A 55,610-nucleotide genomic window follows, 5' to 3' on the forward strand; every position below is an offset into this window, starting at 1 on the left:
TAATGGGTCAGCGACTTATTGTCTGTAGCAAGGTTAACCGCTTAGGGGAGCCGTAGAGAAATCGAGTCTTAATAGGGCGTTTAGTTGCAGGCAATAGACCCGAAACCCGGCGATCTATCCATGGGCAGGTTGAAGGTTGAGTAACATCAACTGGAGGACCGAACCCACTAATGTTGAAAAATTAGGGGATGACCTGTGGATCGGAGTGAAAGGCTAATCAAGCCGGGAGATAGCTGGTTCTCCTCGAAAGCTATTTAGGTAGCGCCTCGCGTCTCACCCTCGGGGGTAGAGCACTGTTTGGGCTAGGGGGTCATCCCGACTTACCAACCCCATGCAAACTCCGAATACCGAGGAGTGCAATCGCGGGAGACACACGGCGGGTGCTAACGTCCGTCGTGGAAAGGGAAACAACCCAGACCGCCAGCTAAGGTCCCAAATATCAGTTAAGTGGGAAACGATGTGGGAAGGCCCAGACAGCTAGGAGGTTGGCTTAGAAGCAGCCATCCTTTAAAGAAAGCGTAATAGCTCACTAGTCGAGTCGGCCTGCGCGGAAGATATACCGGGGCTCAAACTGATAACCGAAGCTGCGGATGCTCTTAGGAGCATGGTAGAGGAGCGTTGTGTAAGCCGTTGAAGGTGGATCGGGAGGTCTGCTGGAGGTATCACAAGTGCGAATGCTGACATGAGTAACGATAAGGGAGGTGAAAAACCTCCCCGCCGGAAGACCAAGGGTTCCTGTCCAACGCTAATCGGGACAGGGTTAGTCGACCCCTAAGGCGAGGGCGAAAGCCGTAGTCGATGGGAAACAGGTTAATATTCCTGTACTCGCTATTACTGCGACGGAGTGACGGAGAAGGCTAGGCCAGCATGGCGATTGGTTGTCCATGTTTAAGGTTGTAGGCTGGGGACTTAGGCAAATCCGGGTCCCTAAGGCTGAGAACTGATGACGAAGCCCACTTAGTGGGTGAAGTGGTTGATGCCCTGCTTCCAGGAAAAACTTCTAAGCTTCAGGTAATAGTGAATCGTACTCTAAACCGACACAGGTGGTCAGGTAGAGAATACCAAGGCGCTTGAGAGAACTCTGGTGAAGGAACTAGGCAAAATGGTACCGTAACTTCGGGAGAAGGTACGCCGGTTTTGGTGATGGGACTTGCTCCCTAAGCTGAGGCCGGTCGAAGTGACCAGGTGGCTGCGACTGTTTATTAAAAACATAGCACTCTGCAAACTCGTAAGAGGACGTATAGGGTGTGACGCCTGCCCGGTGCCGGAAGGTTAATTGATGGGGTTAGCTTCGGCGAAGCTCTTGATCGAAGCCCCGGTAAACGGCGGCCGTAACTATAACGGTCCTAAGGTAGCGAAATTCCTTGTCGGGTAAGTTCCGACCTGCACGAATGGCGTAACGATGGCCACGCTGTCTCCACCAGAGACTCAGTGAAATTGAAATCGCTGTTAAGATGCAGTGTACCCGCGGCTAGACGGAAAGACCCCGTGAACCTTTACTACAGCTTTGCACTGAACTTTGAGCCTATTTGTGTAGGATAGGTGGGAGGCTTTGAAGCAATGACGCTAGTTGTTGTGGAGCCGTCCTTGAAATACCACCCTGGTATGTTTGAGGTTCTAACTCTGGTCCGTTATCCGGATCGAGGACAGTGTATGGTGGGTAGTTTGACTGGGGCGGTCTCCTCCCAAAGAGTAACGGAGGAGTACGAAGGTGCACTCAGCATGGTCGGAAATCATGCAATGAGCATAATGGTATAAGTGCGCTTGACTGCGAGACAGACATGTCGAGCAGGTACGAAAGTAGGTCATAGTGATCCGGTGGTTCTGTATGGAAGGGCCATCGCTCAACGGATAAAAGGTACTCCGGGGATAACAGGCTGATACCGCCCAAGAGTTCACATCGACGGCGGTGTTTGGCACCTCGATGTCGGCTCATCACATCCTGGGGCTGAAGCCGGTCCCAAGGGTATGGCTGTTCGCCATTTAAAGTGGTACGCGAGCTGGGTTTAGAACGTCGTGAGACAGTTCGGTCCCTATCTGCCGTGGGCGTTGGAGATTTGAGAAGAGTTGCTCCTAGTACGAGAGGACCGGAGTGAACGAACCTCTGGTGTTCCGGTTGTCACGCCAGTGGCATTGCCGGGTAGCTATGTTCGGACGGGATAACCGCTGAAAGCATCTAAGCGGGAAGCCTCCTTCAAGATAAGATCTCCCTGAGGCCTTGAGCCTCCTGAAGGGCCGTGGAAGACTACCACGTTGATAGGCTGGGTGTGGAAGCGTTGTGAGGCGTTGAGCTAACCAGTACTAATTGCCCGTGCGGCTTGACCATACAACAGAGATGGTTACTAACGACTAGCTAAGCTAGCGGATTGTGAGTTAGAGACATACGATCGCTTGCGGTGTATTACTACAGATTGTTTTACCGACTTATTTGGGGTTATCGCCGGTCAATAACATGACCGAGGCAAACAGCGATAACGCGGCAGGCCAAGCACATTGCTTATAAGACCAACGCCAACCCAAGCCAGTTTGCCTGACGACAATAGAGTTGTGGAACCACCTGATCCCTTGCCGAACTCAGAAGTGAAACGCAACATCGCCGATGGTAGTGTGGGGCTTCCCCATGTGAGAGTAGGTCATCGTCAGGCTTCTAATCCGAAAAGGGCCACCCAATAGGGTGGCCCTTTTTTTATGGCTAAAAAATATTTTAAAAAAACAAAAATAAAAAAACTAAGAAAGGGAAAGCAGGAATTACTTAGTCGAAATTAAATAGAAAAAATAAAATAGTTCTGAAAAACTTTAGTACTCAACTTTCTATTTAAAAAATCAGTCAGTAATTAAAAAAAGAAAAACCTAAAACTACCTGAGCACCTTAAACAGGCGCTCTCCTAAAAAGCCTATAAAAATAGGTCTTTACCGATCTTCTCTCCAAACGCCTTTGCACTCACTCAAAAAATAATCCAACAAAAATAACCCGCGTAAAAACTAGAAAAGTACCCATACCACTCCCGCCAAAAATTAAAATTAGCCCATAAAAATATCGGTGATTTTTTAGTCTCTGCAGTAATCCCCTGTAACCACGGGGCCTGTAGCCCGTTTATTAAAGTTATGCACAACTCTATCCAGACTTTCTGTTAGTAACACCTGGCTGTGGAAATCCGCGCAAAAAGTGCTGCTTTTTTACCCGCCTTCAATAGAGCCAAGGAAACACGGGGCTGGCAGGGGATATCCCGGAGTTATACACAGCTCTATCCATGGTTTCTGTTGGTAACAAAGACGCCATAAAACGGACATCAGTTATTAACAGTGTTATGAGCGATAAATCTGTGGATTACTGCGGCTGATTGGTACGCCAGTATGCGAGAGAAGAAAAATTTGGGGATAAAAAAAGCCCCACCAGGTGGGGCTTGGGTGGGCTAGTAAGCAAAGGCGTTATCTGGAACGAGGTCAAAGTTCATATCATTCAAACTGAGGTCTTCTAGTGGAACCAGCTCGGCAGGGAGAGCAAAGCGTCGTGCGGCATTGTTCTGGTGCCAATCCAATACTTCAATGTCTGCTGACTCTTCTTGCTGTAGGTCTTGTAAAAAGGTCTTCAGCTCAGTGGTGCTCGCAGTAATTAGCGACTGGTAGTCGTAGGTTCCCAGTAGTTTAACGAAGCGGTATTCATCTGTGGCATCTTCAATACGCAGCCAGGCCTGCCCATTGGAATTACCATCCTCGCCGAGAATAACCGGGCCGTGATCATCGTCGAACACTGGAACGAGCTGATAATCGGGAACAGGTAGTATTGTCCCAACCCAAACCCAACCAGAGAGGCTGGTGCGGCTTAATTGCCATTCACAGAGCCATACCGTCTGATCATCGTCTATGCGAAATTCCCGGTACTCCCTTTGGCTTAAATAGTTGTCAAAGCTCACTTCGGCATTGGGGTTATCTTTACGAAAACTATGAAGCTGTTGTGTCATTTCATAGTTTACTTCCCAATGCTTTTTCAAGCGCCACTGCATTGGGTATTGGCCCCACTCAACGATATATTCTTCGTGCTCGCGAACAGTTTCGACTACGCGCCAAAAGGCTCCGTCAATAAGAATGCAGGTATCCCCGAGCTTACAGCCCGGTGCAATGATGCTGCATTCAGGTGAGGCTTCGGATGCACTCACTAAGTGTTCGCTACGCCCTTCAATAACGTCATACCAGGGAAATCCGTGACGCAATGGTGGCGGGAATGCCAATGGCGGCCGACCGCCAAGTAATCGTCGGAAGAGAACCGATTTTTCAATTTCAAGATCAGAAAGTGTATAGCCTTCCTGTTGTGTGATTTGGCCCCAGGCAAAGGCGGCTCGGATTAGGTGTTTTTCTCGGTCTGAAAAGCTCATGGGTGCAATCATGGGCAAGTAAATAAGAAACCATACCACTGTGCAGGGGTGGGCGCTAATGCAAATGCAATTATCTGCCTTTTGTTGGATGACGACAGCTTAGGAGCAGTTCGATACACTGGTTGGGATAAATTCGTTGGATAGGGGGTTGGCAGTGGTTTGGATACAGAGGTTTGCGATCTTCGCGATCAGCTTGTTTATAGGGCTATCTCCAGCAGTTGCAGAAGAGAGAGAAGAGAATAACTTCGAGTCCTGCTACCTGGACGGCTGGAGCCATGCTCTGCACTGTACAAAGATACCGGTTGGTGAAGGAGAAGCTGCAGTAGATCTAGCGATAATGATAGCCCCAGCAGTTAATGACATTGGACTGGAGCCACTTTATTTACTGGCCGGTGGCCCCGGTCAGGCAGCGAGTTTTCTGACCCCGATTCTAAATGCCTTATATAAAGTCAATCAGAGTAGGGCGATCGTACTTGTCGATAGGCGCGGTTCGGGTTACTCGGCTGCATTTGACTGTGGGATCGACGGAGAAGTCCATATGGATCTGGAGGCGGTCACCGATCAATTCTCAACTTGCTACCTTGAAAACTCCTCCTTTGCTAAAACACTGCATAGCCGTCAAGCGGTTGATGATCTGGAGGAAGTGCGCCTTCAGTTGAGACATAAAAAAATTGCTTTGTGGGGAGGTTCTTGGGGAACTCGCACCGCGCTTCTTTACCAGCAATGGTATCCCGAAAGTTTAAGTGTCCTGATCCTGGATGCCGTAGCCCCGATTGATTCAAAAGTTTTTCTTACTGCGCAAGCTGCTGAAAAGGCGCTGCTAAAATTGGAGAAAGACTGCAGTCAGGATCCGGTGTGCTCCGAATTTGGCGATTGGAGATCTGACCTGGATAGCTTGCTTAGGGACTGGGATGGAAGAGCATCGAACTTCCCGGACCCCCACTCTGGTCGCACAATGGAAACAAGTGTTCCCCGTAGCTTCATACAAAACCTGATAAGGACCGCGCTCTACACACCTGAAACGGCAGCGCAGTTACCATACGCTATTAGCCAGGCTGAGGAGGGTAATTATTTACCGCTATCGGGGTTGGTTGGACTTTTATCTGATGATGGAAGTATGTCTATGGGGCTCACCTTATCAGTTGCTTGCGCTGAAGAATTAAATCGCACTACAGAGGAAGAGCTGGCTGCAGATATTCGCGATAGCTTTTTAGGTGATGCTTTTTTTGAGATTTTTGCTGAGGGTTGCAAGGTGTGGCCCGTATCTCCTATCACTTACGAAGTCCCGGAAGAAAGAAATCATCCTGTGTTAATTATTTCTGGGGAGGCTGACCCTATTACCCCACATTATTATGCGGAACAAAGCTTGGGGTATCTTTCAGAATTAAAACAGGTAGTGGTTCCAGGTGGTGGACATATCAATAGTATGCGCGGTTGTATACCAAAGCTAATAGATGATTTTCTAAAATCTCCACTTGCTTCTTTAGATAGTGATTGTATTGCGGATATTCAAAGACCACCTTTTATGGCGGGTGCTTTTGGACCTGAAATTGATAAAGCGGTATCCAGTGAGTTGCTATCGAGCCAAGGGGATAACAAATGATTGCTGTTAAATCTATTCACAAGCAATTCTCTGGAAAGAAAGTACTCAAAGACCTGAATTTCAATATACCTGATGGCCAAATAACCGCTTTGCTGGGGGCTAATGGAGCCGGTAAAACTACATGCCTCAGAATTATAACGGGGTTGGTAAAACCGGATGAAGGTACAGTAATTGTTAGTGGGCTTAATGTGGCCGAAAAGCCATTAGAAATAAAGCGGCAATTGGGCGTTGTCGGCGATCGTGAAGGCTTGTATGAACGACTTACTGTAGCGGAGTACTTATCATTTTTTGCCAGTGCGCAGGGATTATTTGGGGCAGAGCTTAAGCGCGCATTGAATTCTGTTCGAGAAGAGCTGGAATTAGAAGATTTGTGGCAACGTCGGACAAAAGGCTTTTCCCAGGGGGAGAGAATGAAAGTGTCGCTGGCGCGGGCACTAGTTCACCGGCCTACGCATTTGATACTCGATGAACCGACTCGCGGGCTTGATGTCCTTGCAGCGAGACTGCTGCGGAAAACACTTCTGCGGTTGCGCTCTGAGGGCGTAGCCATTTTATTTTCCAGCCATATTATGGCTGAAGTTACTGAGTTGTCAGATAGGGTATTGGTGATGGCTAACGGTGCTATTGTCGATAGTGGTACCCCCGATGAGCTTGTAGAACGCACAGGCTGTAAAAACCTGGAAGATAGTTTCGTCACTCTGGCTTACGGGGTTAAAGGGGAGGTGATGGCATGAAATTTTTAAACCTATTATTTACTCCCGCCATGTCTGCTCTTCTGAAGAAGGAGTCTTTAGAGGTTTGGCGTGACCGGCGAGCATTGTATTTATCTTTGCTGTTTGCCATTTCATTTCCCGGAATGATCGCATCGATGACTCTGTTTATGTTTAAGTCCCAAGGGGAGAGGACATTTCAGCTAGCGTTGTTAGGCGGGCAGGATTTACCAGTATTAGAGCAGCAGCTGAGTAAAGGGCGGGTGGAACTGGATAGCCTGTCAGAAGGGGACCCGATAGCTTTACTTGATGAAGGTTACGATGCAGTTGTGAAAATTGATGAAGGTTTTTCTACCGATTATCGCAATTTCCGCAGCCCCAAGGTTTATTTGTATGTTGATAGCTCCGATCGTTTCAGCGGGCAAGGCGCGAGTCATGTTCAACAAAAGCTGGGTGAGCTACAACAGCTCATTGTTCAACAAAGAATGGTCGCTAGGGGAGTCCCACTAAAAACAATAGCACCCTGGCAAGTCCAGGTCAGGGATGTCAGTACCCCGTCTACCCGCAGTGCCTGGATTGTTGGTTCAATACCGACACTCTTGATAATGACGCTGTTTATAGGTTGCCTGTCCTCGTCCATTGATGCCTCTGCCGGTGAGCGGGAGAGAATGAGTTTTGAGGTATTACTGCAACAACCTCTGGCCGCCTGGCAGGTGGTCCTGGCCAAGGTTCTCGCTGTAGCCAGTATCAGTTGGTTATCTTCAATTCTCGCGTTAGTTTCGCTAATGGCTGTTTTTCCATTTTTGCCCTTGGCTGAAATGGGGATACAACATGCAACTACGCTGAGTGGCATGGTTGCTATGGCGCTAGCCCTGCTCCCACTGGCTCTATTGGTTGCCGTACTGCAAATATTGTTAGCGTTGCGTTCCCAGTCATTTAAAGATGCCCAAACTCAATTGAGTATATTGCAGATTTTACCTGTCACTATGTTGTTAATATTGGATATGTCATCCATAGAGCTAGAGGAGCCTGCCTGGCATTTGGTCCCGCTGGTCGCGCAACAGCAGTGGTTTAAGGCTCTACTGGTTGGGGATACGGTCTCCATATCTCTGATGATCGCTGGCTCACTAGTCAGCCTTTTGTTGGTTGTTGGGTGTATATTAGGCGGTGCCCGAGCGCTGCAGCGAGAGAGTCTGCTCGGAGCTACCTAGCTTACTGATTTAGAGAGTTGTACTGGTATGAGTGACTTTCGTGAAGGGTTATTAAGTATCAACCTGAGGTCTATAGCAGATAACTATCAGGATCTGGCTAATCGCTTGAAAGCCGGCACCCGGTGCGGTGCTGTGGTTAAAGCGGATGCTTACGGCTTGGGAATGGCTCATGTTGCACCGGCGCTATACGCTCAGGGATGCCGCGATTTCTTTGTGGCCACCCAAGTCGAGGGGGAGCGCTTGCGCAGTGACCTCGGCAACGATGTGAATATAGTCATTTTTACCGGTGTCAGGCCTGGTGCTGAACTAGAGTGCGCTCGCGCGGGTTTGATCCCCACATTGTTTACTCTGGATCAATTGAAGAGCTGGGTTGAAATCTGCGAGAAAGCTCAGTTGGAGGCCCCTTGCGCCGTAAAAATTGATACCGGCATGACTCGGCTGGGATTGACCCCGGATGAGTTCGAATTGCTGCTCAAGGACCGCCCTCTCTTAGAGTCCGCCGATGTTCGGATGTTCTTCAGTCATCTTGCCTGTGCAGATCAGCCCCAGCATCCGCATAACAAGCTTCAGTTGAACGAGTTTAAGACCGCGGGCGATCGCTTGCGGGAACTGTGCCCGGATATTCAGCTCAGCCTTGCGAACTCATCCGGCATCTTTTTGGGTGAGGACTATCACTTTGATATTGCCCGACCGGGCTCCGCACTATACGGCCTTAACCCTGTCCCTGAGGCTGAAAACCTGATGCGTCCAACGGTGACTTTGGGTTTGCCAATTGTCCAAAAGCGCTATGTCAGTCAGTCCCGGTCTGTGGGGTATGGTGCGACCCAGGAAGTTCCCGGAGATAGTTGGCTTGCGGTAGCTCGGGGTGGATATGCCGATGGCATTATACGAGCCCAAGGGGGGCGGGGGCGCGGATGGGGGCATGGCCGCCCTCTGCCAATTGTTGGGCGTATATCAATGGACTCTACCACTTTCGATATTTCGGGTCTCAGCGAAGAGGAGCGGGACTCCCTTCAGTCGATCGAGATTCTCAATGACCAGCTTACGGTGGATGAGGTCGCTGGGTATGCCGGGACTATCGGTTATGAAGTCCTGACGAGCCTCGGGCATCGCTATGGCCGCCATTATGTAAAAGGTTGAACAAATTGCAGGACGTCGCCGCAAAAACACCATTAGAACAGCTTCGCCCGGTGCTGGAGCTTCTGGCGGATGGGGAAATACACTCGGGAGAATCCCTCGGGAATGCGCTTGGTGTCAGCCGAGCCGCTGTTTGGAAACAACTACAAAAGCTCGAGAGCTACGGCCTGACGCTTGAGTCTGCTAAGGGGCGAGGTTATCGCTTGCCGGGAGGTCTCGACCTGCTATCTGAGCAGACTGTTACCGCTCAGCTGGATGGTTCAGCCCGAGCGCTACTGCGCGAGTTGCAGGTTTTTGATGAGTTGAGTTCAACGAACTCCCTGTTACTGGAACGTTTTGAAGAAGGTAAGGGACACGCTGTAGCGATTCTCGCCGAGCGGCAAAGTGCCGGTCGGGGCCGCCGTGGTCGCAACTGGGTCAGCCCCTATGCCACAAGTATCAGCCTCTCAGTGGGCTGGGAGTTTAATGGCGGTGTACAAAGCCTGGAGGGGTTGAGTCTTGCCGTCGGTGTTGCTGTGGCAAAAGCGCTCGAGCGTTTTTCTGTACCGGGCGTGCGCCTGAAGTGGCCAAATGATGTGTGGTGCCAGGGCCGTAAATTGGCCGGTGTATTACTTGAGCTAAAAGGGGATTTAACCGACCGCTGTTCAGTGGTTATCGGCATTGGGTTGAATAATGGTCTCAACGCAAAGACAGCAGAGGAGATTGATCAACCATGGGCAGATCTCCAGCAAGTCCGTCCTGGTATTGGCCGCAGTGAATTAACTGCGGCGATACTCAGCGAGCTGTTACCGATGCTGGAAACTTACCCGGAAGGGGGCTTCGCCGCTTACCGGGAATCGTGGTCAACCCTAGACCAGTTTGCCGGGCAGCCAGTTCAGTTGCGGTCAGGTAATTTGAGCTGGGAAGGTGTTGCGGCCGGTGTCGATGAAAAAGGAGCCTTGTTACTCGACACTGATAAAGGGCAAAAGTCATTTCATGGGGGGGAAATCTCGTTGCGGGGGCAGGTGTGATTCTAGAGCTGGATGTCGGCAATACACGGGGTAAGTGGCGCTACCTGGTCGAAGGCGAGGTGATAGCCCGTGGTGATATCGAAACTGGGCAGTTGCGCCAGCAGGTTTTGCCTGAGGGTTGGGCAGACCTAACCCCCTACCGTTTTCGGGTAGTGAATGTTGCCGGTCCCGTTGTTGCTGAATTCTTGAGTCGGGTGGCCCGAGACCTGTTCACACTGGAGGCTGAATTCTCGGCAGTAGCGCCCCAATGTGCCGGCGTTATCTGCGGGTATGAAGACCACTCCGCCCTGGGGGTGGATCGGTGGCTGGCAATGTTGGCGGCCTACCAGCAATCTCCCCGAGCATCATTAATTGTGGATTGCGGCAGTGCGGTCACCTTAGATTTGCTGGACAATAGCGGGCGCCACATTGGGGGATATATCGTTCCCGGTTTCGGATTGATGAATCGCGTTCTCAGTGTCGATACTCATGCAGCAAAGAGTCGTGAGGCACTGGCCCTGACAAAAACATTGGGCGCGGGACGCAATACCAATGAGGCGATAAACCGTGGCCTCTTGCTGATGGTGTTGGGTGCGGTTGATCGAGCAATGGAAGAATTGCAGGTCCACTCCGGTTCCCCCCCTTTATTGTGGTTAACCGGCGGGGATGCGCAGTTGCTCTCCGCAGTTTACCAGCACGAACATCGCCTGGTTCCCGATTTGGTGATGGATGGGTTGGCCCTTAGTAATCCATAAAAATTTACTCTGTTATGCGCTGGATAGCCCTTTCTTTAGTCGCCCTGAACGCTGTGCTTTTTGCCTGGTATATGTTGGTAGCGCCGTCTCCGCAGTTAAGTAGCGGCAAGAACCCGATCCCTCACGAGTCGGAGGGAAAGAAAATTACCCTCGTTAGCGAAATATCCCCTGAAGAGCTGCCTGCTCCAGAGAAGGCCGGGGCACTGAGTAAGGAGTCCTTTGAGGTTGAGCAGCTTTGTACGCTGTTGGGGCCTTTCGCGGAGGAGTACCAGGGCGAGGATCTCTTGCAGCGAATCCGGTCCCTTCAGGTTAAAGCCGAGCTGCGTGATATAGAAATGCAGGGGCAGATGCGCTACTGGGTATATCTGCCGCCACTGAGTTCGAGGCGGGAGGCCTACAACCGCTTGCGTGAACTACAGTCTCAGGGGATCGACAGCTATGTCATTCCCAAAGGCGCATTGGAAAATGGCATTTCATTTGGGATTTTCAGTGAGCGAGCCCGAGCTGAGTCCCATACCAGCGTTTTGAAGGAGAGGGGGGTTACCGCGCAGTTCAAGGAGGAGCCGCAAACCTATATGGAGCGGTGGATAGTTATGCCCCCCGGCAGCACAGAAAGTCTTGCAGAAGAATTTTGGCGACAATTGCAAAGTGAATACCCGGACCTGGATCGGCGCCCAAATCTTTGTTCTGAAGTGCTTGGCTAACAAAAAAGCAGATTTATCAGAAAATCATCAGGTGGCGTCTCGAATCGCTGTTTTTTTCAACAAGTTGGAATAGGCGACATAAAAAATATGATTTATCTGCAAAAAGGGTGTTGCGTGTCGAGATAAGTTCCCATAGAATCCCGCCTCCATTGACGAGGGTGACTTAACAACTTCGGCAATGAACGGGATAGGGCTGGCGTAGCTCAGTTGGTAGAGCAGCTGACTTGTAATCAGCCGGTCGGGGGTTCGACTCCTCTCGCCAGCTCCATTTTCATCCCGTTGCTGTCAAAATTAGGTTTCGCTGCTAAGTATGTGAAATTTAAAGAAAAATTGTTGACAGCGCAGCGAGATGTGTAGACAATGCACACCGCTTTGAGCAGGGGTTCCCGAGTGGCCAAAGGGATCAGACTGTAAATCTGACGCGAAAGCTTCGGTGGTTCGAATCCACCCCCCTGCACCATATTACACCTTAGGGTGTTGCGCGAAATCGAAGGGTTTCGCATGGAGGTCCCGAAAGCGGGCATAGTTCAATGGTAGAACCTCAGCCTTCCAAGCTGATGATGCGGGTTCGATCCCCGCTGCCCGCTCCAAGTTTTGGGGTTGGTTGGAATGCTCTCCAGGGTGCAACATTTTAAGATGCCGTTATCGGCAAGATTTTAGCTCATGTAGCTCAGGGGTAGAGCACACCCTTGGTAAGGGTGAGGTCGGCGGTTCAAATCCGCCCATGAGCTCCATTTTATATGACCGCAAGAGTGAAAGCTCTTGCGGTTGTTTGTGTCCGGGGTCGGATTTTCCGGGTCGGATGTGCATGTTCTGGACGTGGGTGGTGCCGTTATCGGCTCGCCTATATATAGGAGGCTGCAATGGCAAAAGAAAAGTTTGAACGTTCCAAGCCCCACGTGAACGTGGGCACCATCGGTCACGTTGACCACGGTAAAACCACCCTGACCGCTGCTCTGACCCGCGTATGTGCGGAAGTTTGGGGCGGTGACGCTGTTGCTTTCGACGGTATCGACAATGCACCGGAAGAGCGTGAGCGCGGTATCACCATCGCTACTTCTCACGTTGAGTACGAGTCCCCGACTCGCCACTACGCGCACGTAGATTGCCCGGGACACGCCGACTACGTTAAGAACATGATCACCGGTGCTGCTCAGATGGACGGCGCTATCCTGGTATGTTCCGCAGCTGACGGCCCCATGCCGCAGACTCGTGAGCACATCCTGCTTTCCCGTCAGGTAGGTGTACCTTACATCGTTGTATTCCTGAACAAAGCGGACATGGTAGACGACGAAGAGCTGCTCGAGCTGGTGGAAATGGAAGTTCGCGAACTTCTGGACCAGTACGAGTTCCCAGGTGACGACACTCCGATCATCGTTGGTTCCGCTCTGATGGCCCTGAACGGCGAAGACGACAACGAAATGGGTACTACCGCTGTTAAGAAGCTGGTAGAGACTCTGGACGAGTACATCCCTGAGCCAGAGCGCGCTGTAGATCAGCCGTTCCTGATGCCGATCGAAGACGTATTCTCTATCTCTGGCCGTGGTACTGTTGTAACTGGTCGTGTAGAGCGCGGTGTGATCAACACTGGCGACGAGATCGAAATCGTTGGTATCAAAGAAACCACCACTACTACCTGTACTGGTGTTGAAATGTTCCGCAAGCTGCTCGACGAAGGTCGTGCTGGTGAGAACATCGGCGCACTGCTGCGCGGCACCAAGCGTGACGAAGTAGAGCGTGGTCAGGTACTGGCTAAGCCGGGCTCCATCACTCCGCACACCAAGTTCGAAGCGGAAGTGTATGTACTGTCCAAGGACGAAGGTGGTCGTCACACCCCGTTCTTCAAAGGCTACCGTCCTCAATTCTACTTCCGTACTACCGACGTAACTGGTGCGGTAGAGCTGCCGGAAGGTACTGAAATGGTAATGCCGGGCGACAACATTCAAATGGTTGTTACCCTGATCGCTCCGATCGCCATGGAAGACGGCCTGCGCTTCGCTATCCGCGAAGGTGGTCGTACCGTAGGTGCGGGCGTTGTTGCTAAGATCATTGAGTAATCTTTGATTTCTGCATCACAATATTCTATGTGGTGCACCAGGTGGGAGAGTTCCTGTAGCTCTCTCATCTTTGAGTGCGAAAGTGCTCACACTGTACAGGCCAGTAGTTCAATTGGTAGAGCACCGGTCTCCAAAACCGGGTGTTGGGGGTTCGAGTCCCTCCTGGCCTGCCATTTTTAATCACTCCGCTTAGATAAGCTTAGGGGTGTCGCAAAACCCTACTTGTCAGTGGGGCTTTTGTGTTTATGAGCGCTAAAAGATTATCTATAGTGCGCTAAGGGCTTCTTATATGAATGCTAAAACAGAAGCGAAAACCTTTCGTCTTGACGGTCTGAAGTGGTTGTTAATAGTGCTGCTGGTGGGCGGTGCTGTTGCAGGCAATTCATATTACGCCGAATTCCCTTTGTTTTACCGAGTGTTGGCAGTAACTGCCATCTGTCTGGTAGCTCTGGTTGTGGCTGTAAATACCGCCAAAGGCAATGCGTTGTGGCAACTGTTGCGCGAAGCGCAAACTGAAGTCAGGCGTGTGGTTTGGCCGACCCGCCAAGAAGCAACCCAGACCACAGCGATTGTGGTTGTTTTCGTGTTGATTATGGCGCTTATCTTGTGGGCGCTTGATTCGGCTCTGGGTTGGGCGGCTTCCAAATTTATCGGCTAAAGGTTGATACATGTCAAAGAATTGGTATGTGGTCCAGGCTTACTCGGGCTATGAGAAGCGTGTCGCCAGCTCCCTGAAAGAGCGCATTGAGCTGAACGAAATGGACCACCTGTTTGGTGAAGTCCTGGTTCCCACGGAAGAAGTGGTTGAGATGCGCGCAGGGCAAAAGCGCAAGAGTGAACGCAAGTTTTTCCCGGGCTATGTCCTGGTAGAAATGGAATTGAATGACGATACCTGGCACTTGGTGAAAGAAACTCCCCGAGTACTGGGTTTTATCGGCGGTAAGGCGGATAAGCCAGCCCCGATTACTGACCGCGAAGCGCAGGCTATCCTGAATCGCATTGACGATTCCGCCGATAAGCCCAAGCCCAAGACTCTGTTTGAGCCCGGTGAAATGGTTCGAGTTATCGACGGTCCGTTTAATGATTTCAACGGTGTGGTTGAAGAGGTTAACTACGAGAAGAGTCGCTTGCGAGTGGCTGTGTTGATCTTCGGGCGTTCCACCCCGGTTGAACTGGAGTTCAGTCAGGTAGAGAAGACCTGATTCCAGTATAAATTTTTTGCCCCCTTTCGCCGCGAGGTGGAAGGGGGTTTTCGCGTCCCCGAAAAATGAGTTTTCATTTCGGGGTTCGGGGAGCTTGCCCTTAAACCTTATGGCTGAGTGGCGGGCGTTAATACCCAACTAGAGGAGAGCTGTAATGGCTAAGAAAGTAGAAGCTTATATCAAGCTGCAAGTTAAGGCCGGTCAGGCCAACCCGAGTCCGCCCGTTGGTCCCGCACTGGGTCAGCACGGTGTGAACATCATGGAATTCTGTAAGGCGTTCAACGCCCAGACCCAGAGCCTCGAGCCAGGTCTGCCAGTTCCAGTTGTAATCTCTGTATACAACGACCGCTCCTTCACCTTCATCATGAAGTCGCCGCCCGCCGCTGTACTGCTGCGCAAGGCTGCCAAGATCAAGAGCGGTTCCGGTCGTCCGAACACTGAGAAAGTGGGTAAAGTAACCCGCGCTCAGCTGGAAGAGATCGTAGAAATGAAGAAAGCAGACCTGACTGCATCCGACTTGGACGCGGCCGTGCGCACTATCGCTGGTTCCGCTCGCAGCGCCGGTATCGAAGTGGAGGGTCTCTAAGTGGCTAAATTGAGCAAGCGTCAGCGCGTAATCGCTGAGAAGGTTGAAGCTGGTAAGGCTTACGGTATCGAAGAAGCCGTAGCTCTGCTGAAAGAGCTGTCCAACGTTAAGTTTGCAGAAACTGTAGACGCTTCTGTAAACCTGGGCATCGACCCACGTAAATCCGACCAGGCTGTTCGCGGTGCAACTACTCTGCCGCACGGTACTGGTAAAGAAGTTCGCGTAGCTGTTTTCACCCAGGGTGCTAACGCTGACGCCGCTAAAGAAGCGGGCGCTGACTTGATCGGTATGGACGAGCTGGCTGCCGACGTTAAAGCAGGCAAGATGGACTTCGACGTAGTAATCGCTTCCCCCGATGCGATGCGCGTTGTAGGTCAGCTGGGTCAAATCCTCGGCCCGCGCGGCCTGATGCCGAACCCGAAGACTGGCACCGTAACTCCAGACGTTGCTACTGCGGTTAAAAATGCCAAAGCGGGTCAGGTGCGTTTCCGCGCTGACAAAGGCGGCATTATCCACGGTGGTATCGGTAAAGTTGCTTTCGATGCGAACTCTCTGAAAGAGAACCTGGAAGCTCTGGTTGCCGACCTGAAGAAAGCCAAGCCGGCTTCTGCAAAAGGTGTATATCTGAAGAAGATCACCCTGAGCACCACTATGGGCCCGGGTCTGGTTATCGATCAGTCTTCCCTGAACATCTAAATATCACTGCGGGGTGTGATCACCTCTCAGTAAATCGAACTTTGGGGTCCACCTGAATGCTTCGGCACAAGGTGGGCCGTCAAAGACCGTAGGTGTCAGGTGCGTTGAGGTTTAACGTGCCTGGCTTAATCCGAACTTCGGCCAGGTTGGCCATTGCGAGGTTCGAGCCTACGCAGACGGTGTCGCCCAAACCAGTATTTTTACTGGATTTGAGCTTTATGCACCGGAACGGATCGGACGTTTAAGTCCGGTTTTTTTCAAATCCAGGAGTGACACTATGGCTATTGGACTCGAAGACAAGAAAGCGATTGTCGCAGATGTCCAGCAAGCTGCTGAAGGTGCTCTGTCTGCGGTTGTTGCGGATTCCCGCGGCGTAACCGTGAATGACATGACCACTCTGCGCAAAGAGGCTCGCGAGAACGGCGTTTGGTTGAAAGTCGTCCGCAACACTCTGGCGCGTCGCGCTCTGGCAGGTACCGAATACGAATGTCTGACTGACAAATTCGTAGGTCCTAGCATCATTGCATTCTCTAACGAACACCCAGGTGCCGGCGCGCGCATCCTGAGCCAGTTCGCTAAAGGCAATGACAAGCTGGAACTGAAAGGTGCTGCCTTCGAAGGCGCGATCACCGACGTCGCATTGTTGGCAAGCCTGCCGACTTACGACGAGGCGATCGCCAAGCTGATGAGCGTGTTGAAAGAAGCATCTGCTGGCAAGCTGGTTCGCACTATTGCGGCCGTTCGCGACCAAAAAGAGCAGGAAGCTGCGTAATTTTTTCGCTAGAGCGAATCGCAGTTTCAAAACGAAATACGAGCAGCTACTGCTCAAACCAATTCAGGTACTGAATCATGTCTCTGACTAAAGAAGATATCATCAATGCTGTTGCCGAAATGTCCGTTAAGGATGTTGTTGAGCTGATCGAAGCAATGGAAGAGAAATTCGGCGTAACTGCTGCTGCAGCAGTTGTAGCTGGCCCAGCTGGTGGCGAAGCTGCCGCTGAAGAGAAAGACTCTTTCGACGTAATCCTGACTTCCCCAGGCGACAAGAAAGTGAACGTGATCAAAGTTGTTCGCGGCATCACTGGCCTGGGCTTGAAAGAAGCTAAAGGTCTGGTAGACGGCGCTCCGAGCCCGCTGAAAGAAGGCGTAAGCAAAGACGAAGCTGAAGCAGCTAAGAAAGAGCTGGAAGAAGCTGGCGCAGTTGTAGAACTGAAGTAATTCGGTTCTTGCGTCTCCCGCTAGCTGTCGCGTAAAGCGGCGGGTAGCGGTAAGGCTGGTGGACTTTTGTCCGCCGGCCTTTTTGCCGTTTGCGGTACTGAGGTTTTTACCGGTGCCGGCGGGATTTAAAAACCGTGGCAAACCTCATTTAACCATAGCGCAGTAGCGCTACCCAAAAGCAAGCGGAGAGGTTTCTGGCCAGTGCAGGCAAGTTGCATTGACCAGAGGCTTCTCGCCCGGAGGGGCTCTGGACTGGAGTCCCACGAAGTCTTGTCACTGATCAAGCTGGGGAATTTGAATGGCTTACTCATATACTGAGAAAAAACGTATCCGCAAGGATTTTGGCAAACTGCCTAAGGTCATGGATGTGCCCTTTCTGCTTGCGATACAGCTCGATTCTTATCGCAACTTTACACAGGCCGACAAGCGCCCCGACGACCGTATGGACGTTGGCCTGCAAGCGGCGTTTAAATCTGTATTTCCGATTGTCAGCTATTCCGGCAATGCCGCCCTGGAGTACGTAAGTTATACGCTGGGTAAGCCCGCTTTTGACGTTAAGGAATGTACCCTGCGCGGCGTTACCTATGCATGTCCGCTGCGCGTGCGCGTGCGTCTGATTATTTACGATAAAGAATCTGCGAATAAGTCCATTAAGGACATTAAAGAGCAGGAAGTTTACATGGGCGAGATTCCGCTCATGACCGACAACGGTACCTTCGTAATCAATGGTACCGAGCGCGTTATCGTATCCCAGCTGCACCGTTCCCCGGGTGTATTCTTCGATCACGACAAAGGCAAGACTCACTCTTCCGGTAAGCTGTTGTACGCCGCGCGTGTCATCCCCTACCGTGGCTCATGGCTGGACTTCGAGTTCGATCCGAAAGACCTGGTGTTTGTGCGTATCGATCGTCGCCGTAAATTGCCAGCGACTATTCTGCTGCGTGCCTTGGGTTACACCTCCCAGGAAATGCTGGAAATGTTCTTCGAGACCAGCACCTTTGAGCTGTTGGAAGACCGTGTCAGCCTGGAGCTGATTCCGTCTCGCCTGCGCGGTGATGTTGCTTCTTTTGACATCAAAGACGGCCAGGGCAAGGTGATTGTCGAAGAGGGTCGCCGTATTACCCCGCGTCATATCCGTCAGTTGGAAAAGGCCGGCGTAGAAAAGCTGGAAGCACCGCTCGAGTACCTGTTTGGCCGTGTACTGGCGAACGACATCATCGATGAGTCCACCGGTGAGATCGCGATCGACTGTAACACCGAGATTACTGATGAAGTAATCGCCAAGCTGCGTGTACTGAACGTTAAGAGTTTCCAAACCCTGTACACCAACGACCTGGATCGCGGTCCGTTTATCTCCGACACCCTGCGTGCAGAGCCTTCTCGCACTGTGTTGGAAGCGCTGGTAGAGATCTACCGTATGATGCGCCCGGGCGAACCGCCCACCAAGGAGTCCGCAGAAGCGCTGTTCGAGAACTTGTTCTTTACCGACGAGCGTTACGACCTGTCCGCTGTTGGCCGCATGAAGTTCAACCGACGCCTGGGTCGCGAAGACGAGACTGGCCCCGGCACTCTGAGCAAAGAAGATATCGTCGAAGTTCTGAAGACTCTGATCGATATCCGCAACGGTCAGGGCATGGTCGACGATATCGATCACCTGGGTAACCGTCGCGTGCGTTCCGTAGGCGAAATGGCTGAAAACCAGTTCCGCGTTGGCCTGGTACGTGTAGAGCGCGCTGTTAAAGAGCGCCTGTCCATGGCGGAGTCCGAAGGCCTGATGCCTCAGGACCTGATCAATGCCAAGCCGGTTGCCGCTGCCGTGAAGGAATTCTTCGGTTCCTCGCAGCTGTCCCAGTTTATGGACCAGAACAACCCGCTGTCGGAAGTGACTCACAAGCGTCGTGTTTCCGCCCTCGGCCCGGGTGGTTTGACCCGTGAGCGCGCTGGCTTTGAGGTGCGCGATGTACACCCGACTCACTACGGCCGCGTATGTCCGATTGAGACGCCGGAAGGACCGAACATCGGTCTGATTAACTCCCTGGCTACTTACGCCCGCGCCAACCATTACGGTTTCCTCGAGAGCGCCTACCGCAAAGTGGTCGATGGCAAGGTAACTGATGAAATTGCGTACCTGTCCGCGATCAATGAAGCCAACTTCATTATTGCCCAGGCGTCTGCGGAAGTAGATGACAACGGTAACTTTGTTGATGACCTGATCAGCGTGCGTCACCAGGGCGAATTTACCCTGAAAGCACCGAGCGAAATCCAGTATATGGATGTTTCCGCCAAGCAGGTGGTTTCCGTAGCTGCGGCGATGATTCCATTCCTCGAGCACGATGACGCCAACCGTGCATTGATGGGATCGAACATGCAACGTCAGGCGGTACCGACCCTGCGCGCTGAAAAGCCGCTGGTGGGCACCGGTATGGAGCGCACTGTAGCGCGCGACTCCGGCGTGTGTGTGGTTGCCAAGCGCGGCGGCATTATTGAGCGCGTTGATTCCAGCCGTGTGGTTGTTCGCGTGGCCGATGCTGAGGTGGAAGCCGGTGATGCAGGTGTGGATATCTACAACCTGACCAAATACATCCGCTCCAACCAGAATACCTGTATCAACCAGCGCCCGATCGTTAATACTGGCGATCGTGTAGTCCGTGGCGATATTCTCGCCGATGGTCCCTCTGTAGACCTGGGTGAGCTGGCTCTGGGCCAGAATATGCGCATCGCATTTATGCCCTGGAATGGTTACAACTTTGAGGACTCCATCCTCATCAGTGAGCGCGTTGTACAGGAAGACCGCTTCACCACCATCCACATTCAGGAGCTGACCTGTATTGCCCGCGATACCAAGCTGGGCAGTGAGGAAATTACTGCGGATATCCCCAATGTTGGCGAATCTGCCCTGAATAAGCTGGACGAGTCCGGCATCGTATACATCGGCGCAGAAGTAGGCGCTGGCGATATCCTGGTCGGTAAGGTCACTCCGAAGGGCGAAGCCCAGCTGACTCCGGAAGAAAAACTGCTGCGCGCAATCTTCGGAGAGAAAGCTTCCGACGTTAAGGACACCTCCCTGCGCGCGCCCAGTGGCACCCGCGGTACGGTGATCGACGTTCAGGTATTTACCCGCGACGGCCTGCAGAAAGACCAGCGCTCCCTCGATATCGAGAAGTCACAGCTGGACGAGGTCCGCAAGGATCTGAACGAGGAATATCGCATTGTAGAAGGTGCGACCTTCGAGCGTCTGCAACAAGCTCTGCTGGGCCAAAAGGCCGCCGGTGGTAAGGGCGTTAAGAAGGGCGATGAGATGACCGCTGAAGTCCTCGCCGCCCTGCCGCGCGAAGACTGGTTCAAGCTGCGTATGGAAGACGACAGCCTGAACGATCAGCTGGAAAAAGCGGAAGCTCAGCTGAAAGAGCGTCGCAAGCTGCTCGACGAAGCCTTCGAAGACAAGAAGAAGAAACTGGAGTCCGGCGATGACCTGGCTCCGGGCGTGCTGAAAATCGTCAAGGTTTACCTGGCGATCAAACGCCGCATCCAGCCGGGCGACAAGATGGCCGGTCGTCACGGTAACAAAGGTGTTATCTCCGTAATCAAGCCCGTTGAGGACATGCCTTATGACCAAAACGGTGAGCCGGTAGATATCGTCCTGAACCCGCTGGGCGTTCCCTCGCGGATGAACGTTGGTCAGGTTCTGGAAATGCACTTGGGCATGGCCGCTAAAGGCCTCGGCGTTAAAGTCGACAAGATGATCAAGGAGCAGCAGGAAATCGCCAAGGTGCGCGGATTCCTGGAAGAGGTCTACAACTCCACTGGCGGACGCAAGGAAGAACTCGACGAGTTCTCCGATGAGGAAGTCATGACCATGGCGCAAAACCTGCGTCGCGGTGTACCTATGGCGACCCCGGTATTTGACGGTGCCGATGAAAGTGAGATCAAGCAGCTGCTGCGTCTTGCCGATATCCCGGATTCCGGTCAGATCACCCTGCACGACGGCCGCACCGGCGATGCTTTCGAGCGTCCGGTAACTGTGGGCTACATGTACATGCTGAAGCTGAACCACTTGGTAGACGACAAGATGCACGCGCGTTCTACCGGTTCCTACAGCCTGGTTACCCAGCAGCCGCTGGGTGGTAAAGCCCAGTTCGGTGGTCAGCGTTTCGGGGAGATGGAAGTGTGGGCGCTGGAAGCTTACGGCGCTGCATACACCCTGCAGGAAATGCTCACGGTTAAATCCGATGACGTGGAAGGCCGTACCAAGATGTACAAGAACATCGTGGACTCCGACCACCGCATGGAGCCGGGCATGCCGGAATCCTTCAACGTACTGGTTAAGGAAATCCGCTCTCTCGGTATGAACTTCGAGCTTGAGCACGAGTAAATCCGAACCCGTACCGAAGCCTGTTGGCAGGTGAAATGAGACAAGTGCCAGCGCCCCTCGAAGCAGTGGGGCAGCTGGCTAGCCCGGCGGCTAGTGCGAGTGCCGGGTTGACTACCCCCTAGTGGAGGAAAGGCCTTGAAAGATTTATTAAATCTGGTGAAGTCCCAGGAGCAGCTGGAAGAGTTTGATGCGATTCGTATCGGTCTGGCATCACCGGACATGATTCGCTCCTGGTCCTACGGCGAAGTGAAAAAGCCGGAGACCATCAACTACCGTACCTTTAAGCCTGAGCGTGAAGGCTTGTTCTGTGCCAAGATCTTTGGCCCGGTAAAAGACTACGAGTGCCTGTGCGGTAAGTACAAGCGCATGAAGCACCGCGGCATTATCTGTGAGAAGTGTGGCGTTGAAGTGACCAAGGCCAAGGTTCGCCGTGAGCGCATGGGTCACATCGAGCTGGCCAGCCCGGTTGCACACATCTGGTTCCTGAAGTCCCTGCCGTCCCGTATCGGCCTGCTGCTGGACATGACCCTGCGCGATATCGAGCGCGTGCTGTACTTCGAATCTTACGTTGTTACCGAGCCGGGTATGACTACCCTGGAGCGCGGCCAGCTGCTGAATGACGAGCAGTACTTTGAGGCGATGGAAGAGTTCGCCGACGAGTTTGAAGCGAAAATGGGTGCCGAGGCGATCCAGGAGCTGATGGCGGATATCGAGCTGCCCGCAGAAATCCAGCGCCTGCGCGAAGAGATCCCGGCGACCAACTCCGAAACCAAGATCAAGAAACTGTCCAAGCGCCTGAAGCTGCTGGAAGCCTTCTACAAGTCCGGCAACAACCCGGAGTGGATGGTGATGAAGGCTCTGCCGGTTCTGCCGCCGGATCTGCGCCCGCTGGTACCGCTGGATGGCGGTCGTTTCGCGACCTCCGATCTGAACGACCTCTACCGTCGTGTGATCAACCGTAACAACCGTCTGAAGCGTCTACTTGAGCTGAACGCGCCGGACATTATCGTGCGCAACGAAAAGCGCATGCTGCAGGAATCTGTTGACGCACTGCTGGATAACGGCCGTCGTGGTCGCGCCATCACCGGCTCCAACAAGCGCCCGCTGAAGTCCCTGGCTGACATGATTAAAGGTAAGCAGGGTCGTTTCCGTCAGAACCTGCTGGGTAAGCGTGTTGACTACTCCGGTCGTTCCGTGATCGTGGTAGGTCCGACCCTGCGTCTGCACCAGTGTGGTCTGCCCAAGAAGATGGCACTGGAACTGTTTAAGCCGTTTATCTTTGGCAAGCTGGAATCCCGTGGCCTGGCCACTACGATCAAAGCTGCCAAGAAGATGGTTGAGCGCGAGGAAGCTGTTGTTTGGGATATCCTCGACGAAGTGATCCGCGAGCACCCGGTACTGCTTAACCGTGCACCGACCCTTCACCGTCTGGGTATCCAGGCGTTTGAACCGGTACTGATTGAAGGTAAGGCAATCCAGCTGCACCCGCTGGTTTGTGCGGCCTATAACGCCGACTTCGACGGTGACCAGATGGCGGTACACGTACCGCTGACGATCGAAGCGCAGCTGGAATCCCGCGCGCTGATGATGTCCACCAACAACATCCTGTCGCCTGCCAACGGTGAGCCGATCATCGTACCGTCCCAGGACGTGGTACTGGGTCTGTACTGGATGACCCGTGAGCGCGTTAACGATAAAGGCGAAGGCATGTTCTTCTCCGATATCAAAGAAGTGAGCCGCGCTTTCTACGCCAAGCAGGTTGGTCTGCAAGCGAAGATCAAGGTGCGTATCCGCGAAAATATCGTCGGCGAAGACGGTGAGAAGCACGAGACTATCTCCATTCAGGACACCACTGTAGGCCGCGCGCTGCTGTGGAACATCGTGCCGGAAGGCCTGCCGTTTGCGCACGTTAACCAGCCGATGAAGAAAAAGGCGATCTCCCGCGCCCTGAACGAGTGTTACCGCAAGGTAGGCCTGAAGGCGACGGTTATTTTTGCCGACCAGCTGATGTACACCGGTTTCGACTTCTCTACCAAGTCCGGTTCCTCCATTGGTGTGAACGACTTTGAGATTCCGGCGGAAAAAGCTGAACTGATCGATGCCGCTGAAGCGGAAGTGAAAGAGATTGAAAGCCAGTTTGCTTCCGGCCTGGTAACCCAGGGTGAGAAGTACAACAAGGTTATCGACGTTTGGTCCCGCACCAACGACAAGGTAACCCAGGCGATGATGGCCGGTATCAAGAAAGAGAAGGTGATCGACCGCGAGGGCAACGAGACCAAGCAGGACTCCTTCAACTCTGTATATATGTACGCAGACTCCGGTGCTCGTGGTTCTGAAGCTCAGATCCGTCAGCTCGCTGGTATGCGTGGTCTGATGGCCCGTCCGGATGGCTCCATTATCGAGAACGCCATTACGGCAAACTTCCGTGAAGGCCTGACTGTACAGCAGTACTTCATCTCGACCCACGGTGCTCGTAAAGGTCTGGCGGATACCGCACTGAAAACCGCTAACTCCGGTTACCTGACCCGTCGTCTGGTTGACGTGGCCCAAGACGTGGTAATTACCGAGCTGGATTGTGGCACCGACGACGGTCTGACCATGGCGCCGGTAATCGAGGGCGGTGACGTTATCGAATCTCTCGGTGACCGTATCCTCGGTCGTGTAGTGGCCCGCGATGTACTGAAGCCAGGCAGTGATGAAATCGCCGTTTCCGCCGGCACTATGATCGACGAGAAGTGGGTAGAGCGCATCGAAGCCATGGGCATCGATGAGGTTCTGGTTCGCTCCCCGATCACCTGTGAGACTGCACACGGTATCTGTGCCCAGTGTTACGGCCGCGACCTGGCCCGTGGCCACCGCGCCAACCCGGGTGAGTCTGTGGGCGTTGTTGCCGCACAGTCCATCGGTGAGCCGGGCACCCAGTTGACCATGCGTACCTTCCACATCGGTGGTGCTGCAAGCCGTGCCTCTGCTGCGGACAGCATCCAGGTGAAGCAGGGCGGTACCGTACGTCTGCATAATGTTAAGACGGTTAAGACCGAAGTTGGCACTCTGGTAGCCGTGTCCCGTTCCGGTGAGCTGGCGATTGCCGACAGCGCCGGTCGCGAGCGCGAGCGCTACAAGCTACCTTACGGTGCTGTGATCAGCGTCTACGAAGGTGCCGAGGTAGACGGTGGCCAGATCGTGGCCAAGTGGGACCCGCACACCCACCCGATCATCACCGAGGTAGCCGGTTGGGTGAAACTGTCCGGTATGGAAGAAGGGCTCTCCATCCGCAAGCAGACCGACGATATCACCGGTCTGTCTTCTATCGAGATTATCGATCCGGCCGAGCGCCCGGCAGCGGGTAAAGATCTGCGCCCAGCGGTAACCCTGCTGGATGAGAACGGCGAAGAGTTGACTCTGGCGAACAGTAATGCGCCTGCGCACTACGCCTTGCCGCCGCGTGCAATCCTCAGCCTGGCTGAAGGTAAGCAGGTGAACGTGGGTGACGTAATTGCACGTATTCCGCAGGAATCCGGCGGTACCAAGGATATCACCGGTGGTCTGCCCCGCGTTGCCGACCTGTTTGAAGCGCGTAAGCCGAAAGAGCCGTCCATTCTGGCGGAAATCTCCGGTACCGTTTCCTTCGGTAAGGAGACCAAAGGCAAGGTTCGTCTGCAGATTACTCCGCGCGACGGCAAGCCGCTGGCCAATGGTAAGGACCACTACGAGGTTCTGATTCCAAAGCACCGCCAGCTGACCGTGTTCGAAGGTGAAACCGTAGAGAAGGGTGAGGTTATCTCCGATGGCCCGTCCAACCCGCACGATATTCTGCGCCTGAAAGGTGTTGAAGAGCTGGCTCGCTACATCACCAACGAGATCCAGGAGGTTTACCGCCTCCAGGGTGTAGGTATTAACGATAAGCACATCGAAACCATCGTGCGTCAGATGCTGCGTAAAGTTGAAGTCACCGAGATGGGTGATTCCAGCTTGATTAAGGGCGACCAGGTTGAATACCAGCGCGTGATCGAAGAGAACGAACAGCTGCGTGCCGAGAACAAGCAGCCCGCTCAGTTCGAGCGCCTGCTGCTGGGTATTACCAAAGCGTCCCTGGCAACTGAGTCCTTCCTGTCAGCGGCTTCGTTCCAGGAAACCACTCGCGTTCTGACCGAAGCGGCGGTAACTGGTAAGGAAGACAACCTGCGCGGCTTGAAAGAGAACGTGGTTGTGGGTCGACTGATCCCGGCTGGTACCGGTCTGGCTTACCACAGCGAGCGCAAGCGCAAACGCAGCCTGCAGTTGGAAGAGGCCTTCGGTGAAGGACCTTCCGCAGCTGAGGTTGAAGCAGCTCTGACTGAGGCTCTGAAGTCCTCAGGCGAATAAGGCGTATCCCACTCTATCTGTTGGTGGAGTGGGGTAGGTTGGGGCACTTAGGTGCCCGATCTGATATTGGCGACTGTCTGTGATGTAAGCACTTACTTCCGTCGCCGATTGACTAGGCGGGTTGTCGCTTATAGAATGCGGCCCCCGCTTATGTGGGGTGTTCCGTTTGATCCCAGGATCGGACGATACACACAGACGATAGGCCCTCACTGTTAGAGGTGGGGGCATTTTATTTTTGGAGTGATTTTTAATGGCAACGATCAACCAGTTGGTTCGTAAGCCGAGAAAACGCAAAGTTGAAAAAAGCGACGTTCCTGCTCTGCAGGCTAGCCCGCAGCGTCGCGGAGTTTGCACTCGTGTGTACACCACTACACCGAAGAAGCCGAACTCTGCACTGCGTAAGGTTTGCCGTGTGCGTCTGACCAGCGGTTACGAAGTAACTTCGTACATCGGTGGTGAAGGCCACAACCTGCAAGAGCACAGCGTGGTACTGATTCGCGGCGGTCGTGTAAAAGACCTGCCGGGTGTGCGCTACCACACTGTACGCGGTGCACTTGACTGTGCCGGCGTAAACGATCGCAAGCAGGGCCGTTCTAAGTACGGCGCCAAGCGTCCTAAAGGTTAATCACCTTTAACGATTTGCGTTTCGGTTTCCAACCGGAGTAAGGCTGAGCTCGCCGGATTGTAATGTTTTACGGCGGCGTCTCAGAATAACCCTGAAGAGAGGCAATACCCATGCCGAGAAGACGAGTAGTCGCCAAGCGCGAAGTGCTACCGGACCCCAAGTTCGGGAACGTCACCCTGGCCAAGTTCATGAACCACGTCATGATCAGCGGCAAGAAGTCAGTTGCAGAGCGTATCGTATACGGTGCACTTGAAACTATTTCTGAAAAATTGAACAAAGATCCGATCGAAGTATTCGAGGAGTCTTTGGAAAATATCGCGCCTATGGTGGAAGTAAAGTCCCGCCGTGTTGGTGGTGCGACGTATCAGGTGCCTGTAGAAGTGCGCCCCTCGCGTCGTACGGCTCTGGCAATGCGTTGGTTGGTGGAGTTCTCCCGTAAGCGCGGTGAGAAATCTATGGCTCAGCGTCTGGCCAACGAAATGATCGATGCAGCCCAAAACAAGGGTGGCGCGGTCAAGAAGCGTGAAGATGTACACCGCATGGCAGAAGCCAACAAGGCATTCTCTCACTACCGCTTCTAAGTCTGATGAATACCAACATCGGAAATTAATACCGAAAGGCAGCACGGAAAATTCCAGGCTGCCTTTTGCCGTTATATCGAGGATACAACTGTGGCACGTAAAACGCCCATCGCACGTTACCGTAACATCGGTATCTGTGCCCACGTAGACGCCGGTAAAACCACTACTACCGAGCGCGTACTTTTCTACACTGGTCTATCCCACAAAATTGGTGAAGTACACGAAGGTGCTGCCACCATGGACTGGATGGAGCAGGAGCAGGAGCGTGGTATCACCATTACTTCTGCTGCAACTACCTGTTTCTGGTCTGGCATGCAGCAGCAATTCGACCAGCACCGCGTAAACATCATCGATACCCCAGGACACGTTGACTTCACTATTGAAGTTGAGCGCTCCCTGCGCGTACTCGACGGTGCTGTTGTTGTACTGTGTGGCTCCTCTGGTGTTCAGCCTCAGACTGAAACCGTATGGCGCCAGGCGAACAAATACGAAGTACCGCGCATGGTATTCGTAAACAAAATGGACCGCGCCGGTGCGAACTACCGCAACGTTGTGAGCCAGCTGAAAGACCGCTTGAACGCGAATGCTGTACCTCTGCAGATGACCATCGGCTCTGAGGACGAGTTCAAGGGTGTTGTTGACCTGGTGAAGATGAAGGCCATTCTGTGGAATGAAGCCGACCAGGGCATGACTTTCGACTACGCTGACATCCCCGCTGAGCTGCAGGACGAGTGCGACGAAATGCGCGAGTACCTGGTAGAAGCGGCCGCTGAAGCCAGCGAAGAGTTGATGGAAAAATACCTGGAAGAAGGTGAGCTGTCCGAAGAAGAAATCAAGGCAGCTATCCGTCAGCGTACCCTGGCCAACGAAATTGTACCGGTTCTGGGCGGTTCTGCGTTCAAGAACAAGGGTGTACAGGCTGTACTGGACGCAGTTATCGAATACCTGCCGGCGCCGACTGAAGTTAAGGCGATCGAAGGTACTCTGGAAGATGGCGAAACTGTTGAGAGCCGCGAAGCTGACGACAACGCGCCGTTCGCTGCACTGGCGTTCAAAATTGCTACCGATCCCTTCGTTGGTACCCTGACTTTCTTCCGTGTTTACTCCGGTAAGCTGGAGAGCGGTACTGCGGTATACAACTCCGTAAAAATGAAGAAAGAGCGTGTCGGTCGTATGGTGCAGATGCACTCCAACGATCGTCAGGAAATTAAAGAAGTACTGGCTGGTGACATCGCTGCTGCGATTGGTCTGAAAGACGTAACCACTGGTGACACCCTGTGTGCCGAAGACAACAAGATTGTTCTGGAGCGTATGGAGTTTCCCGAGCCGGTAATTTCTGTTGCGGTTGAGCCCAAGTCCAAGCCGGACCAGGAAAAAATGGGTATTGCCCTCGGCAAGCTGGCCCAGGAAGATCCGTCCTTCCGCGTGAAGACTGACGAGGAAACCGGTCAGACCATTATCTCCGGTATGGGTGAATTGCACCTGGATATCATCGTTGACCGCATGAAGCGTGAGTTCAACGTTGAAGCGAACATCGGTAAGCCTCAGGTTGCCTACCGTGAAACTATCCGCAACACCTCTGAGATCGAAGGTAAGTTCGTTCGTCAGTCCGGTGGTCGCGGTCAGTACGGTCACGTATGGGTGAAGTTTGAGCCCGCCGAAGACGAGTCTCAGGAAGGTCTGGAATTCGTTAACGAAATCGTGGGCGGTGCGGTACCGAAGGAATACATTCCTGCGGTACAGAAAGGTATCGAAGAGCAGATGAAGAACGGTGTTCTGGCTGGCTATCCGCTGCTGGGCCTGAAGGCGACTCTGTACGACGGTTCCTTCCACGATGTGGACTCCAATGAAATGGCGTTTAAGATCGCCGGTTCTATGGCGACCAAGAAGCTGTCCAGTCAGGGCGGTGCGGTGCTGCTCGAGCCGATGATGAAGGTGGAAGTGGTAACTCCGGAAGAGAACATGGGTGATGTGGTTGGTGACCTCAACCGTCGCCGTGGTCTCATCCAGGGTATGGAAGACAACCCCTCCGGTAAGGTTGTCAATGCGGAAGTACCTCTGGCAGAAATGTTCGGTTACGCAACCGACCTGCGTTCTGCTACTCAGGGCCGTGCTACCTACACCATGGAATTCCTGAAGTACGCCGAAGCGCCGAAAAATGTTGCCGATGAGATCATCGCCAAGACTAAGGCCTAATTAACTTCTGCTTAAAGGGGGCCGGGCCAACAGCTGGGGCCCCTTTGGCAAACTTTTAGCTAGAGGACATCTAAAGATGGCAAAAGAAAAGTTTGAACGTTCCAAGCCCCACGTGAACGTGGGCACCATCGGTCACGTTGACCACGGTAAAACCACCCTGACCGCTGCTCTGACCCGCGTATGTGCGGAAGTTTGGGGCGGTGACGCTGTTGCTTTCGACGGTATCGACAATGCACCGGAAGAGCGTGAGCGCGGTATCACCATCGCTACTTCTCACGTTGAGTACGAGTCCCCGACTCGCCACTACGCGCACGTAGATTGCCCGGGACACGCCGACTACGTTAAGAACATGATCACCGGTGCTGCTCAGATGGACGGCGCTATCCTGGTATGTTCCGCAGCTGACGGCCCCATGCCACAGACTCGTGAGCACATCCTGCTTTCCCGTCAGGTAGGTGTACCTTACATCGTTGTATTCCTGAACAAAGCGGACATGGTAGACGACGAAGAGCTGCTCGAGCTGGTGGAAATGGAAGTTCGCGAACTTCTGGACCAGTACGAGTTCCCAGGTGACGACACTCCGATCATCGTTGGTTCCGCTCTGATGGCCCTGAACGGCGAAGACGACAACGAAATGGGTACTACCGCTGTTAAGAAGCTGGTAGAGACTCTGGACGAGTACATCCCTGAGCCAGAGCGCGCTGTAGATCAGCCGTTCCTGATGCCGATCGAAGATGTATTCTCTATCTCTGGCCGTGGTACCGTTGTAACTGGTCGTGTAGAGCGCGGTGTGATCAACACTGGCGACGAGATCGAAATCGTTGGTATCAAAGAAACCACCACTACTACCTGTACTGGTGTTGAAATGTTCCGCAAGCTGCTCGACGAAGGTCGTGCTGGTGAGAACATCGGCGCACTGCTGCGCGGCACCAAGCGTGACGAAGTAGAGCGTGGTCAGGTACTGGCTAAGCCGGGCTCCATCACTCCGCACACCAAGTTCGAAGCGGAAGTGTATGTACTGTCCAAGGACGAAGGTGGTCGTCACACCCCCTTCTTCAAAGGCTACCGTCCTCAGTTCTACTTCCGTACTACCGACGTAACTGGTGCGGTAGAGCTGCCGGAAGGTACTGAAATGGTAATGCCGGGCGACAACATTCAAATGGTTGTTACCCTGATCGCTCCGATCGCCATGGAAGACGGCCTGCGCTTCGCTATCCGCGAAGGTGGTCGTACCGTAGGTGCGGGCGTTGTTGCCAAGATCATCGAGTAATAGTTACTCCTGATCTAAATAAAAAGCCGCAGCGGACGCGCTGCGGCTTTTTTTGTGCCCGATAATTGCCTACTTGCACCAGCTGGTGTTGTTTGGTGCTGCGAGCATCACCCCTCTCTGTTAGGGGCTCAATATTGAATCCTTTCCGGCATATCTGCGGCCGCTAATATTTGCTTTTAATCTAGCGAGCTTATGGCCAATCCCGGCTTAAATCACAGCTTCTGCTGCCCGCAAACAGCTTGGTGAATTGAGGGCCGCTCATCTCGACCAGCTCTTCGTGGTCACCGGCCTCAAAGTAAATGGTTTCACGGTGTCCAAGACTGGTGTCTAGCAGGGTGGTAATTCCGTAAGCCTGGCCTAGGGCGGGCAGGGCGCCCAGTTCACAGTCTGGGAATATGGCGCCGAGCTCGGTTTCCGAGACCATTTGCAGTGAGTTTCGCCCTGTCTCATTGTGAAGAGAGCGCATGTCGAGGCTGCTGCTGGCTGGGATCACAGCCATTACGTAACCCTCTATATCCTGAAGCAAAATCGCTTTTGCCACCTGATCCTCACGCACATGGGCGGCGCGGGCACTTTCCCGGCTGGTGCGAGTGTGTGGATGCTGAATCAGATGATAATCGACCGATTGGTCATTTAAATATTGACTCAGTGTTGCGGCGATAGTCATTGTGGATACCTCGTTCCGCTTGGGGTACTCAATTGTAGTTTCAGCAGATTGAAATTTGATCAGCCTGTACAGTTGACAGCCTGCTGCGCTCCCCGTAGAATTCGCGCTCCTTTTCGCCCGCCCTCGGGGCTGCGTAAGAGGACGTTCTTTAGTTAATAATTGGAGTTTGATTCCATGCAGGGTCAACGTATCCGTATTCGCCTGAAGGCCTTCGATCACAAGCTGATCGACGCGTCCACTCAGGAGATCGTAGAGACGGCTAAGCGCACTGGCGCACAAGTTCGCGGTCCTATCCCGCTGCCGACTCGCAAAGAGAAGTACACCGTACTGATTTCCCCGCACGTTAATAAAGACGCTCGCGATCAGTATGAGATCCGTACTCACAAGCGTTTGCTGGACATCGTTGAGCCTACCGAGAAAACCGTCGACGCGCTGATGAAGCTCGATCTGGCGGCCGGTGTTGAGGTCCAAATTAGTCTCGGCTAACACTTTTACTAACTACCGAATCCCGGACGAAAACGGTCCGGGTAGTGTAACGCTCTGAAATTGGGCGGCCGCAGTGGGTTAAAGCCCCGTGCACTGAGAGGTTAAAAAAGATGACTATAGGTATTGTCGGCCGCAAGAGCGGCATGACTCGCATCTTCACTGAAGATGGCGTATCCATTCCGGTAACCGTTGTTGAGGTTGCTCCGAATCGCGTCACCCAAGTGAAAACTCAGGAAACTGACGGTTACAGCGCTGTTCAAGTAGCAGTAGGCAGCCGCAAAGCTTCCCGTGTCTCCAAGCCCGCAGCGGGCCACTTCGCCAAAGCCAATGTAGAGGCTGGCACAAATCTTTTCGAACTGCGCACTGACGGTTCCGAAGAGACTTTCGAAATCGGTTCTGAAATTACTGTTTCCAGCTTCGAAGCTGGCCAGATGATCGACGTAACCGGCACTTCCAAAGGTAAAGGCTTCCAGGGCGGCGTTAAGCGTTGGAATTTCCGCACCCAGGACGCAACCCACGGTAACTCCCTGTCTCACCGCGCACCCGGTTCTATCGGTCAATGTCAGACTCCTGGCCGCGTATGGAAAGGCAAGAAGATGGCCGGACATATGGGTGCTGAGCGCGTAACCGTGCAAAACCTGGAAGTGGTTCGTGTCGATGCCGAACGCAACCTGCTGTTGGTTAAAGGCGCTGTACCCGGTGCACCCGGTGGCAACGTTATCGTTCGTCCGGCAGTTAAAGCCTAAGTCTGAGGGGAAATAGATATGGAACTGAATATCGCTACTCCCGAAGGCGCTAAAGGCACAGTAGCTGTCTCTGAAGTGACTTTCGGACGTGAGTTCAACCAAGATCTGGTACACCAGGCAGTTGTGGCCTACATGGCCGGCGCTCGCCAGGGTACCAAGGCGCAGAAAAATCGTTCCGATGTTTCTGGTGGTGGTAAGAAGCCATGGCGCCAAAAAGGTACTGGCCGCGCACGTGCCGGTACTATCCGCAGCCCGCTGTGGCGTTCCGGTGGCGTAACCTTCGCCGCTGATCCGCGCGATCACAGCGTTAAGCTGAACAAAAAAATGTACCGCGCTGCACTGCGTTGCATTCTGTCTGAGCTGGCTCGTCAGGAGCGCCTGGTAGTGGTTGAGTCCTTTGATGTGGACGCACCCAAGACCAAGCAGCTGGTAAGCAAACTGGCTCAGTTTGACCTGTCCGATGCGCTGATCGTGACTGAAGAGGTTAGCGAAAACCTCTACCTGGCCGCACGCAACTTGCACAAGATCGACGTCCGCGATGTACAGGCGATCGATCCAGTAAGCCTGATTCGCTTTGATAAGGTCGTGGTTACCGTTTCTGCGCTCAAGAAAATTGAAGAGGTGCTGGGATGAACCAAGAGCGACTCTACAAAGTACTGCTGGGCCCGGTAATTTCCGAAAAAGCTGCTGGACTGGCCGATAGCGCCAATCAGGTAGTTTTCAAGGTTACCACCGACGCCGAAAAAGCTGAGATCAAGGCTGCGGTTGAAAAGCTGTTTAACGTTTCCGTTGAGCAGGTTCGCACCGTGAACGTAAAGGGCAAAACCAAGCGCACTCGCAATGGCATGGGCCAGCGCAGCGATTGGAAAAAAGCCTACGTTCGCCTGGCTGAGGGCAGCGACATCAATTTTGAAGCTGCTGAGTAAAGGGGACCGTTACAATGGCAATTGTAAAAACAAAACCGACCTCCGCCGGCCGTCGTCACCTGGTTAAGGTTGTTAACACCGACCTGCACAAGGGTGCTCCTTACGCTCCTCTGTTGGAGAGCAAGAGCAAAAGTGGTGGCCGTAACAACAATGGTCGTATCACTACCCGTCACATCGGTGGTGGCCACAAGCAGCACTACCGTGTAATCGACTTCAAGCGCAACAAAGACGGTATTCCGGCTAAAGTTGAGCGTCTGGAGTACGATCCCAACCGCAGCGCACACATCGCTCTGGTGTGTTACGCCGACGGTGAGCGTCGTTACATTATCGCACCGAAAGGCCTGAAAGCAGGTGCCACCATTCAGTCCGGCGATGCCGCACCGATTGTTGTGGGTAACACTCTGCCTCTGCGCAACGTTCCGGTAGGTTCTGTAATCCACGCGATCGAGCTGAAGCCAGGCAAAGGCGCTCAGCTGGCCCGTTCTGCTGGTGCCTCTGTGCAGCTGGTAGCTCGTGAAGGTCAGTATGCGACCATTCGTCTGCGTTCCGGCGAAATGCGCAAGGTTCTCGCTGAGTGCCGCGCAACCCTGGGTGAAGTGAGCAACTCCGAGCACAGCCTGCGCAAGCTGGGTAAAGCTGGTGCTGCACGCTGGCGTGGTGTTCGTCCTACCGTTCGCGGTGTGGCGATGAACCCGGTAGATCACCCGCACGGTGGTGGTGAAGGCCGTACCTCTGGTGGTCGTCATCCGGTTACTCCGTGGGGCGTTCCGACCAAGGGTAAGAAAACGCGCAAGAACAAGCGCACCGATAAGATGATAGTACGTCGTCGCGGCAAGTAAGCCGCGCGATGTCTGAGCAGCTAGAGAGGAATCGACAGTGCCACGCTCATTAAAGAAAGGTCCCTTTATTGATCTGCATTTGATCAAGAAGGTGGAGGCAGCGATTGCAGCAAACGATCGTCGGCCGATTAAAACCTGGTCCCGCCGTTCCATGATTATGCCGGAAATGGTTGGACTGACGATTGCCGTGCACAACGGTCGTCAACACGTGCCCGTTTTGGTTAACGAAGAAATGGTTGGCCATAAACTGGGCGAGTTCGCTGCTACCCGCACTTACCGCGGTCATGCTGCGGACAAGAAAGCGAAGAAGCGCTAAGCCGAGGTTATAAAGATGGAAGTAGCAGCAAAATTACGCGGCGCACGTCTATCGGCGCAAAAGGCGCGACTGGTAGCTGATCAGGTTCGCGGCAAAGGCGTTGAAGAGGCCCTGGATATACTGGCTTTCAGTACTAAAAAGGGTGCGGCGATCATTAAGAAAGTACTGGAGTCGGCCATTGCCAACGCTGAGCACAACGAAGGTGCTGACGTTGACGAGCTGAAGGTTTCCACAATTTTTGTGGACGAAGGTATGACCATGAAGCGCATTAAGCCGCGTGCTAAAGGTCGTGCTGATCGCATTCTTAAGCGTACTTGTCACATCACTGTGAAAGTGGCCGAGAAATAAGAGAGCAGGCGAGAAAACCATGGGACAAAAAGTACATCCTACCGGCATTCGTCTGGGTATCGTTAAAAAGCATACCTCTGTTTGGTATGCCGGCAGCGACGAGTACGCAGACAAGCTGTACACGGATCTGAAAGTTCGCGAATACATTCGCAAAAAACTGGCCCACGCTTCTGTGAGCCGTATCGAGATCGAACGTCCGGCAAACACTGCACGTGTGAAGATTCACACTGCACGTCCGGGCATCGTGATCGGTAAAAAAGGTGAAGACGTAGAACGTCTGCGCAAAGAAGTAAGCGCGCAGATGGGCGTACCTGTGCACATCGACATCGAAGAAGTGCGCAAGCCTGATATGGACGCGGCTCTGGTTGGCCAGAACGTTGCCCAGCAGCTGGAACGCCGTGTTATGTTCCGTCGCGCTATGAAGCGTGCCGTACAGAACGCTATGCGTCAGGGTGCCGAAGGTATCAAGATTCAAGTAAGTGGCCGTCTCGGCGGTGCAGAAATCGCGCGTACCGAATGGTATCGCGAAGGCCGTGTGCCCCTGCACACCCTGCGCGCCAACATCGACTACGCCAATGTTGAAGCGAAGACTACTTACGGCATCATCGGTATCAAGGTGTGGATCTTTAAAGGCGAGGTAATCGGTGACGAAGTGCCCGATGAGAAGCCGGTAAAGAGCCGCAAAAAAGCTGCTAAATAAGGGGTACGCAAATGCTGCAACCAAAGCGTACAAAATTCCGCAAGGTACAGAAGGGTCGCAACCGCGGTCTTGCTCAGCGCGGCTCTAAAGTGAGCTTTGGCGAGTTTGGCCTTAAGGCTACCGGTCGTGGTCGCATTACTGCGCGCCAGATCGAAGCGGCTCGTCGCGCAATGACTCGTCACATTAAACGTGGCGGTAAAATCTGGATTCGTGTGTTTCCAGACAAGCCCATTACCAATAAGCCCCTCGAAGTTCGAATGGGTAAAGGTAAAGGTGGCGTTGAATACTGGGTAGCTCAGATCCAGCCGGGCAAGGTCCTCTATGAGATGGAGGGTGTGTCCGAGGAGCTGGCTCGTGAGGCTTTCGCACTAGCTGCGGCCAAGCTGCCTGTAAAAACAACTTTCGTTAAGCGTTCGGTGATGTAATGAAGACTGCAGATCTACGCGAAAAGTCAGTTGAAGAGCTGAACCAGGAACTGCTGAACCAGCTCGAAGCTCAATTTAAGCTTCGTATGCAAAAATCCACCGGTCAACTGGCTCAGACTCATCTGCTGAAGCAGACTCGTCGCGACATTGCTCGCATAAAGACTGTGTTGACCGAGAAGGCAGGTAATTAATCATGGCTGAAGCAAAACTGAAGCGTACTCTGACCGGCAAGGTTGTGAGTGACAAGATGGATAAAACCATCACCGTTTTGATCGAGCGCCGTGTTAAGCACCCGATCTACGGCAAAATTGTAAACAAGTCCACAAAGCTCAAGGCACATGATGAGAACAATGATTGCAGCATCGGTGATGTTGTAACCATCGAGGAATCTCGTCCTCTGTCCAAGAGCAAATCTTGGGCTTTGCAGAAAATTGTAGAGCGTGCGGCGAAGGTATAACCCCTAGCGCATTGACTGCCGAATTGAAAGGTTTCGGAGAGAGACAATGATTCAAGCGGAATCCTACTTAGAAGTAGCTGACAACAGTGGGGCTCGCCGCGTCATGTGCATCAAGGTGCTGGGCGGCTCCCATCGTCGTTATGCCGGCGTGGGCGACATTATCAAGGTAACCGTTAAGGAAGCCATCCCCCGCGGTAAAGTGAAGAAAGGTCAGGTAATGAACGCCGTTGTGGTTCGCACCAAAAAAGGTGTGCGTCGCGCGGACGGTTCCCTGATTAAATTTGACGATAACGCAGCGGTGCTGCTGAACCAGCAACTGGCGCCGGTTGGCACCCGTATTTTTGGTCCGGTAACTCGCGAATTGCGTGGTGAGAAGTTCATGAAGATCATCTCCCTCGCTCCCGAAGTTATCTAGGCCTCGAGCGGAGAAGAGTTATGCGCAAGATCAAGCGTGACGACGAAGTGATCGTTATCGCCGGTCGTGACAAGGGCAAACGTGGTTCAGTACGTAAAGTACTGAACGACGGCCGTCTGATTGTCTCCGGCATACAGATGATCAAAAAGCACCAAAAGCCAAACCCACAGATGGGTATTGCGGGTGGCATCGTTGAGAAAGAAGCTGCTATCCAAGCTTCCAACGTAGCCATCTTCAACCCTAACACCCAGAAGGCTGACCGGGTGGGCTTTAAAGTACTGGAAGACGGCACTAAGATTCGCGTCTTCAAATCCAGCGGCGAAGCCATCTAAGGCTCTTGACGCAAAAGCAGGTTGGTAGATCATGGCAAAGCTTAAAGAGCTCTACACTAAGGACCTCGTGGCCAAGCTAAAAGAAGAGCTTGGTCTCGAGAATGTGATGGCAGTGCCGCGCATCACCAAGATCACCATCAACATGGGTGTTGGTGAAGCGATTGGTGATAAGAAGGTGCTGGAGCACGCTGTCAACGATATGACAGCAATTACTGGTCAAAAGCCCATCGTTACTAAAGCGCGCAAGTCTATTGCGGGCTTTAAGATTCGTGACGGTTGGCCGATCGGCTGCAAGGTAACTCTGCGCGGTGAGCGCATGTATGAGTTCCTGGAGCGTTTGGTTGACATCGCGATTCCGCGTATCCGCGACTTCCGTGGCATTAGCCCGAAGCAGTTCGACGGCCGCGGTAACTTCTCTATGGGCGTGACTGAGCAAATCATCTTCCCGGAAATTGACTACGACAAAGTAGACAAGCTCCGCGGTCTGGATATTTGTATTACCACTACAGCTGCAAACGACGATCAAGGTCGTGCGCTGCTGAAAGCGTTCAACTTCCCTTTCAAGGGTTAAGAGGATTCCATGGCGAAGAAATCCATGATTGCGCGCGAAAACAAGCGCGCTCGAACCGCAGCTAAGTACGCCGAGAAGCGTCAAGAGCTGAAGGCGATCATCGCCAGTTCCACTGCTTCCGAAGAGGAGCAGTGGGAGGCTCAACTCAAGCTGCAGAAAATGCCGCGCGATGCAAGCCCGGTACGTCAGCAACGCCGCTGTCGTATTACTGGTCGCCCCCACGCTGTATACCGCAAGTTCGGCCTGTGCCGTAACAAGCTTCGTGAAGCTGCGATGCGTGGTGATGTTCCTGGCCTCGTGAAGTCCAGCTGGTAATTACCAGCTGGTTTAAGGCAGATTTGAGGAGTCTCATAAGATGAGTATGCAAGATCCGTTGGCAGATATGCTGACTCGCATCCGCAATGCCCTGGCGCGCGGAAAGGCGGAAGTCACCCTGCCATCATCCAAACTGAAAGTAGCAGTGGCCAAAGTCCTGAAAGACGAAGGTTACGTTACTGATTTAAACGTAAGCGAAGGCGCTAAGCCGGAACTGACCATTGCTCTGAAATACTTCCAGGGCAAGCCGGTTATTGCCGAGCTCAATCGCGTTTCCCGTCCGGGCCTGCGCGCTTACACTGGTAAAAAAGCTCTGCCTACCGTACGTGGTGGCCTGGGTGTCGCGATCGTTTCCACCTCTAATGGTGTGATGACTGACCGCGCTGCACGTCAGGCTGGTATCGGTGGCGAAGTGCTTTGCACCGTATTCTAAGCGGGGGTTGCAATGTCTCGAGTAGCAAATAGTCCGGTAGTTATCCCCGCAGGTGTAACCGTAGACCTGAAAGGTCAAAATATCGCTGTTAAAGGCGGTAGCGGTAACCTGGATATGGTTATTCACGGTGATGTAGAAGTGAGCGAGGCTGAAAGCCAGCTGACTTTTGCCGCGCGCAATAACTCCAAGCAGGCCAGAGCCTTGGCGGGTACCACCCGTGCTTTGGTCAATAACATGGTGATAGGCGTAAGCAAGGGCTTCGAGAAGAAGCTGCAGTTGCTGGGTGTTGGTTATCGTGCGAAAGCAGCCGGTAAAGCGGTTAACCTGACCCTGGGCTTCTCCCATCCGATCGATTATCAGTTGCCGGAAGGTGTGACTGCGGAAACTCCATCCCAGACTGAAATCGTACTGAAGAGCAGCAATAAACAGCTGCTGGGCCAAGTGGCCGCTGAGATCCGCTCGTTCCGTCCGCCGGAGCCCTACAAAGGTAAGGGTGTCCGTTATGCCGACGAGCGCGTGTATCGCAAAGAGGCCAAGAAGAAGTAAGTAGGGCATAGATATGAACGTTAAGAAAGCATCTCGCTTGCGTCGTGCACGTCGTGCCCGCGCCAAGATCCGTGAGCTGGGCGCCGTTCGCCTCACCGTGAACCGCACCCCGCGCCACATTTACGCACAGATCCTGTCTGCCGAAGGCAGCGCGGTATTGGCTTCCGCCTCTACCCTGGACAAGGACCTGCGCTCTGGTAAAACTGGCAACGCTGACGCTGCTGCTGCAGTTGGCAAACTGATCGCTGAGCGCGCGAAAGCCGCTGGCGTTGAACAAGTTGCCTTCGATCGTAGCGGCTTCAGATACCATGGCCGTGTTAAGGCTCTGGCTGACGCTGCCCGCGAAGCCGGTCTGAAATTCTAAGGGTTGAGTTATGGCTAGAGAGAAAGACAAAAGCAACGACGAAGGCCTGCAGGAGAAGCTGGTCCAGGTCAACCGCGTTGCCAAGACTGTTAAAGGTGGTCGTATCTTCGCCTTTACCGCACTGACCGTAGTTGGTGATGGCAATGGCCGTGTTGGCTTTGGTCGCGGCAAGGCACGTGAAGTGCCTGTAGCGATTCAAAAGGCGATGGAATCTGCACGCCGCAACATGATCCAGGTAGACCTGAATGGTGACACCATCCAGTACGCTACCAATGGTCGCCACGGCGGTTCCAAGATTTACATGCAGCCCGCTTCCCAGGGTACCGGTGTAATTGCCGGCGGTGCTATGCGCTCCGTTCTGGAAATGGCTGGTGTACACAACGTATTGGCTAAGTGTTACGGCTCCACCAACCCGGTGAACGTAGTACGTGCAACTTTCAAAGCTCTGGAGCAAATGCAGAGCCCGGAAGATGTAGCTGCCAAGCGCGGTAAATCTGTCGAAGAGATTCTGGGCTAATTACAGCTCGGATTTAAGGTTATTGGTGGGTTAAGACCATGGCTAAGAAGACCATAAAAGTGACCCAGACCAAAAGCATCAACGGACGCCTGAAAAGTCATCAGGCGTGCGTTGCGGGTCTGGGCCTGCGCCGCATCGGCCACACAGTGGAAGTGGAGGATACTCCCTCCGTGCGCGGTATGATCAACAAAGTAAACTACCTGGTTAAGGTTGAGGGGGAATAACATGCGTTTGAACGACTTGTCTCCAGCACCAGGCCACAAGCACAGCGCCAAGCGCGTTGGTCGCGGTATTGGTAGCGGAATTGGTAAGACCGGTGGCCGCGGCCACAAAGGTCAGAAAGCGCGTTCCGGCGGCAGTGTTCGTCCGGGCTTCGAAGGCGGTCAGATGCCTTTGCAGAAGCGTCTTCCTAAGTACGGTTTCACCGCTCGTGTTTCTCGCTTTACCGCAGAAGTACGTCTGGCTGAGCTGGCGAAGGTAGAAAATGACGTAATCGATTTGGCAGCGCTTAAGAATGCCGATATCATCGGCAGCCATATTAAACGCGCCAAAGTGTTCCTCTCAGGTGAGCTGACCAAAGCTGTTACCGTTAAGGGTCTGGGAGTTACCAAAGGTGCAAAGGCAGCGATTGAAGCTGCTGGCGGTAAAATAGAAGACTAATCGAGGCGCCAATGGCACGACCAGGATCCGGTGGAAATCCCCTGGGCAACAGCAAGGGATTGGGCGAGCTTTGGGCTCGCCTTCGTTTTCTGTTTCTAGCGATTCTTGTTTATCGACTGGGGACACATATTCCGGTGCCCGGCATTGATCCGGAAAAGCTGTCAAACCTGTTTAACCAGAACCAGGGAACCATCCTTGGCCTGTTTAACATGTTTTCAGGCGGCGCCCTGGAAAGGATGAGTATTCTGGCGCTGGGCATCATGCCCTACATCTCCGCGTCCATCATCATGCAGTTGATGAGCGCGGTGACTCCCTCTCTGGAAGCGTTGAAGAAGGAAGGGGAGGCCGGAAGACGTAAGATCAACCAGTATACCCGCTATCTGACGGTAATACTGGCCCTGATTCAGGGGGTCGGTATGACTTTCGGCCTGGCAGGGCAGAACCTGGCTTACTCATCTGAGCCCGCGTTTGGTTTTTACTTTGTGGCGGTAACGTCACTGGTGACTGGTGCTGTATTTATGATGTGGCTCGGTGAGCAGATCACTGAGCGCGGTGTTGGCAACGGCATTTCCATGCTGATTTTTGCCGGTATCGTCGCCGGTTTACCCGGTGCCATCGGCCAGGCATTTGAACAGGCGAGACAGGGTGAGCTGCACATACTCATGCTGTTGATGATTGGCGTCATCGCTCTTGCTGTAGTGTTCTTTGTGGTTGTTATGGAACGCGGCCAGCGCCGCATTACGATCAATCACGCCAGGCGCCAAGCGGGACGTTACTCTGCAGCTCCAGCTGCACAGGCGAGCCACTTGCCGCTGAAGGTAAACATGGCCGGTGTAATTCCGGTAATCTTTGCCAGCAGTATCCTGTTGTTCCCGGCCACACTGGCACAGTGGTTTGGTCAGGGCGGGGAAGGTCTCGGTGCAGAGATCCTGCAGTGGATGGCGTTGCAGCTTGGACCAGGGCAACCGCTGAACATTATTCTGTTCGCACTGTTGATTGGTTTCTTCTGTTTCTTCTACACGGCGTTGATGTTCAACCCGAATGAAGTTGCGGATAACCTGAAAAAGTCCGGTGCTTATGTGCCAGGTATTCGCCCTGGAGAGCAGACGGCCCGCTATATCGATAGCGTGCTGACTCGCCTCACTCTGGTGGGTGCTGTATACATCGCACTGGTATCCCTGCTGCCGCAGTTCCTGGTGGTTGGGTTTAACGTTCCCTTCTATCTGGGGGGTACCTCACTGCTGATCGTTGTAGTCGTAGTGATGGACTTTATGGCACAGGTACAATCGCATCTGCTGTCGCACCAGTACGAGGGTTTGATGAAAAAATCTAACCTGCAAAGCTACGGTCGTCGCTAGGGCGTCGCCTGCTCGCAGTTTGATTGAATTGAGGTAAGGTCATGAAAGTACGCGCTTCTGTAAAAAAGATCTGCCGTAACTGCAAAATCGTGCGTCGCAAGGGTGTTCTGCGGGTAATCTGCAGCGCTGAGCCACGTCACAAGCAGCGTCAAGGCTAAGAAGGGGCCAGCCCCTTGCGGAGAGCGCCCACAGGGCGCCTCTGTAAAAGCTGGAAAAATTCGCTACTCGATACAGCCCCGTATCGAATGGCAACACCCCGGGAAGTTTTTTGGGGTGGGAAGTTAGCAACAGCAAACTTCCAACTGGGGGCGTTGACTGTCGTCTTCATCCGCTTCGGGGGACCGATGCGGACGTTGGCTATTGCAAATTAGTGTCTGAAAAGCTATTCTTGCGCGCCTTTTTGGTGGCGCCGCCGGTTTTTTAGTCGCTGTCAGCGCCGAAATCAAAGTAGAGTCACATACTTAATATAAAGCAGTGACTCCAATACGTGGAGTACGCCTCTATGGCACGTATTGCTGGTGTCAATGTACCAGACCACAAGCACGCCGTAATCTCCCTGACCCACATTTATGGGGTTGGTCGCACTACGGCTAAGTCTATTTTGGCAGCGGTTGGTATCGCTGAATCCACCAAAATCCGCGAACTGTCTGAAGAGCAGATCGAAACCATCCGTGGTGAAGTTGCAAAACTGACCGTGGAAGGCGACCTGCGCCGTGAAATATCCATGAACATCAAGCGTTTGATGGATCTGGGTTGTTATCGCGGTCTGCGTCACCGTCGCAGCTTGCCGCTGCGTGGTCAGCGCACCAAGACCAATGCTCGCACCCGTAAGGGTCCGCGCAAGCCGATTCGCAAGTAAGCCTTAACTAAAAGGCGCGAAATCGCGGTTCAAGATGCCCCGTCCGGCTAATCGCCGAGGGGATTTGATACAGGATTTAGGATACTGGTATGGCTAAGCCAAAAACTACTGTTCGCAAAAAGGTCAAAAAGACCGTTGTCGACGGTATTGCCCACATCCACGCATCGTTCAACAACACGATCGTGACGATCACTGATCGCCAGGGTAATACCCTCAGCTGGGCCACCGCAGGTGGATCTGGCTTCCGTGGCTCGCGTAAGAGCACCCCGTTTGCAGCCCAGGTTGCCGCTGAGCGCGCAGGTACTGCAGCTCAGGAATACGGCCTGAAAAACCTCGACGTAGAAGTTAAGGGCCCTGGCCCCGGTCGCGAATCTGCCGTTCGTGCACTGAACAACTGCGGCTACAAGATCACCAACATCACCGACGTGACGCCTATCCCGCATAACGGATGTCGTCCACCTAAAAAGCGTCGCGTGTAAGAGGGGGCTGACAAAATGGCACGTTATATTGGACCAAAATGTAAACTGTCCCGTCGTGAAGGGACTGACCTGCAGCTGAAGAGTGGTGTTCGTCCGCACGACTCCAAGTGTCGCGCAGAATCCAAACCCGGTCAGCACGGCGCTGGTCGCGGTCGTCTGTCCGACTACGGTATTCAGCTGCGTGAAAAGCAAAAAGTTCGTCGTATCTACGGCGTACTGGAAAAGCAGTTCCGTAACTACTATAAGGAAGCAGCACGTCTGAAGGGCGCTACAGGTGAAAACCTGCTGCAACTTCTCGAGCAGCGTCTGGACAACGTGGTTTACCGCATGGGCTTCGGCTCAACTCGCTCTGAAGCGCGTCAGCTGGTTTCCCACAAAGCGATTCTTGTAAACGGCACTACCGTTAACATCCCTTCTTTCCAGGTTAAAGAAGGCGACGTTATCGCTGTACGTGAGAAAGCCAAGAAGCAGCTGCGTATCCAGAATTCCGTTTCCCTCGCTGCCCAGCGTGGCGATGTCGAGTGGGTAGACGTAAACGCGAGCAAACTGGAAGGCACTTTCAAGCGCACTCCGGATCGTGTCGATCTGCCGGCAGAGATCAACGAAAACCTTATCGTGGAACTGTACTCCAAGTAACAATAAGTCCACTTTAAGGAATGCAACTGTAAACAGGTATGGCTATGCAGACTGCTGTCAACGAGTTTTTGACACCGCGTCGTATTGACGTCACCGAGTACAATCCGAATCACGCCAAAGTGATTTTGGAGCCCCTGGAGCGTGGCTTTGGCCACACTCTTGGCAATGCGCTGCGTCGCATCCTGCTGTCCTCCATGCCGGGCTGCGCCGTCACCGAGGTGGAAATCGAAGGTGTCGAGCACGAGTACAGCGCGATCGAAGGTGTGCAGGAAGATGTAATTGAAATCCTGCTCAACCTGAAAGAAATCGCCGTTGTTATGCACGGTAAGGATCAGGCGGTATTGAGCCTGAGCAAAAAGGGCCCAGGTGCGGTGACTGCTGGAGATATCCAGGTAGATCACGACATCGAGATCGTTAATCCTGAGCACGTGATCGCCAATATTACTGGTGATGTCGAGCTCAACCTGCGTCTCACTGTAGCGCGCGGTCGCGGCTACCAGCCCGCCGATGCTCGTCGTGGCGAGGAAGAGGAAAGCCGTGCAATTGGCCGTCTGCAGCTGGATGCTTCATACAGCCCAGTGCGTCGCGTTTCCTACAGCGTGGAAAGCGCGCGTGTAGAACAGCGCACTGACCTGGATAAGCTGGTTCTGGATCTGGAGACCAACGGTACCCTGGACCCGGAAGAGGCTATTCGTCGCGCCGCCACTATTCTGCAGCAACAGCTCGCAGTATTTGTGGACCTGGAAGGCGAGAAGGATGCACAGCCGAAGGCTGAAGAGCCTGAAGTTGATCCGGTACTACTGCGCCCGGTAGACGACCTGGAGTTGACTGTACGTTCGGCGAACTGTCTGAAGGCAGAGAATATTTACTACATCGGTGATCTGATTCAGCGCACTGAAGTAGAACTGCTGAAGACGCCGAATCTTGGTAAGAAGTCTCTGACTGAAATCAAGGACGTACTGGCTTCCCGTGGTTTGTCCCTGGGTATGCGCCTGGAAAACTGGCCGCCGGCCAGCCTGAAAGGCGACAGCAAGTTAAGCCCCCTGTAAGCATTTGGTAGTCGCGACGGTGTCGTGATTAGTAGAAAGAACCCGAGCGGTGCTACAGCTTAGCGCGACACCGCTCCAGAACGACCTGCTGTGACAGCAACTTAGGTCGTAAGGAATTGAGTCATGCGTCATCGCTATAGTGGCCGTAAATTCAGCCGCACGAGCGCTCACCGCAAGGCCATGTTCAAGAACATGAGCGCCTCTCTGGTGGAGCACGAACTGATCAAAACCACACTGGCCAAAGCCAAAGAACTGCGCCGCGTTGCCGAGCCGCTGATCACTCTGGCTAAGAAAGACAGTGTTGCTAACCGCCGTCTGGCTTTCGCTCGTATCCGTGATAAGGATGCTGTGCGCAAGCTGTTCGACGAGCTGGGTCCTCGTTACGAAGCCCGTCCTGGTGGTTACATCCGTATCATGAAGTGTGGTTTCCGCGCTGGTGATAAGGCGCCGATGGCATACGTTGAGCTGGTAGACCGTCCTCAAATAGAAGACGAAGCTGCTGAAGCTTAAGCGTTATTAGCCATAGCGCTACGGAAGGCCGGTCTTTGACCGGCCTTTTTTTTGCCATAAGGAGATTTTTGTATGTCTTTTGAGCAACTGTTAAAGAGTTTGAATCCCGAGATTGTGGGCAGCTTAAAGCGGGCCATTGAACTTGGAAAATGGCCTAATGGTGTTGCGCTATCCCCTGAGCAGCGCAGCCTCTGCGCAGAAGCGGTTTCCAATTGGGAGTCCGCAAACCTTCCGCGGGAGCAGCAGGTAGGCTATGTGGCGCCGAAGACCAAGGATGAGCCCTGTGTAGGAAAAAAAGACGATGAGCAAGCTGTTAACTGGGTTGGCTAGCTAATCAGTCTGTAAGATATTGGCACTTTATTCATTGGTGAGGGCGTTATTTTCTTTCATGCTCTCCCAATTCTCTGCTTAGATAGTTACCGACAGACAAATACATAATTTCTAATTTGCTCGGTAACTAATTATGAAAAAGCTGATTTTGCTTGCCGGAGCAGTAACGCTCGCCGTTGTAGGGGTTGATCACTACGATATTGATGTGCGCTCAAGTGTGACCAAGGTGCGCGAGATGATAGAGCCGCTAAAAGATGATAGTGAATTAGTAAAGAATATTTCTGACAGCATACCCTGGTCCCAGCTGGAACATGCGGAGGTCGAAGAGTTGTTAAATCATCCTCGGGTTCAGGCTTATCTGGACCGTGAGAATGTTAAGCAGGCGCTCAAGGACTACTTTGCAGACCTGGGCAATCTCTCTGGTGAAGAGGCCTGGGATGCAATTGAAAAAATAGAGCGGGAATCGCGTATTACAGGCTATGAAGCGCTTTCAATGAAGTTGGCCTGGCTGGAAAAAAATAGCCTTAACCAGGCAGAGTTCACCCAAAGAGCTGAAGAGCTATTTAATATTTATCGGGATAAAGCGCAAACGGTGATCAGGGATTACGACCCTCATGTCGAGGTTCCGGGCTTTTCCACCTATAAGGATCTTGAGCGCTCGATCGTTGAGGAAGTTCAGCAGATGACGTCCTTTCCCGATGGTATGAGTAGACATGAATACTTACGTAAACGCCTTCAGGACGCCCGTGAGGCGGTATATGGCAGTTAGGCTTTCTATCATTCAGCGCTGCCAGCTAGTTACCGGCAGCGCTGGGGGCATTTTAATTACATAAACAAGCCGATCAGATCATAGAACCAGTTACTATTGTCCTCATAATCTGAAACCTCATCGGTTTCGTATGCCCGAATCATTCCTCCACCGTTATGATTGACGATGTTGTCGAGGAAATCTTTTAATTCAAGCCCGTGCTCGGCAATCTCACCATAGTTTAAATCGATAATGGTTGTGCAGTGGCTCTCGTTCAAGTTGCGGAACATCGGGAAGTAATAGCCCCAGTTACTAGTTTGATCCAGCAGTGGAATCAAATTTTCATGGGTATCTTTCTGCCAGCGCTGTCGCAATTTATTTAAACGGGAGTCTGCATCGGGATCATTATAAATATCCTCATAAAATCTCTCGTAGGAGTACGATGAAAAATTCCCGTCAGCAAGAAAGTGCGTAATACCCAATCGATCTGAGGGGAATTTATTGGAAAGCGCAGCATAAAGTGAGGCTAGCTGATTGGCTTCGAATCCCGGTGTTATGGCTTTTAACATAGTGATGGGATTTTCCGAGCTTTCATCGCTATCGGCGGTATAGGTAGTCCAAGAGCGCAGCACTTCTTTATGTAGCGGTAATGAGGGATATTGGGTGCTGTCACTCCCGTCTAAAGGTGCCTGATAGAGAGGGCCTGAATCATCGAGGAGATAGCCATAATCGACATTCATATCCTCGCGCAATTTTGAATAATTAAACAGGGCACCAATACTGCCTGCACTACAACCCGCAGCGAGCATCTGCTTCGGTTTTTGCAAATTATTTTTCACCCAGGAAGTAACTGCCTGAACGTTGCGTAATCCATTGTGGTGCCAGATAAGGTCGGGGTTCTCGCCAGTAGTGTCCTCGTATATTTCAGTTTTATCGCCTACGTAGATATCCCCAGTGCAGTATGGCACGTAAACCATATTCCACTCGCCAGTTTTATACTGGTCGTAGGGATGATGTGTATAAATCAAAGGGGATACGCCAGCGGTAGTAAGATTCTCGAAATTTGTAAAATCTAACAAGTGCACATTGCTTAGGTAATCATCGGGAATGCCATTGGGGTTGCGAGCCCCGCGAATACCAGCTTGTCCTGAGCAGCTTTCATAGTCCCAGCATGCCCCACCACCCTCGAAATAGAAAATGGTGTTACTGGTATCTGGAACACGGTGAACAAAGAACTTATAGGGTGATCCATTCCCACACATGGCACCTGTACTGGTAGGTACATCAATTTTTTGCCAGGTGTTGTAGTCGCCAGGATCAAAATCATCATTAAAACTGGGGTCATCCATAGTTAGTGGATACATCCCCTCAGCTTGCTGCGAGGTGACTGGCGCATCGGCATTGGGTGGATCAAACAAATGCTTTAGGGTAGTCCAGAAGTTGTAATCACCCGGTTCTGCATTTGCATGCGCTGTGATAAGTAGAGAACTCGCTAAGAGTATTGAAATAAAACCGCGGAGAATTTTTATCATTATTAATCCCCTTAAGGTATTGTGTGTTTTCTCTTTGGAATGTGCTTTGTTGATCCTGAAATAATTGTTTGGAGATTTATTTGCTCCCTATAGATAATCAACTTGCACGCTAGTCCAAATCGCTGTTTGGGTAAAACCCAATGAGGTTAGTTAATAATGATGTTTTGGTCTAGAAAGATATGAGGGGAAACTTGCCGGTCACAGAATTTCTGTAATATTTTTTCTTTTTTTGTTCAAAAATATTCCATTTAAATTTTTAATAAAATTATTTTGTCTATTTTGGCGTAATTTTTATTCTCTACTTTATGCTGTTATTTTTGAGCATTAAATAGTTCTGTATCTGATAATGTTTATGCTTGTATTAAAGGGATAGTGCCTCCCTGTGATTAAGATTCAGGCTCTGTTGGAGTTTTTTAATTAGGTCTTGTTTCTTTTTGAAAATTTCACGCGATTCTTCAATGCTTATTTCTTGAAATGTGATTTTGTTTTTTGGGGCTAGCTGACCCAGGCGATGAAGTTCCGATTTTATAATATGGCCTATTCGGGGGTACCCGCCAATAGTCTGTCCCTCAATAAAGGAAATAATAGGATTGGCATCGGGTGGTACTTGAATGCTGCCGGGATAGAGTCCTGCTGATGATAGTTGTGTCTTTCCGTTTGTAATTTTATGAATTGTAGAATTGTTTTTAGTGGATAGACGAATGCCCATACGATTGCTTTGGGTAGAAACCAGATAGGTTGAGCCGTAAAAGTGTTCAATAAATTTCTTGGAAAATAAATTGCTCTCTGGTCCAGCCACTAGTCGTAGCTTTGAATTATGTGAGTAGTGAAGGTGAAACCTTTTATTTAGTACAGATTCTTTTGCGGTGTGGACTTCTTTAAAGTGGATGAATTCGTTAGATGTGATCGGTTTGCCACTATTTGCGCCAAATTTACTTATAACGTGAGTTGCAGAGCTACCTAAGATATTGGGTGCGTCTATCTTGGCAGAAATCGCAAGGTAGGTTCTTGCACCGGAAATAGCTTGAGCTATATCCAAAATATCACCAGGTTTAACCCTATAGGTTCGGAAATTATCAATTGACTCGTTATTTAAGGAGCCTCTGAATTGGCCTCCGGCTATAGCGATAGTGAGATTGCAGAGGAATTCGATTCTAGGGCCGAGCAGGGTGATCTCAAAGGTTGGGTGCCCTAACGGGTTTCCTAATAACAGGTTGGCTATTTTCATCGATAGTGGGTCGGCAGCACCTCCCCATGGAATTCCACAGTGCATCATGCCTGGACGACCCAGGTCCTGAATACTTGTCTGTAGCCCTGCTCGAAGAAAGTGAATACCCATAGACCCTCCTTTTTAGGGTGAGCTACTTTTAGTACTCTGCGAGAGTATATGAAATTGCTGAGAATCTACTGCATAAAATTCAATTTCATCTAAAGGTGCAGCGATAAATGGGGAGGGTTCCGCAGGTTGAAAAAGACTAAGGGGTGTCTGGCCAATAATTTGCCATCCCCCCGGTGTAGCTTGTGGGTAGATGCCTGTTTGTTCTCCACCTATCCCGACAGCGCCTGCGGGAATTCTGGTTCGGGGAGTTTCTTTTCTGGGGCAATATAGCTTTGGGTCAAGTCCGCCAAGGTATAAGAAGCCTGGAGTAAAGCCCAACATATGCACTAAGTAACGTTGTGCGGTATGTCGTTTGATGATTTCCTGTGACGATAATTTGGTATGTTCTGATAATGCCTCAAGGTCTGGAGAAAAGCCTTCTTCGTAGCATACGGGAATACGCACTATGCGTGGTCTACTGGTGAAGGGGGCAGGGTTGTTTAGAAAGTCCTCGGTAGTTTTAGTGAGTAATTGGTATAAGGTTTTGTGATCCCATAGGGAAGGATTGAAAATAACAGTTAAGCACTGGTATGCAGGAATGATATCAATGATACCTGGATGAACTTCATTTAATAGAGCCGCTCTCAAACCGATAATTGTCCGGCTAAGAGCCTTGCATGGTTTGCCGGAAAAGCGGATATCTACTGCACAATCTCCGTTAATGGTAATAGCTAGTGGTATATGGGGGGCTGGGTGTGTCACCGAGCTATACTCACGCCGTTTGCATTGAGATGTTGCTTAAGTTGTCTGGCGATAATGGGTGCTTGGGGATTATCGCCGTGGAGGCAGATGGTATCCACAGAGAATTGTAATTTTTCACCAAGATAATCGTTAAATTCTAAGCCCTTTGCCAAGCAGATAGCCTGCTCTAAGCACTGTTCTGTCTCAGCAATAACAGCACCCGCCATTGAGCGTGGAGCTAGTTGGTTATTACTGAGGTACTGCCTGTCCATAAATCCTTCGCGAATAAATGTTTTATTTTGTTTGGCAGCAGCGAACTGCATGGCAGCGTTGGCTAACCCAATAATTTTCAGTGAAGGATATTCTTTGTCGAGTAGGGTAATAATACTTTTAGCGAGTTCTCTGTTTGACTCTGTATCATTGTAGAGAGCGCCGTGTAGTTTAATATGGTCTAAAGTTGCTCCTAGGCTGCGCGCGATATTTTCTAGTTGGTTTACTTGTGTGCAAAGAGAGTCGAGTAATTTATTTTGAGGAATAACTAGAGATTTGCGGCCAAAATTTTCCCTGTCGGGATAGCTGGGGTGCGCGCCGATTATTAAGCTATTTTTTAGGGCGTTTTCGATTGATCTACCCATGATCTCGGGAGTGCCGGCGTGACCGCCGCAAGCTATATTGCAGCGAGAAATGAACGGCATAATTTGAGCGTCCCTGTCACAGCTGTTTAAATCGGCGCCTTCGCCTAGGTCACAGTTGATATCAATGTGCACATTATTTATCCCTTAAATTGGTATGCTGTATAGAAAGGTGCTGCTGCTAGTTTTACTTTTTATTGTGGGGGCATGATTTTATTTCAGAGGATATTTGTGCGCCTTTCGACTGGTAGCAGTCACCGAGAGGAGAGCAGACGCATAGAGTAACCTCGATATCGTTTCTGATTTCATTCAGTTTGCTCCATAGCTCTTCATTTATCGCTGTCTTTTGTAACAGGAGAAAGGTGAGGGATGATTGTGGGGCAATTATGGCTTGATTCAGTGTTATCTTGTTTAAGCCACTCTGTGCAGCGAGTGTATTTTCGCCCTCTTTTTCCAGCTTAGGTATCGCTTGATACAGCTCGCTTTCCTCCTCCTGGCAACAGGATTTTAACAGGCTGTCCAAACTGGGGTGGGTTTTATCTTTGTATGTAAAGTCAACAGTCTTCAAAACTGCGGGGCCTGCGCCAGCATTGTGTAGAGTGAATATGATGGTAGGTTTTTGTGTTGATGCGTCAAAATTTCCTTGATGAAATTTAACCACCGGCATGGTCATAATTTTTACTTGTTTGTTGGCAGCTTTAGCCTGTAAATAGGTGGCATAAAAGGAGGCGAAAGATATCGTAATTGCGCATAAGGCGATAATCAGATTCAAGCGTTCGCGATTCAAAACTTTCATGGTGTGTCGGACCTGCCGCTTACTCTAATAACAATTGGTAGTGCTGGGTACCGACTCTCAAGCCGGCACCCTTATCACTTTGGCTAACTTAGCATTGGTTTCAGAAAGCGCCCGGTGTGAGAGGCTTTTACCCCTGCAACTTCTTCCGGTGTTCCCGTGGCAATAATCTGTCCGCCGCCGGAGCCGCCTTCAGGGCCAAGATCGATAATCCAGTCGGCGGTTTTGATAACATCCAGGTTGTGTTCGATAACTACGATGGTATTGCCGTGATCGCGCAGGCGGTGCAGAACATCCAACAGTAATTGGATATCGGCAAAGTGCAGGCCGGTAGTCGGTTCGTCGAGGATGTACAGGGTTTGCCCAGTATCCCGTTTGGATAGTTCGCGGGAGAGTTTTACCCGCTGGGCTTCACCACCTGAGAGAGTGGTGGCAGCCTGACCCAGCTTGATATAGGAGAGGCCTACATCCATCAGGGTTTGCAACTTCTTCGCGATTGCAGGCACAGGGTCAAAGAATTCCCGTGCATCTTCCACGGTCATTTCCAATACTTCGTGGATATTCTTGCCCTTGTAGTGCACTTCCAGGGTCTCGCGGTTGTAGCGCTTGCCGTGACAGGTATCACAGGGTACATAGACATCCGGCAAAAAGTGCATTTCTACCTTAATCACCCCGTCACCCTGGCAGGCTTCACAGCGCCCACCCTTGACGTTAAAGCTGAAGCGTCCAGGTTTATAGCCCCGTGAGCGGGCTTCCTGGGTGCCGGCAAACAAGTCGCGAATTGGGGTAAAAATACCGGTGTAAGTTGCTGGGTTTGAGCGAGGAGTGCGCCCGATAGGACTCTGATCAATATCCACGCATTTGTCGAAGTGCTCCAGACCGTGTACTTCTTTATAGGGAGAGGCCTTAAGGGTTGTTGCTTTGTTAAGTGCAGTGGCGGCAAGTGGATAGAGTGTTGTATTAATCAGGGTGGACTTACCAGAGCCGGATACACCGGTTACACAGGTAAATAATCCTACTGGGATCTCCAGATCGACGTCCTGTAAATTATTTCCACTGGCCCCTTCGAGGCGCAACAAATAGTCCGAGTCGGGTACGTAGCGTTCTTCCGGTACGGCAATTTTCTTTTTGCCGGAGAGGTACTGACCGGTTAGGGATTTCTTGCATTTGGCAATTTTATCGGCGGTACCCGCTGCCACGACTTCTCCACCATGGACACCGGCACCGGGGCCAATATCGACGATAAAGTCGGCACTGCGAATGGCATCCTCATCGTGCTCCACCACAATAACCGTGTTGCCGATATCGCGCAGGTGGGTAAGGGTGTTGAGCAGGCGCTCGTTGTCCCGCTGGTGTAGGCCGATAGAGGGCTCGTCGAGAATATACATTACGCCCACGAGGCCGGCGCCGATCTGGCTGGCGAGGCGAATGCGCTGTGCTTCGCCGCCGGAGAGGGTTTCTGCACTGCGGTTTAGGGTCAGGTAATTCAGGCCGACATCGACGAGGAAGCGGAATCGATCGCGCAGCTCTTTGAGAATCTTATCGGCAATCTCTTTCTGGGCGCCTTTAAAAGCCAGCTCATGGTCGAAATACTCGAACGCATCGCCTACAGGCAGCTCAGTAATTTGCGCCAGGGTGCGGTTATCCACAAAGACATGACGGGCCTCGCGGCGCAGGCGGGTACCGTGGCACTCTGGGCATTTTTGTGTACTCAGATACTTGGCTAACTCCTCCCGTACCGATTGGGACTCGGTATCCCGATAGCGGCGTTGGAAGTTGGGGATAATGCCCTCGAAGGTGTGCTGGCGCACGGTGACATCGCCGCGATCATTGACGTAGCTGAAGTCTATCTCTTCGTCGCCACTGCCCTGCAGGATAACCTTGCGGTGGGCTTTGCGTAATTTTTTCCAGGGCTTATCCAGATCGAAACCGTAGTGCTCGGCGAGGGAGTCGAGCATGTGGTAATAGTAAATGTTGCGTCTGTCCCAACCGCGAATGGCGCCTTCGGAAATACTGCTTTCCGAATCGATAATTACCTTGTCTTCATCGAAGAACTGCTTGACGCCCAGGCCGTCACAGCTGGGGCAGGCGCCCGAAGGGTTGTTGAAGGAGAATAGGCGGGGTTCCAGCTCATCCAGTGAGTAGTCACAGACGGGGCAGGCGTGGCGGGCAGAGAAGAGGCGATCTTCCTGGTCTCCATCCATAAAACTGATGGAGGCGATACCGTCGGTGAGATTCAGGGCAGTTTCGAAGGATTCCGCCAAACGCAGTTGCAGGTCCTCACGCACCTTAAAGCGGTCTACCACCACCTCAATGGTGTGCTTGCGGCGCTTATCCAGCTTGGGGGTGTCGTCCAGGTCACAGATAACTCCGTCGATCCGTGCCCGCACAAATCCGTCCCGGCGCAATTGTTCAAATACGTGCTGGTGCTCACCCTTTCGATCGCGAACTACCGGCGCCAGCAACATAATCTTGCTGCCTTCCGGTAAAGCCAGTACCTGATCCACCATCTGGCTGATCGTCTGGGCTTGCAGGGGTTCGTCGTGCTCGGGGCAGCGGGGTTCTCCAACCCGGGCAAACAGCAGCCGCAGGTAGTCATAGATCTCTGTGATGGTGCCGACAGTGGAGCGGGGGTTGTGAGAGGTGGACTTCTGCTCGATTGAAATAGCCGGTGATAGCCCCTCGACGGTATCCACATCCGGCTTTTCCATCATCGACAGGAATTGACGGGCGTAGGTGGAGAGTGATTCCACGTAGCGGCGCTGCCCCTCTGCGTAGAGGGTGTCAAAGGCCAGGGAAGATTTGCCGGAACCGGACAGGCCGGTGATAACGATCAGTTTATCGCGGGGAATGTCCAGATCGATATTCTTCAGGTTGTGGGTGCGAGCACCCCTTACATAAATCGTGTCCACGCTCTACCTATATGCTGCTAATACTGGGCCGGGCCTCGGACTTGCTCCGCGCGGGGCGATCACAACTGCGGTGCCGGAAAAACAGTCAAGTATAAACTCGCCACCTGATGTGCGAAAATTGTCTTTCGCAATACCCGACATTCAGGCAGATAGCATTCGATGATTCCTGTGATTCTCTGTGGTGGCACTGGCTCGCGCCTGTGGCCACTCTCTCGCGAGGCCTACCCTAAACAGTTCCTACCCCTTATCGGTGGTGAAACGATGTTACAGGCAACCGTAAGGCGCCTGGAGGGCATTGAGCCATTACAGGCGCCGATCCTGGTATGCAACGAAGAGCATCGTTTTGCCGCCGCCGAGCAATTGCAGGAAATCGGCCACGGAGCCCAGTCCATTTTACTGGAGCCCTGCGCGCGCAACACTGCACCGGCTATTGCCCTGGCTGCCCTGGCAGCACTGGAGTCAGGAGCTGACCCTTTACTGCTGGTATTACCGGCAGACCACGCCGTTTCCGACGAGGCAAATTTTCAGGAGTCTGTAGAGTCGGCCCGAGCCCTGGCTGAGCAGGGGCATCTGGTCACCTTTGGTATTGTGCCGACCCGGGCGGAGACCGGCTACGGCTACATTCGGCGCGGGGATAAATTGGCGGAAACTGCTTGGAAAGTGGCGGAGTTCGTCGAAAAGCCGGACACTGAAACCGCTGAAGCTTACCTGGCCTCCGGGGATTACTCCTGGAACAGTGGCATGTTCCTGTTCCGCGCCTCCCGCTATCTGGAGGAGTTGGAGCGCTACCGTGCAGATATTCTCACAGCCTGCCGCAGTGCCTATAAGAGTGCCGCGAGGGATCTGGATTTTACCCGGGTGGATAGAGAGGCTTTTGCAGCCTGCGCAGATGAGTCTGTGGATTATGCAGTAATGGAGCCGACGGAATCCGCGGCAGTTGTACCTATGGATGCGGGTTGGAGCGATGTGGGCTCCTGGCAGGGGCTATGGGAGTTGGCAA

At 52.5% G+C, this 55,610-nt stretch carries 59 protein-coding genes, 5 tRNA genes and 2 rRNA genes (2 of these 66 running past the window's edge); 58 read left to right on the forward strand and 8 right to left on the reverse strand.

Features of this window, described 5'->3' with window-relative positions:
* Positions 1 to 2,326, forward strand: a 23S ribosomal RNA gene (locus tag ACJJI8_RS08590); it begins 556 nt to the left of the window's first position.
* A 203-nt stretch (positions 2,327 to 2,529) separates the two neighbouring features.
* Positions 2,530 to 2,645 (forward strand): 5S ribosomal RNA (gene rrf, locus ACJJI8_RS08595).
* A gap of 768 nt (positions 2,646 to 3,413) precedes the next feature.
* Here rrf and ACJJI8_RS08600 read toward each other — a convergent pair.
* Complete coding sequence (locus tag ACJJI8_RS08600) at positions 3,414 to 4,373, reverse strand: hypothetical protein (RefSeq protein WP_444906491.1); 960 nt, start codon at positions 4,371 to 4,373, stop codon at positions 3,414 to 3,416.
* A 154-nt stretch (positions 4,374 to 4,527) separates the two neighbouring features.
* Between ACJJI8_RS08600 and ACJJI8_RS08605 the strand changes: the two genes are divergently transcribed.
* The 25 genes from ACJJI8_RS08605 (at position 4,528) to tuf (ACJJI8_RS08725) (ending at position 30,650) form a co-directional block, all read left to right on the forward strand.
* Entirely contained in the window at positions 4,528 to 5,976 is a 1,449-nt protein-coding gene (locus ACJJI8_RS08605; protein WP_444934807.1) for an alpha/beta fold hydrolase, read from the forward strand.
* Positions 5,973 to 6,710, forward strand: coding sequence for an ABC transporter ATP-binding protein (locus ACJJI8_RS08610; RefSeq protein ID WP_282934411.1), 738 nt, complete (start codon positions 5,973 to 5,975; stop codon positions 6,708 to 6,710). The genes ACJJI8_RS08605 and ACJJI8_RS08610 overlap by 4 nt, the downstream gene beginning before the upstream one ends.
* A complete protein-coding gene (locus ACJJI8_RS08615; RefSeq protein ID WP_444934808.1) occupies positions 6,707 to 7,897 on the forward strand; it encodes an ABC transporter permease in 1,191 nt (396 codons plus the stop codon). The genes ACJJI8_RS08610 and ACJJI8_RS08615 overlap by 4 nt, the downstream gene beginning before the upstream one ends.
* Before the next feature lie 27 nt (positions 7,898 to 7,924).
* Entirely contained in the window at positions 7,925 to 9,037 is a 1,113-nt protein-coding gene (gene alr, locus ACJJI8_RS08620) for an alanine racemase (protein ID WP_444934809.1), read from the forward strand.
* A 5-nt stretch (positions 9,038 to 9,042) separates the two neighbouring features.
* The gene (birA, locus tag ACJJI8_RS08625; protein ID WP_444926593.1) at positions 9,043 to 10,044 is read left to right on the forward strand and encodes a bifunctional biotin--[acetyl-CoA-carboxylase] ligase/biotin operon repressor BirA; all 1,002 of its coding nucleotides are present in this window, start codon (positions 9,043 to 9,045) and stop codon (positions 10,042 to 10,044) included.
* Complete coding sequence (locus tag ACJJI8_RS08630) at positions 10,041 to 10,778, forward strand: type III pantothenate kinase (RefSeq protein ID WP_444926594.1); 738 nt, start codon at positions 10,041 to 10,043, stop codon at positions 10,776 to 10,778. The genes birA and ACJJI8_RS08630 overlap by 4 nt, the downstream gene beginning before the upstream one ends.
* Before the next feature lie 14 nt (positions 10,779 to 10,792).
* Complete coding sequence (locus tag ACJJI8_RS08635; protein WP_444934810.1) at positions 10,793 to 11,482, forward strand: SPOR domain-containing protein; 690 nt, start codon at positions 10,793 to 10,795, stop codon at positions 11,480 to 11,482.
* A gap of 192 nt (positions 11,483 to 11,674) precedes the next feature.
* A tRNA-Thr gene (locus ACJJI8_RS08640) sits at positions 11,675 to 11,750 on the forward strand.
* A gap of 108 nt (positions 11,751 to 11,858) precedes the next feature.
* Positions 11,859 to 11,942: transfer RNA gene (locus ACJJI8_RS08645), tRNA-Tyr, on the forward strand.
* Between the two features lie 56 nt (positions 11,943 to 11,998).
* Positions 11,999 to 12,072: transfer RNA gene (locus ACJJI8_RS08650), tRNA-Gly, on the forward strand.
* Positions 12,073 to 12,141: 69 nt separating this feature from the next.
* A tRNA-Thr gene (locus tag ACJJI8_RS08655) sits at positions 12,142 to 12,216 on the forward strand.
* A gap of 129 nt (positions 12,217 to 12,345) precedes the next feature.
* A complete protein-coding gene (gene tuf / locus ACJJI8_RS08660; protein ID WP_108731642.1) occupies positions 12,346 to 13,539 on the forward strand; it encodes an elongation factor Tu in 1,194 nt (397 codons plus the stop codon).
* A gap of 97 nt (positions 13,540 to 13,636) precedes the next feature.
* Positions 13,637 to 13,712 (forward strand) — tRNA-Trp (locus ACJJI8_RS08665).
* A gap of 116 nt (positions 13,713 to 13,828) precedes the next feature.
* Positions 13,829 to 14,197, forward strand: coding sequence for a preprotein translocase subunit SecE (secE, locus tag ACJJI8_RS08670; RefSeq protein ID WP_108731643.1), 369 nt, complete (start codon positions 13,829 to 13,831; stop codon positions 14,195 to 14,197).
* A gap of 10 nt (positions 14,198 to 14,207) precedes the next feature.
* Positions 14,208 to 14,741 carry a transcription termination/antitermination protein NusG gene (gene nusG, locus ACJJI8_RS08675; RefSeq protein WP_108731644.1) on the forward strand — a complete coding sequence of 178 codons (534 nt, stop codon included), beginning with the start codon at positions 14,208 to 14,210 and terminating at the stop codon, positions 14,739 to 14,741.
* A gap of 154 nt (positions 14,742 to 14,895) precedes the next feature.
* A complete protein-coding gene (rplK, locus tag ACJJI8_RS08680; RefSeq protein ID WP_108731645.1) occupies positions 14,896 to 15,327 on the forward strand; it encodes a 50S ribosomal protein L11 in 432 nt (143 codons plus the stop codon).
* Entirely contained in the window at positions 15,328 to 16,023 is a 696-nt protein-coding gene (gene rplA, locus ACJJI8_RS08685) for a 50S ribosomal protein L1 (RefSeq protein ID WP_108731646.1), read from the forward strand.
* A gap of 277 nt (positions 16,024 to 16,300) precedes the next feature.
* On the forward strand, positions 16,301 to 16,795 hold the full coding sequence (gene rplJ / locus ACJJI8_RS08690) for a 50S ribosomal protein L10 (protein ID WP_282934404.1): 495 nt from the start codon (positions 16,301 to 16,303) through the stop codon (positions 16,793 to 16,795).
* A 77-nt stretch (positions 16,796 to 16,872) separates the two neighbouring features.
* Positions 16,873 to 17,241, forward strand: coding sequence for a 50S ribosomal protein L7/L12 (gene rplL, locus ACJJI8_RS08695; RefSeq protein WP_282934403.1), 369 nt, complete (start codon positions 16,873 to 16,875; stop codon positions 17,239 to 17,241).
* A gap of 298 nt (positions 17,242 to 17,539) precedes the next feature.
* Complete coding sequence (gene rpoB / locus ACJJI8_RS08700) at positions 17,540 to 21,613, forward strand: DNA-directed RNA polymerase subunit beta (protein ID WP_444934811.1); 4,074 nt, start codon at positions 17,540 to 17,542, stop codon at positions 21,611 to 21,613.
* A 135-nt stretch (positions 21,614 to 21,748) separates the two neighbouring features.
* Positions 21,749 to 25,978 (forward strand): DNA-directed RNA polymerase subunit beta', encoded by a 4,230-nt coding sequence (gene rpoC, locus ACJJI8_RS08705; RefSeq protein ID WP_282934401.1) that lies wholly within the window; start codon positions 21,749 to 21,751, stop codon positions 25,976 to 25,978.
* A 250-nt stretch (positions 25,979 to 26,228) separates the two neighbouring features.
* Positions 26,229 to 26,603 (forward strand): 30S ribosomal protein S12, encoded by a 375-nt coding sequence (gene rpsL / locus ACJJI8_RS08710; protein ID WP_108731651.1) that lies wholly within the window; start codon positions 26,229 to 26,231, stop codon positions 26,601 to 26,603.
* A 110-nt stretch (positions 26,604 to 26,713) separates the two neighbouring features.
* Positions 26,714 to 27,184 (forward strand): 30S ribosomal protein S7, encoded by a 471-nt coding sequence (gene rpsG / locus ACJJI8_RS08715; RefSeq protein WP_152451131.1) that lies wholly within the window; start codon positions 26,714 to 26,716, stop codon positions 27,182 to 27,184.
* Positions 27,185 to 27,274: 90 nt separating this feature from the next.
* On the forward strand, positions 27,275 to 29,380 hold the full coding sequence (fusA, locus tag ACJJI8_RS08720; protein ID WP_444892717.1) for an elongation factor G: 2,106 nt from the start codon (positions 27,275 to 27,277) through the stop codon (positions 29,378 to 29,380).
* Between the two features lie 76 nt (positions 29,381 to 29,456).
* The gene (gene tuf, locus ACJJI8_RS08725; RefSeq protein ID WP_108731642.1) at positions 29,457 to 30,650 is read left to right on the forward strand and encodes an elongation factor Tu; all 1,194 of its coding nucleotides are present in this window, start codon (positions 29,457 to 29,459) and stop codon (positions 30,648 to 30,650) included.
* Positions 30,651 to 30,840: 190 nt separating this feature from the next.
* Here tuf (ACJJI8_RS08725) and ACJJI8_RS08730 read toward each other — a convergent pair whose 3' ends face one another.
* Positions 30,841 to 31,317 carry an aminoacyl-tRNA deacylase gene (locus ACJJI8_RS08730; RefSeq protein ID WP_282934399.1) on the reverse strand — a complete coding sequence of 159 codons (477 nt, stop codon included), beginning with the start codon at positions 31,315 to 31,317 and terminating at the stop codon, positions 30,841 to 30,843.
* Between the two features lie 174 nt (positions 31,318 to 31,491).
* Here ACJJI8_RS08730 and rpsJ point away from each other — a divergent pair, with 174 nt between their 5' ends.
* From rpsJ to ACJJI8_RS08880, 30 genes are all read left to right on the forward strand, one after another.
* A complete protein-coding gene (rpsJ, locus tag ACJJI8_RS08735; protein WP_010133849.1) occupies positions 31,492 to 31,803 on the forward strand; it encodes a 30S ribosomal protein S10 in 312 nt (103 codons plus the stop codon).
* 110 nt (positions 31,804 to 31,913) lie between these two features.
* Positions 31,914 to 32,549 (forward strand): 50S ribosomal protein L3, encoded by a 636-nt coding sequence (gene rplC / locus ACJJI8_RS08740; protein ID WP_108731654.1) that lies wholly within the window; start codon positions 31,914 to 31,916, stop codon positions 32,547 to 32,549.
* Positions 32,550 to 32,567: 18 nt separating this feature from the next.
* Entirely contained in the window at positions 32,568 to 33,182 is a 615-nt protein-coding gene (gene rplD / locus ACJJI8_RS08745; RefSeq protein ID WP_020411385.1) for a 50S ribosomal protein L4, read from the forward strand.
* A complete protein-coding gene (rplW, locus tag ACJJI8_RS08750; protein ID WP_282934398.1) occupies positions 33,179 to 33,475 on the forward strand; it encodes a 50S ribosomal protein L23 in 297 nt (98 codons plus the stop codon). Before rplD ends, rplW begins: the two co-directional genes overlap by 4 nt.
* Positions 33,476 to 33,489: 14 nt before the next feature.
* Positions 33,490 to 34,314 carry a 50S ribosomal protein L2 gene (rplB, locus tag ACJJI8_RS08755; protein WP_108731657.1) on the forward strand — a complete coding sequence of 275 codons (825 nt, stop codon included), beginning with the start codon at positions 33,490 to 33,492 and terminating at the stop codon, positions 34,312 to 34,314.
* A 37-nt stretch (positions 34,315 to 34,351) separates the two neighbouring features.
* Positions 34,352 to 34,630, forward strand: coding sequence for a 30S ribosomal protein S19 (gene rpsS, locus ACJJI8_RS08760; RefSeq protein ID WP_069946924.1), 279 nt, complete (start codon positions 34,352 to 34,354; stop codon positions 34,628 to 34,630).
* 15 nt (positions 34,631 to 34,645) lie between these two features.
* Positions 34,646 to 34,978, forward strand: a complete 333-nt coding sequence (gene rplV / locus ACJJI8_RS08765) for a 50S ribosomal protein L22 (RefSeq protein WP_282934397.1) — start codon at positions 34,646 to 34,648, stop codon at positions 34,976 to 34,978.
* A 19-nt stretch (positions 34,979 to 34,997) separates the two neighbouring features.
* Positions 34,998 to 35,678 (forward strand): 30S ribosomal protein S3, encoded by a 681-nt coding sequence (rpsC, locus tag ACJJI8_RS08770; protein WP_282934396.1) that lies wholly within the window; start codon positions 34,998 to 35,000, stop codon positions 35,676 to 35,678.
* Positions 35,679 to 35,689: 11 nt separating this feature from the next.
* Entirely contained in the window at positions 35,690 to 36,103 is a 414-nt protein-coding gene (gene rplP / locus ACJJI8_RS08775; RefSeq protein WP_282934395.1) for a 50S ribosomal protein L16, read from the forward strand.
* A complete protein-coding gene (rpmC, locus tag ACJJI8_RS08780; protein WP_020411392.1) occupies positions 36,103 to 36,294 on the forward strand; it encodes a 50S ribosomal protein L29 in 192 nt (63 codons plus the stop codon). The genes rplP and rpmC overlap by 1 nt, the downstream gene beginning before the upstream one ends.
* 2 nt (positions 36,295 to 36,296) lie before the next feature.
* Positions 36,297 to 36,560, forward strand: a complete 264-nt coding sequence (rpsQ, locus tag ACJJI8_RS08785) for a 30S ribosomal protein S17 (RefSeq protein WP_108731660.1) — start codon at positions 36,297 to 36,299, stop codon at positions 36,558 to 36,560.
* A 46-nt stretch (positions 36,561 to 36,606) separates the two neighbouring features.
* Complete coding sequence (gene rplN / locus ACJJI8_RS08790; protein ID WP_067151032.1) at positions 36,607 to 36,975, forward strand: 50S ribosomal protein L14; 369 nt, start codon at positions 36,607 to 36,609, stop codon at positions 36,973 to 36,975.
* A 20-nt stretch (positions 36,976 to 36,995) separates the two neighbouring features.
* Positions 36,996 to 37,307: a 50S ribosomal protein L24 gene (gene rplX / locus ACJJI8_RS08795; RefSeq protein ID WP_108731661.1), complete on the forward strand. Its 312-nt coding sequence runs from the start codon at positions 36,996 to 36,998 to the stop codon at positions 37,305 to 37,307.
* 31 nt (positions 37,308 to 37,338) lie between these two features.
* Complete coding sequence (gene rplE, locus ACJJI8_RS08800; protein ID WP_020411396.1) at positions 37,339 to 37,878, forward strand: 50S ribosomal protein L5; 540 nt, start codon at positions 37,339 to 37,341, stop codon at positions 37,876 to 37,878.
* A gap of 9 nt (positions 37,879 to 37,887) precedes the next feature.
* Positions 37,888 to 38,193: a 30S ribosomal protein S14 gene (gene rpsN / locus ACJJI8_RS08805; RefSeq protein WP_020411397.1), complete on the forward strand. Its 306-nt coding sequence runs from the start codon at positions 37,888 to 37,890 to the stop codon at positions 38,191 to 38,193.
* A gap of 40 nt (positions 38,194 to 38,233) precedes the next feature.
* A complete protein-coding gene (rpsH, locus tag ACJJI8_RS08810) occupies positions 38,234 to 38,626 on the forward strand; it encodes a 30S ribosomal protein S8 (RefSeq protein WP_282934394.1) in 393 nt (130 codons plus the stop codon).
* 12 nt (positions 38,627 to 38,638) lie between these two features.
* Positions 38,639 to 39,172, forward strand: a complete 534-nt coding sequence (rplF, locus tag ACJJI8_RS08815; protein WP_282934393.1) for a 50S ribosomal protein L6 — start codon at positions 38,639 to 38,641, stop codon at positions 39,170 to 39,172.
* A gap of 13 nt (positions 39,173 to 39,185) precedes the next feature.
* Positions 39,186 to 39,536 carry a 50S ribosomal protein L18 gene (rplR, locus tag ACJJI8_RS08820; RefSeq protein WP_282934392.1) on the forward strand — a complete coding sequence of 117 codons (351 nt, stop codon included), beginning with the start codon at positions 39,186 to 39,188 and terminating at the stop codon, positions 39,534 to 39,536.
* Between the two features lie 10 nt (positions 39,537 to 39,546).
* Positions 39,547 to 40,053, forward strand: a complete 507-nt coding sequence (gene rpsE / locus ACJJI8_RS08825; RefSeq protein ID WP_282934391.1) for a 30S ribosomal protein S5 — start codon at positions 39,547 to 39,549, stop codon at positions 40,051 to 40,053.
* A gap of 38 nt (positions 40,054 to 40,091) precedes the next feature.
* Positions 40,092 to 40,277, forward strand: a complete 186-nt coding sequence (gene rpmD / locus ACJJI8_RS08830; RefSeq protein ID WP_020411402.1) for a 50S ribosomal protein L30 — start codon at positions 40,092 to 40,094, stop codon at positions 40,275 to 40,277.
* Between the two features lies 1 nt (position 40,278).
* Complete coding sequence (rplO, locus tag ACJJI8_RS08835) at positions 40,279 to 40,713, forward strand: 50S ribosomal protein L15 (protein ID WP_282934390.1); 435 nt, start codon at positions 40,279 to 40,281, stop codon at positions 40,711 to 40,713.
* An 11-nt stretch (positions 40,714 to 40,724) separates the two neighbouring features.
* Complete coding sequence (secY, locus tag ACJJI8_RS08840) at positions 40,725 to 42,071, forward strand: preprotein translocase subunit SecY (protein WP_444918919.1); 1,347 nt, start codon at positions 40,725 to 40,727, stop codon at positions 42,069 to 42,071.
* Between the two features lie 41 nt (positions 42,072 to 42,112).
* Positions 42,113 to 42,229 (forward strand): 50S ribosomal protein L36, encoded by a 117-nt coding sequence (gene rpmJ / locus ACJJI8_RS08845; RefSeq protein WP_010133825.1) that lies wholly within the window; start codon positions 42,113 to 42,115, stop codon positions 42,227 to 42,229.
* A gap of 344 nt (positions 42,230 to 42,573) precedes the next feature.
* A complete protein-coding gene (gene rpsM / locus ACJJI8_RS08850; protein WP_282934388.1) occupies positions 42,574 to 42,930 on the forward strand; it encodes a 30S ribosomal protein S13 in 357 nt (118 codons plus the stop codon).
* An 89-nt stretch (positions 42,931 to 43,019) separates the two neighbouring features.
* Positions 43,020 to 43,409 (forward strand): 30S ribosomal protein S11, encoded by a 390-nt coding sequence (gene rpsK / locus ACJJI8_RS08855; protein ID WP_020411406.1) that lies wholly within the window; start codon positions 43,020 to 43,022, stop codon positions 43,407 to 43,409.
* A gap of 15 nt (positions 43,410 to 43,424) precedes the next feature.
* On the forward strand, positions 43,425 to 44,045 hold the full coding sequence (rpsD, locus tag ACJJI8_RS08860; protein WP_108731669.1) for a 30S ribosomal protein S4: 621 nt from the start codon (positions 43,425 to 43,427) through the stop codon (positions 44,043 to 44,045).
* 44 nt (positions 44,046 to 44,089) lie between these two features.
* Positions 44,090 to 45,094 (forward strand): DNA-directed RNA polymerase subunit alpha, encoded by a 1,005-nt coding sequence (locus ACJJI8_RS08865; RefSeq protein WP_282934387.1) that lies wholly within the window; start codon positions 44,090 to 44,092, stop codon positions 45,092 to 45,094.
* A 123-nt stretch (positions 45,095 to 45,217) separates the two neighbouring features.
* A complete protein-coding gene (gene rplQ, locus ACJJI8_RS08870) occupies positions 45,218 to 45,604 on the forward strand; it encodes a 50S ribosomal protein L17 (protein ID WP_444934812.1) in 387 nt (128 codons plus the stop codon).
* 72 nt (positions 45,605 to 45,676) lie between these two features.
* Positions 45,677 to 45,934: a YeaC family protein gene (locus ACJJI8_RS08875; RefSeq protein WP_413664284.1), complete on the forward strand. Its 258-nt coding sequence runs from the start codon at positions 45,677 to 45,679 to the stop codon at positions 45,932 to 45,934.
* A 133-nt stretch (positions 45,935 to 46,067) separates the two neighbouring features.
* Positions 46,068 to 46,703 (forward strand): hypothetical protein, encoded by a 636-nt coding sequence (locus ACJJI8_RS08880; protein ID WP_444934813.1) that lies wholly within the window; start codon positions 46,068 to 46,070, stop codon positions 46,701 to 46,703.
* A 56-nt stretch (positions 46,704 to 46,759) separates the two neighbouring features.
* On the opposite strand, the gene ACJJI8_RS08885 is transcribed toward ACJJI8_RS08880, so the two are convergent.
* The 6 genes from ACJJI8_RS08885 to uvrA all read right to left on the reverse strand — a co-directional run bounded on the left by ACJJI8_RS08885 (position 46,760) and on the right by uvrA (position 54,610).
* A complete protein-coding gene (locus ACJJI8_RS08885; RefSeq protein ID WP_413664286.1) occupies positions 46,760 to 48,214 on the reverse strand; it encodes a pectin acetylesterase-family hydrolase in 1,455 nt (484 codons plus the stop codon).
* A 361-nt stretch (positions 48,215 to 48,575) separates the two neighbouring features.
* The gene (locus ACJJI8_RS08890; protein ID WP_444934814.1) at positions 48,576 to 49,553 is read right to left on the reverse strand and encodes a 5-oxoprolinase subunit C family protein; all 978 of its coding nucleotides are present in this window, start codon (positions 49,551 to 49,553) and stop codon (positions 48,576 to 48,578) included.
* Positions 49,554 to 49,565: 12 nt separating this feature from the next.
* Positions 49,566 to 50,294, reverse strand: a complete 729-nt coding sequence (pxpB, locus tag ACJJI8_RS08895; RefSeq protein WP_444934815.1) for a 5-oxoprolinase subunit PxpB — start codon at positions 50,292 to 50,294, stop codon at positions 49,566 to 49,568.
* Positions 50,291 to 51,040, reverse strand: a complete 750-nt coding sequence (gene pxpA / locus ACJJI8_RS08900) for a 5-oxoprolinase subunit PxpA (protein WP_444934816.1) — start codon at positions 51,038 to 51,040, stop codon at positions 50,291 to 50,293. Before pxpA ends, pxpB begins: the two co-directional genes overlap by 4 nt.
* A 52-nt stretch (positions 51,041 to 51,092) precedes the next feature.
* The gene (locus ACJJI8_RS08905; RefSeq protein ID WP_444934817.1) at positions 51,093 to 51,701 is read right to left on the reverse strand and encodes a hypothetical protein; all 609 of its coding nucleotides are present in this window, start codon (positions 51,699 to 51,701) and stop codon (positions 51,093 to 51,095) included.
* Between the two features lie 83 nt (positions 51,702 to 51,784).
* Positions 51,785 to 54,610 carry an excinuclease ABC subunit UvrA gene (uvrA, locus tag ACJJI8_RS08910; RefSeq protein WP_444934818.1) on the reverse strand — a complete coding sequence of 942 codons (2,826 nt, stop codon included), beginning with the start codon at positions 54,608 to 54,610 and terminating at the stop codon, positions 51,785 to 51,787.
* A gap of 159 nt (positions 54,611 to 54,769) precedes the next feature.
* Here uvrA and ACJJI8_RS08915 point away from each other — a divergent pair, with 159 nt between their 5' ends.
* On the forward strand, positions 54,770 to 55,610 hold the 5' portion of the coding sequence (locus ACJJI8_RS08915; protein WP_444934819.1) for a mannose-1-phosphate guanylyltransferase/mannose-6-phosphate isomerase. 566 nt of this gene lie beyond the right edge of the window; the window shows 841 of its 1,407 coding nt (coding positions 1–841); the start codon lies at positions 54,770 to 54,772; its stop codon lies beyond the right edge, outside the window.

Source organism: Microbulbifer maximicatervae (SeqCode), from assembly GCF_052467695.1.

What these genes read in the sequence shown, in the direction of transcription:
- ACJJI8_RS08600 (WP_444906491.1), bottom strand. Translation starts at nt 4,373, where the DNA reads ATGAGCTTTTCAGACCGAGAAAAACACCTAATCCGAGCCGCCTTTGCC.
- ACJJI8_RS08610 (WP_282934411.1), top strand. Translation starts at nt 5,973, where the DNA reads ATGATTGCTGTTAAATCTATTCACAAGCAATTCTCTGGAAAGAAAGTA.
- ACJJI8_RS08615 (WP_444934808.1), top strand. Translation starts at nt 6,707, where the DNA reads ATGAAATTTTTAAACCTATTATTTACTCCCGCCATGTCTGCTCTTCTG.
- alr (WP_444934809.1), top strand. Translation starts at nt 7,925, where the DNA reads ATGAGTGACTTTCGTGAAGGGTTATTAAGTATCAACCTGAGGTCTATA.
- ACJJI8_RS08635 (WP_444934810.1), top strand. Translation starts at nt 10,793, where the DNA reads ATGCGCTGGATAGCCCTTTCTTTAGTCGCCCTGAACGCTGTGCTTTTT.
- tuf (WP_108731642.1), top strand. Translation starts at nt 12,346, where the DNA reads ATGGCAAAAGAAAAGTTTGAACGTTCCAAGCCCCACGTGAACGTGGGC.
- secE (WP_108731643.1), top strand. Translation starts at nt 13,829, where the DNA reads ATGAATGCTAAAACAGAAGCGAAAACCTTTCGTCTTGACGGTCTGAAG.
- nusG (WP_108731644.1), top strand. Translation starts at nt 14,208, where the DNA reads ATGTCAAAGAATTGGTATGTGGTCCAGGCTTACTCGGGCTATGAGAAG.
- rplK (WP_108731645.1), top strand. Translation starts at nt 14,896, where the DNA reads ATGGCTAAGAAAGTAGAAGCTTATATCAAGCTGCAAGTTAAGGCCGGT.
- rplJ (WP_282934404.1), top strand. Translation starts at nt 16,301, where the DNA reads ATGGCTATTGGACTCGAAGACAAGAAAGCGATTGTCGCAGATGTCCAG.
- rplL (WP_282934403.1), top strand. Translation starts at nt 16,873, where the DNA reads ATGTCTCTGACTAAAGAAGATATCATCAATGCTGTTGCCGAAATGTCC.
- rpoB (WP_444934811.1), top strand. Translation starts at nt 17,540, where the DNA reads ATGGCTTACTCATATACTGAGAAAAAACGTATCCGCAAGGATTTTGGC.
- rpsL (WP_108731651.1), top strand. Translation starts at nt 26,229, where the DNA reads ATGGCAACGATCAACCAGTTGGTTCGTAAGCCGAGAAAACGCAAAGTT.
- rpsG (WP_152451131.1), top strand. Translation starts at nt 26,714, where the DNA reads ATGCCGAGAAGACGAGTAGTCGCCAAGCGCGAAGTGCTACCGGACCCC.
- tuf (WP_108731642.1), top strand. Translation starts at nt 29,457, where the DNA reads ATGGCAAAAGAAAAGTTTGAACGTTCCAAGCCCCACGTGAACGTGGGC.
- ACJJI8_RS08730 (WP_282934399.1), bottom strand. Translation starts at nt 31,317, where the DNA reads ATGACTATCGCCGCAACACTGAGTCAATATTTAAATGACCAATCGGTC.
- rpsJ (WP_010133849.1), top strand. Translation starts at nt 31,492, where the DNA reads ATGCAGGGTCAACGTATCCGTATTCGCCTGAAGGCCTTCGATCACAAG.
- rplC (WP_108731654.1), top strand. Translation starts at nt 31,914, where the DNA reads ATGACTATAGGTATTGTCGGCCGCAAGAGCGGCATGACTCGCATCTTC.
- rplD (WP_020411385.1), top strand. Translation starts at nt 32,568, where the DNA reads ATGGAACTGAATATCGCTACTCCCGAAGGCGCTAAAGGCACAGTAGCT.
- rplW (WP_282934398.1), top strand. Translation starts at nt 33,179, where the DNA reads ATGAACCAAGAGCGACTCTACAAAGTACTGCTGGGCCCGGTAATTTCC.
- rplB (WP_108731657.1), top strand. Translation starts at nt 33,490, where the DNA reads ATGGCAATTGTAAAAACAAAACCGACCTCCGCCGGCCGTCGTCACCTG.
- rplV (WP_282934397.1), top strand. Translation starts at nt 34,646, where the DNA reads ATGGAAGTAGCAGCAAAATTACGCGGCGCACGTCTATCGGCGCAAAAG.
- rpsC (WP_282934396.1), top strand. Translation starts at nt 34,998, where the DNA reads ATGGGACAAAAAGTACATCCTACCGGCATTCGTCTGGGTATCGTTAAA.
- rplP (WP_282934395.1), top strand. Translation starts at nt 35,690, where the DNA reads ATGCTGCAACCAAAGCGTACAAAATTCCGCAAGGTACAGAAGGGTCGC.
- rpmC (WP_020411392.1), top strand. Translation starts at nt 36,103, where the DNA reads ATGAAGACTGCAGATCTACGCGAAAAGTCAGTTGAAGAGCTGAACCAG.
- rpsQ (WP_108731660.1), top strand. Translation starts at nt 36,297, where the DNA reads ATGGCTGAAGCAAAACTGAAGCGTACTCTGACCGGCAAGGTTGTGAGT.
- rplN (WP_067151032.1), top strand. Translation starts at nt 36,607, where the DNA reads ATGATTCAAGCGGAATCCTACTTAGAAGTAGCTGACAACAGTGGGGCT.
- rplX (WP_108731661.1), top strand. Translation starts at nt 36,996, where the DNA reads ATGCGCAAGATCAAGCGTGACGACGAAGTGATCGTTATCGCCGGTCGT.
- rplE (WP_020411396.1), top strand. Translation starts at nt 37,339, where the DNA reads ATGGCAAAGCTTAAAGAGCTCTACACTAAGGACCTCGTGGCCAAGCTA.
- rpsN (WP_020411397.1), top strand. Translation starts at nt 37,888, where the DNA reads ATGGCGAAGAAATCCATGATTGCGCGCGAAAACAAGCGCGCTCGAACC.
- rpsH (WP_282934394.1), top strand. Translation starts at nt 38,234, where the DNA reads ATGAGTATGCAAGATCCGTTGGCAGATATGCTGACTCGCATCCGCAAT.
- rplF (WP_282934393.1), top strand. Translation starts at nt 38,639, where the DNA reads ATGTCTCGAGTAGCAAATAGTCCGGTAGTTATCCCCGCAGGTGTAACC.
- rplR (WP_282934392.1), top strand. Translation starts at nt 39,186, where the DNA reads ATGAACGTTAAGAAAGCATCTCGCTTGCGTCGTGCACGTCGTGCCCGC.
- rpsE (WP_282934391.1), top strand. Translation starts at nt 39,547, where the DNA reads ATGGCTAGAGAGAAAGACAAAAGCAACGACGAAGGCCTGCAGGAGAAG.
- rpmD (WP_020411402.1), top strand. Translation starts at nt 40,092, where the DNA reads ATGGCTAAGAAGACCATAAAAGTGACCCAGACCAAAAGCATCAACGGA.
- rplO (WP_282934390.1), top strand. Translation starts at nt 40,279, where the DNA reads ATGCGTTTGAACGACTTGTCTCCAGCACCAGGCCACAAGCACAGCGCC.
- secY (WP_444918919.1), top strand. Translation starts at nt 40,725, where the DNA reads ATGGCACGACCAGGATCCGGTGGAAATCCCCTGGGCAACAGCAAGGGA.
- rpmJ (WP_010133825.1), top strand. Translation starts at nt 42,113, where the DNA reads ATGAAAGTACGCGCTTCTGTAAAAAAGATCTGCCGTAACTGCAAAATC.
- rpsM (WP_282934388.1), top strand. Translation starts at nt 42,574, where the DNA reads ATGGCACGTATTGCTGGTGTCAATGTACCAGACCACAAGCACGCCGTA.
- rpsK (WP_020411406.1), top strand. Translation starts at nt 43,020, where the DNA reads ATGGCTAAGCCAAAAACTACTGTTCGCAAAAAGGTCAAAAAGACCGTT.
- rpsD (WP_108731669.1), top strand. Translation starts at nt 43,425, where the DNA reads ATGGCACGTTATATTGGACCAAAATGTAAACTGTCCCGTCGTGAAGGG.
- ACJJI8_RS08865 (WP_282934387.1), top strand. Translation starts at nt 44,090, where the DNA reads ATGCAGACTGCTGTCAACGAGTTTTTGACACCGCGTCGTATTGACGTC.
- rplQ (WP_444934812.1), top strand. Translation starts at nt 45,218, where the DNA reads ATGCGTCATCGCTATAGTGGCCGTAAATTCAGCCGCACGAGCGCTCAC.
- ACJJI8_RS08875 (WP_413664284.1), top strand. Translation starts at nt 45,677, where the DNA reads ATGTCTTTTGAGCAACTGTTAAAGAGTTTGAATCCCGAGATTGTGGGC.
- ACJJI8_RS08880 (WP_444934813.1), top strand. Translation starts at nt 46,068, where the DNA reads ATGAAAAAGCTGATTTTGCTTGCCGGAGCAGTAACGCTCGCCGTTGTA.
- ACJJI8_RS08885 (WP_413664286.1), bottom strand. Translation starts at nt 48,214, where the DNA reads ATGATAAAAATTCTCCGCGGTTTTATTTCAATACTCTTAGCGAGTTCT.
- ACJJI8_RS08890 (WP_444934814.1), bottom strand. Translation starts at nt 49,553, where the DNA reads ATGGGTATTCACTTTCTTCGAGCAGGGCTACAGACAAGTATTCAGGAC.
- ACJJI8_RS08905 (WP_444934817.1), bottom strand. Translation starts at nt 51,701, where the DNA reads ATGAAAGTTTTGAATCGCGAACGCTTGAATCTGATTATCGCCTTATGC.